Origin of the sequence: Paenibacillus agricola, from assembly GCF_011440305.1 — a bacterium.
Lineage (GTDB): Bacteria > Bacillota > Bacilli > Paenibacillales > NBRC-103111 > Paenibacillus_S > Paenibacillus_S agricola.
The window spans coordinates 57,672-115,342 of sequence record NZ_JAAOIW010000003.1 but is presented as its reverse complement, the minus strand read 5'-3'; the positions used below and the strand labels follow the sequence as shown (position 1 = coordinate 115,342).

The window sequence follows — 57,671 nt, the reverse complement described above, 5'->3', positions numbered from 1 at the left end:
TGCAGGAAAAACTTCAGAATAAAGAAGGCAAACTAAGCGGTATGGGCATTCGGAATGTGGATGAACGAATAAAGCTTTATTTCGGGGAAGCATACGGAATATCCATTCAAAGCGTTCCAAACATGCTGACTACGATAGAAATCACCATTCCTATCACAGGAGAGGAGGGGCATAATACCTATGCTCAAAGTACTTATAGTGGATGATAATGCTCTATCAAGGACAGATTTAAAGACGATGATCATTTGGGAAAGCAACGGTTTTTATATTTCTGGAGAAGCAAGCAACGGGATCAATGCATTAAAGCTCATGGAAGATGAACTGCCTGACATTGTTATTACTGACATCAACATGCCTCTGATGAACGGAATAGAACTAATTGATTATCTGGAGCAGCATAGCCCACAAGTCCGAATTATTGCTTTGAGTGCCTATGACGATTTCGACTATGTCAGGCAGAGCATGAAAAAGGGAGCCCTAGATTATGTGCTGAAGCACCAGCTGGATGCTGCCCTTCTATTAGAAATACTTCAAGCTGCTAGAAGCTCCATATTGAAATACAGAAATGAACGTGATAGACAGAATGAGATATCCGTTGAGCTCTCCTATGGTAAGGCTTTTTTGCGTCAGGAGTTTATTCACAGGCTTATAGAGGGAAGTATATCGAATATCGATGAGATTAAGAGCAAATTATGCTCCTTGGACATACAAATAGACACGGAGAGCCTGATTGTGACCGTTGCAGAGATCGATGATTATCGATTAATTGAAGAAAAATTCACCCCGATAGAAGTGGATGTTTTAATAAAAACTTTAATGGATATATCAATAGGCATACTGGGCGAATGGGAGAAGTCTGTAATAGTCCATACATCGAAAGGGAAATTCATCCTGATTTTTTCTATAGGCAAGACCGTCAGTACGATGTACATATACAACCGAATTTATACGATTTTAAATAGAATACGATCTGAGATCAAAAAATACCTGAATATAACAGCTTGTTTCGGCGTAAGTAAGGTTTGCAAAGAAGTCCTCGATCTGCGTCAAGCTTATCATGAGGCAGATTCCATATTAAAAGACAAATTTTACAAAGGGAAAAATGGGATATTTATAGAAAATACGAGCAGTAAACTGGAAGAAGGCTTTTTCTGTCTGGATATAAAGGATGAAAAAGCTATATATTCAGCCTTGAAAAATTTAGATGTTAAGAGTGTAGAGAGGTTAATCGAAGAAGTTTTTAAAAAAATTTCAAGTTTGAGGTTAAGTAGTAAATCAACCCAGATGATTTGTGCAGAATTAATTAACATTGTAAACAAGGTTGCCAAAGATACCGGAATCGAGATCTCAAAGCTTTATATCAGCGAAGATATTCCTTACAATATGATACAAAAATATGAGACCCTCATGGATATTAAAGACTGGATTTTGGGTCTTAATAAAAAACTGATATCGATACTGGAGCGGACGAAAATAGGCGGACAATTAAGCGAAATTACCAAGAAGGCTGTTGGGTTTATTCATCGCAATTACAAAACGGACTTTTCACTGGGAGATGTTGCCGATTTCGTAGGAGTAAGCAACTCTTATATCAGCAGGCTGTTTAGGGAGGAGTGCAAGATGGGGTTTGTTGAATACTTGAACCATGTCAGGGTGGAGAACGCTAAGCAGTATATCGAGAATGGTGAGCTTAAACTGAAGGAAATTGTATCCTGTGTTGGTTTTAATAACTACAACTACTTTTTCAAGGTGTTCAAGGAGACAACTGGAATGACCCCGCTTGAATATGAACAGATTTGCAGAAGCTAAACGAGTTGCCATTGTTTTCGGATATATCAAAAAGTTAGAGTAGAGTATAGAAAAGTGTAGTCCGGATATTCACAAGCTCTTTTATAATTAGAAATAAGTGAATAGCATTATTTATTTACCCAAAAGTATTTATTATGAGGGAGAGTGAAACACATGAAAAGAGCATCCATTATTGCTGTTACTATTCTGCTCTTATTGACTTCCATTTTGTCAGGTTGTACTAGTAGCGACGGGGGGAATCAGCCATCTGAAAATCAGGCTCAGAAACCGGTGGAATTGTCATTGTGGACATTCCAGGAGGTGCACAAGACGTACTATGAAAAAACAGTGGAAATATGGAACAAAGCCAACCCCAATCAGCCTATAAAATTAACGGTGGATACTTACCCCAACGCAGAAATGCATAATAAGCTTTTAATTTCCTTACAATCCGGAGTCGGTGCGCCTGATATTGCCGATATCAATATCAACTTCTTCCAAAACTTTTTAAAGGGCGATATCCAATTGGTAGAATTGAATAAGATCATCGAACCGGAAAAGGATAAATTTATTCAATCCCGATTTGATATCTACAGTAAAGGCGGAAAATATTACGGTGTCGATTTCCACGTAGGTGCTTCCGTTGTGTATTACAATAAGGAAATTATGGATAAAGCGGGTGTGAACCCAGATACCATAAAGACTTGGAGCGATTATGTCGAAGCAGGCAAGAAGGTTGTTACCGCAACGGGCAAGCCTATGACTGCTTTTGAAGTTACTAACCAGCGACCGTTCTGGCCGATGATCGTGCAGAGAGGCTCCGACTATCTGGATAAAAACGGTGGAGTGACTCTTGATAATGATATCAATATAAAAACTCTAAATTCTATGCACGACATGATGTACAAGGATAAAATCGCAGTTCCCATGCCTGGGGGAGATACAAGTAAGGAAGAATTTTTCACTTACATGAATAAAGGCGGAATGGCTTCTCTGATCATGCCCATGTGGTACATGAGCAGGTTCTTGTCTTATATGCCTGACTTAAAGGGTAAAGTAGTAGTCCGCCCTATGCCTATATGGGAAAAGGGCGATGTAAGGTCTGCAGGAATGGGAGGAACGGGTACGGCTGTTACCAAGCAAAGCAAAAACCAGGATATGGCCGTTAAATTTCTTGCCTTTGCCAAGCTGACCAAGGAAGCGAATATAAGGATATGGCAGGAACTCAGCTTCGATCCTATCCGATGGGATGTCTGGGATGCTCCGGAACTTCAATTGCCTGACCCGTACTTCAGCAACGAAAAGGTGTTCAAGGTGCTTTTGGATATGAAGGATGAAATCAAATCACCTAATATGGGAGAATTGAGCGCCGCAGCCCAGGACATAGTAAATTCTAGTGTAATGTTCAAATCATTGAAAGAACAGAGTCAGACTCCGGAACAGGCATTAAAAGCAGCTGCTGATGAACTGCGGAAGCAGAAAAAATAATTAGCATGATGCAATGGCCAGGGCTGCAGAATCCGAACCGGTTTTCTGCGGTCCTGATACAGATGAGGTGGTGAAGTCGTGACTACAGAAAGGATAAATCCTGCTTACAAACCAATAACCAAGAGGAACAGAGGATTCAGCTTTAAAGGATTTTTTTACTCTAAAAAGTTAGCTCCTTATATCTTTGTTTCACCCTTTATCCTGTCATTTTTCATATTTTTCTTATATCCCACAATCGCAACATTTACCATGAGCTTCCAAGAAGTTTTGGGTCTCAATAATGCAAGGTTTATAGGACTAGACAATTACTCACGACTATTTAACGAACATTTTTACAATGCACTAGAAACCAACACCATATACACAGCTATTACGATTATGGTGCTAATACCCATTCCTATCATTTTTGCAGTATTGTTGAATTCCACGCTAATGAAGGCCAGATCTTTTTTTAAGTCCATTATATTTATCCCGGCGTTAACCTCTGTCATTGTAGCGGGCGTTTCTTTCAGGCTGATGTTTGGAGAACTGGATACAGCCCTCATAAACTCTGTTTTTATACAGCTGGGACTGACTCCCCAGAAATGGAATATGAACTATGGTACGGGTTTGATGCTGATGGTTATCCTTACCGCATGGCGTTATGCAGGGATCAATATGGTCTATTATTTGGCAGGTCTTCAAAGCATACCTGAGGAATTGTACGAATCCGCAGAAATAGACGGGGCCAACGCCTTCACTAAGCTGTATTACATCACTTTGCCGCTTTTAAAACCAATCATCATCTATACGCTAACCATAGCTATTTTTGATGGATATCGGATGTTTGGAGAAAGCTTTGTATTTTGGAATGAAGGGATGCCGGGTGATATCGGCCTTACCATTGTCAGATATATTTACCAGCAGGCTTTTCAGAGGAACGATATGGGCTTTGGTTCAGCCATAGGCATTACACTGCTCATGATTGTGTTGGCCATTAACTTGGTGCAATTGAAGCTATTCGGACTCTTCAAAAAGGAGGCGGACTGATAGTGGATACTAAACTTAAAAGGCGGTGCTTGACGGTATTGATGATTATTTTCTTCATCATACTTAGCTTGATTATCCTATTTCCGCTTTATTACATGTTCATGGCTTCATTTAAAAGCTCTAAGGAGCTGTTCAGGAATGGAATGGACTTCAGGTTAATTCCCAGTCTGATGAGTCTTGATAATTACAAACTTCTTTTCACGGGCAAAAGCAGCGTTTATCTATATTGGTATAGGAACAGCCTTGTTATCACCACTCTTTATACCATTTGCTCGTTGTTCCTTTCGTCCTTAGTAGGCTATGGGCTTGGAGCTTATAACTTTAAAGGTAAAAACATCATTTTCACCATGGTCTTGTTTGTCATGATGGTACCCCTTGAAATTCTCATGCTTCCCTTATATAAACTAATTGTCGGGATGGGGATCATCAATACGTACTATGGAGTCATTCTTCCTTTTGTTGTTTCACCCATGGCCATCTTCTTCTTCCGACAGTATATAGCAGGCATTTCAAAGGAATACATGGATGCCGGAAGAATGGATGGGTGTACGGAGTTTGGCATATTTTTCAAAATAATGGCTCCCTTGATGCAGCCGGCCTTCGGTGCTATGGGAATACTTCTTGCCATGCACAGTTGGAACAGCTTCGTATGGCCGTTGATCGTGCTGCGCACAAACACTATGTTTACAATTCCTATAGGACTGGCTTCATTAATGACACCTTATGGGAATAATTACGACATATTGATAGCAGGTGCTGTACTAGCTATTATACCCATTATTATCTTGTTTTTGTTGAATCAGAAGGCTTTTATTTCAGGGTTGGCTAACGGTGGAGTCAAAGGTTAAGGTTATAATAAACAGTAAAATTCTGGAGGCGGACGAAGATGAAAAATACGATTAAGATCAATACCCAGGCTGGAATTCACAAAGTAGATAAAAATATTTACGGACATTTCGCGGAGCATTTGGGCCGCTGTATTTATGAAGGGATCTGGGTAGGAGAGGATTCGGAGATTCCTAATACTCGTGGAATGAGAAATGATGTTATTCAAGCATTAAAGGATATGAGTATTCCTATCCTGCGCTGGCCGGGAGGTTGCTTTGCCGATGAGTACCATTGGAAAGATGGCATCGGATCCAAAGAAAACAGGGCACATATGATTAATACACACTGGGGCGGTGTGGTTGAAAATAATCACTTTGGCACCCATGAGTTTTTCGATTTGTGTGCGTTGCTTGAAACCGAGCCTTATATTTGTGGGAATGTCGGAAGCGGAACGGTTTATGAGATGCAGCAATGGGTTGAATATATGACCTTTGACGGTGAATCACCTATGACGGAGCTAAGGAAATCAAACGGCAGAGAAAAACCGTGGGAGCTTAAATATTTCGGTATTGGGAATGAAAATTGGGGCTGCGGCGGTAGAATGAGAGCGGAGTATTATGCGGATCTTTACAGGCAGTTCAGCACTTACGTAAGAGATTATGGAGAAAATTCGCTTTACAGAATTGCGGCCGGCCCTAGAGGGGACAATTATCACTGGACGGAAGTCATGATGAGGGAAGCTGGTCACTTTATGGATGGTCTGGCACTCCATTATTATACAAGATTACAAGACCATAGCGTCGTAATAGAAAATCCGGACGGCAACAGGATTTATTTGAAAAAGAAGGATGCAGTAAGAGGTCAAGCTGTTGATTTTGAGGAGCAAGAATGGTTTGGCATCATGAAAGCTGCTTATTTTACGGAAGAGCTTGTTGAAAAGCATGCTGCGATTATGGATAAATATGATCCAGACAAGAAAGTGGCGCTGATTGTGGATGAATGGGGCACCTGGTTTGATGTAGAGCCCGGCACGAATCCAGGCTTCCTCTATCAGCAGAATACAATGAGAGATGCGGTATCTGCCGGAATCAGCTTTAATATATTCAACAACCACTGTGACCGCGTAAGAATGGCTAATATCGCCCAGACGATCAATGTGCTGCAAGCTGTTATTCTGACAGAAGGCGATAAGATGATACTGACGCCGACCTATCATATTTTCGAAATGTTTAAGGTGCATATGGATGCCATCTTACAGCCTATAGAACTCACTTCAAGCACCTATAATTTTGAAGGGGAGGAAGTCCCTCAGCTTAGTGTTTCTGCTTCCAAGGATGCAGCCGGTAAATTGAACATCAGCATATGTAATACAGATCCAAGAAATAGCGCACAAGTGGATTGTGATACAGGAGGGTATGCGGGTAAGCAGGTCACCGGAAGAATTTTAACATCCTCCTCCATGAACGCAATTAATACGTTTGATCAGCCTGCTAATGTCAAGCCAGAGGCATTCACCAACGTACAACTGAATGAACAAGGATTCTCTGCCGATATTCCTCCGATGTCTGTTGTTGTCCTGACGCTGGAATAAGCTGGGGCGCGCGATGGCAAACCATGGTCCTTGCAGAGATTGCTCAGAATCTATCGAAGTTACGCCAGATAAAATAGAGAAGATGCTGCAGCTCCTGATAAAGTCGGGAAATAGGGAGCTTGTAGATGAAGAAACAAGCAATAGAAGGCTTTCTCTGTGTATGGGCTGCACGGGTTATGTGCACGGAGGTACGTGTAAATATTGTGGTTGTCTTGTACAGATCAGGACTAAAATTCAGGGGCAGTATTGCCCCTATCCTTTACATCCGAAATGGTAGCGACCAGGTTGGGCTGGCGCGCCAAGTTCATCAACTTAGGCTGGCTCAACGGTACCGTATGGTTCTCTATCAGCTTCGATCTTTGGCATATTGATGTTAATAGTATGTAATACAAAAGGGACAGGTCGAATTCAATAATTCGTCTGTCTTCTTTTCTGTTTTAATCTTCCAGAGGGGTTAGCTTACCTTGCCCATTCTGCTGAGTTATCATGAAAAAATACACTTATTCCAAACATCTGTCGGTTCTAATCGCCTACACATCCATTTAGAATTATTATGCATGAAACGGAGTTTGCTACTGTTTACAGCTTAATTGACGTTAGGGGCGATTCAATTGATTAATGTGACCCGATACTGGGAAGATCTTAAAGTTTTACAAGTGAACAGGGAAGCTCCTAGAGCCTACTACATTCCCTATAGTGAAGCAGAAGCGGCTTCGAGCGGAAAACGCGGACGTTCCCCTTCTTATCAAACCTTGAACGGACGATGGAAATTTCAGTATCATCCCAGTATTAAGGATGTTGAGGACGGCTTTTATGACGTTTCGACAAATGTAAGCGCTTGGGACGATTTGACGGTTCCTTCCTGCTGGCAGGTAAAGGGGTACGATCAACTACAATATACGAATGTTAATTATCCATTTCCCTGTGATCCCCCGTATGTGCCCAATGATAATCCGGCTGGATTGTACGTCAGGGAGTTTAACATTTCCGAAAACTGGGACGAAAAAGAAAAATATATCGTGTTCGAGGGTGTTAACTCCTGTTTTTATCTTTGGATAAATGGTGAATTTGTAGGATACAGCCAGGGCAGTAGGGTACCAGCTGAATTTAACATTTCCCCATTTGTCAAAAGCGGCAAAAACAAAATGGCCGTGATGGTACTAAAATGGTGTGACGGCACTTATATAGAGGATCAGGATCTCTGGAGATTTTCCGGTATTTTCAGAGACGTCTACTTGCTTGCGCGGGATCAAAATCATATCGTGGATGTATTCAACAAGCAAGAGATATCGGATGATTTTCAGAAAGCTATTTTAAAGTGTGAATTAGAGACTACGGGTCTTGTAGAGGTCAAGGCACAGTTAAGAAATGCCAAAGGTGATATGATACAGGAAGTACAAGTGATGATTGACCGTAAGGGAAGCTTGGAATTTGAAGTTCTGGAACCCGTTCTTTGGAATGCGGAAAATCCTTCCTTATACAGTCTTTATATGTACAGCGGGGATGAAGTACTCTTGTTTCAAGTAGGCTTCAGAAAAGTCGAAATTAAAGACGGTGTGTTTATGATAAATGGAGCTGCAGTTAAGCTGAAGGGAGTCAACCGCCACGATTCGCACCCTGAGCTCGGGCAAACGATTCCGATCAACCATATGATCAAAGACCTTGTGCTAATGAAGCGCCACAACGTGAATACCATTCGAGCATCTCATTATCCTAACGATCCGCGTTTTCTGAATTTATGTGATGTATACGGCTTTTACCTCATTGATGAAGCAGATCTGGAATGCCATGGCGTGCTCCATGCGGGAGATTATCATATGCTAACCAAGAATCCGGAGTGGGAGGATGCTTTTCTGGATCGGGCTATCCGCATGGTGGAAAGGGACAAAAATCATCCTTCGATCGTGATGTGGTCTTTAGGTAATGAGTCGGGATACGATGTTAATCATATGACGATGGCAAGATGGATAAAAGGCAGAGATACGTCACGGCCCATTCACTATGAAGGCGTCGATCCGAGACATAAAGGAAGCTCCAATACAGATGTTATCGATGTAGAAAGTCGGATGTATTCTTCACCTGAATATATTGAGAATTATGCAAAAGATGAGAACAGCACCAAGCCGATGTTTTTATGCGAATACAGCCATGCCATGGGGAATGGACCTGGGGACCTGAAGGATTACTGGGATATCATTTACAAGTATCCTAAGCTGATGGGCGGATGCGTTTGGGAATGGTCTGATCATGGAATCAAGACCCAATCCGCCAATGGAACGGAGCATTTTGCTTACGGGGGCGATTTCGGAGATCAGCCTAACGATGGCAACTTTTGTATAGATGGCCTTGTTGGCCCGGACCGGAAACCACATACAGGGCTGTTGGAATTGAAGCAAGTCATTGCCCCCATCCGTATTGAAGCGGAGGACTTGAGAAATGGAGCGATAATCGTAACCAATTTGTTCGATTTTATCGATTTATCCCATATTGATTTGACGTGGAGGATAGAGAAGGACGGACAACTTGTTGATCAAGGAGAGCCGATCCCACTCAATGCTTCACCTCATGCCGTCCAAAGGGTGAGTATACCTTATGAAGTACCTGCAGAATCCAGCGGCCGTTATTTCATTACTGTCTCCTGTCGGTCCAAGCGAGATACCCGATGGGCTGAAGCCGGTCATGAAATCTGCTTTGAACAGTTTGAGCTTCCGGTCAATAAGGTTCAGGAGCGCACGACTCAAAAGATACCGGTTATTCTTGTGGATAAAAGTGGGCATCAATTGAGCATTGAGGGATTTGATTTTAAGCATGTATTTGACATGTATAACGGTGTGTTTATCAAGGTAACCAAGCATGGAATGGATATGATTGAATCGTCAATGAAATTTAACATATGGCGGGCTCCAACCGATAACGACCGTAAGATCAAGCATAGCTGGATGGAAGAGGGCTATGATAGGGCCAGTATGCATGTGTACGGGGCTGAGATCACTAATCAAACGGAATCATCGGTAGAGATCGCTGTAAGCTTTTCATTAGGCGGATATATTAAAATTCCGATTCTTCATGGCGTTGCCCTCTGGAAAGTAGACGGCACAGGTGAAATTTCGCTGCAGGTAAACATCACTGTTAGAGAGGATCTTGTATTTCTTCCACGCTTCGGGCTACAGCTTACTATGCCTCAAGGAACGGAAGAAGTGGAATATTTCGGGCTTGGACCGCATGAGAGTTATATCGACAAACGTCAAAGTGTGAAAAAAGGAAAATATCTTCTGACGGTCGACGAGATGTTCGAGAACTATATTAGGCCTCAGGAGAACGGCTCGCGATATGGAACCGAGTGGGCGATCGTGTCCAACGAACAGGGAATGGGGATGAAATTTTCGGGTTCAGACGATTTCTCCATGAATGTTGCGCATTATACACCAGAGGATTTAACTTTGGCAGCCCATGATTACGAGCTTGTCAGACGAAAGGAAACGATTGTTCACCTCGATTATAAGGTAAGCGGAGTAGGCTCCAATTCCTGCGGACCCGAGCTTTTGGCACCCTACCGATTGGATGAAAAGGAATTCAAATTTGAAATTAGATTAAAGCCCATTTTCAAAGAGGATGAATAAGTAATAGTGTGGTGGTGTCCCTAAGCGCTGAGTATGGGGGGCACCACCCCTATTTTTTTGAGAACTAGTTCATATGGAATTAATTATGTCTGGAACCAACAACAATAAATAGTTATACTACATGATATGAAAGTATCATCTTGAAGCAGGTGGAGTATGAAATACCGATTTTCCTCTGAAAAGCTGCCTTACCAGTTTCAAGTGGCCAAAAGTGTTCAAGCTAGGCTTATTATTTTTTTAATGATTGTGGCTATTTTGCCTTTGCTTACACTTGGTTATTTTTCTTATAATAAGTCATCCCAGGTTGTAAATTCACAATTCGGAAACTACGGCTTGTATGCTGTACAGCAGCTGAGGCTTCATCTGGATTCCAACTTAAAGCAAATGGAAAATATCACTGGGAATCTATTAGCTTATTTAACATCCACACCCATTGTGATCGAAGATGAGGATATTCAGACTTACAGCCAATATACAGATGAAAGAGATCTGAAAAGACTTCTCGCATCTTACACAAATGCGGATATAATAAGTGTAAGTATCGTTACAAAATCCGGGAAAATTTATGGGAACGATATGATTAATGCCGAGATGCTGATGCGATCTAGTTTTTGGAAGGATGTTTCAGAGCATGTTATCATACGCAATAAAATTATTATTCATCAACCGGACTACTACTCATCCACATCGGTAAATTACGTGATTAGTTTAGTGGTACCTATACAAAAACAGTTCAGGCTACCGGAAGGAAGTCGTATTTTAATTGAAATGAAAGCGGATTCAATATTGGGGTTATTTCGCAATTTTGAACATGATTTGAAAGCGCATCTGCAAATTCTTGATCAAAACAGAGAAGTTTTGTTACAAACCTCAGATGATTATTCATTTGCTGATAACGATATCATCTGGTCGGATCGGTTGGATATGAATGGGTGGATCATTGAAGCCAGATTGCCGTATAAGCAATTTTATGAATCCTCCAGTGTCATTTTGAAATATTCGTTGTTTGTTTCTTTACTAGCGCTTGTTTTGGTTGTAGTTATGGCGGGTATCTTTTCTTCGCGTTTTACCAAACCCATTAAAGAATTAGCTAAATCGATCAAGAGATTCGGTCAAGGGGATCTTTCCGTACAGATCCCGATTACCACATCGGATGAGTTGGGATATTTGGGTGATGCCTTTAATCGGATGACTGCACAAATCAAACAGTCGGTACATGAAATCAGTCTTAAAGAAAAACTCAAAAGCGAAGCCGAGTTGAGAGCGCTCCATTATCAAATTAATCCGCATCTGCTATTCAATACATTGAATAGCATTCAATGGAAGGCAAGATTAGCCCATCAGCCAGATATCCAAAAAATGCTCGTGCATTTAGTCGCCGTGCTGGAAGCGAGCTTTAATTTTAAGCAAGCGCTTGTGCCACTTAAAACGGAGCTGGAGGTGGCACAGCATTTTTTGGAAATTCAACGTTACAGGTACGGAGAAGTATTCACCGTTTTATTGAATGTGGAGCCTGGGCTAGAGCGCTGCCTTATACCACGTATGGTACTTCAACCCTTGTTAGAAAACATCTTTTTTCATGCTTTTACAGATGGTAGGGGGCAATTGAAAATTACGATTACTTCCATACGGCAAAATATTTGCATAGAGCTTACCGATGACGGTTTGGGTATTAAACCCGAGCATCTGAATTATATTAGAAGTGGTCAAAAAATTCCTGATAAACAGGGCGGCTTGGGTTTGCGAAACGTCGATGAACGATTTAAGCTGCATTTTGACTTACAGTATAAGATGAACATTGAATCAGAGAGAATGAAAGGAACGAGGATGATTATCATATGGCCGAAATTGTTTTAGATACTGTTTTAAAAGTGATGATTGTCGATGATGAGCAGTTGGTCAGACAAGGTTTGCGCATGACGGTTGATTGGGAAAAGCATCAGATGACGGTTGTTGCGGACTCTGCGAACGGTTTACTTGGTTGGGAGTCGTTTCAGAAGCATCGTCCAGACATCGTTATTACCGATATTGTGATGCCGGAGATGGACGGAATTGAGCTGGCCAAACGAATTTTGGCGGATTACCCAGAGACTAAGATATTGTTTCTAAGCTGTCACCGCGATTTTAGCTTTGCCAAGCAAGGTATTCAGCTCGGTATATCCGATTACATTGTAAAAACTAACTTTGATGATGCACAAATGGATGATAGCTTGGAAAAAATACGTCAGGAATTGACTCTTCACAAGCTACTGGAACCCTCTTCTGCCCTGATGCACAAAGATCAACACAGTAGAGATAATCTTCTGCAAACATGGTTAATGGAAAAGAAACAAGCTGCCGCTGCTCAATTGAAGCAGCATTTGGACAATGATTGGAAATGGATGGTTTCCGGGGGCCAAATATTCCATCTGTTTATGAATGGAGCCGATCATGCGGACGAAAAAGGTTGGGGTTTACTGGAGGAGGTCATTCAAACCTTTCCACTTGTGTATGATGAGGGCATCTTATTTCTTAATAATGGACGGGACTCCATGTTTTTAATTTGTGCTCCACACCTTTTGAATTCATGCAAAAATGATTTACTCGCCATGAAATTGAAAAAGCCTTGGCTGCATTGGAGAACTGAGGGAAATATACAAGATGCGTCGGGCTGGATGACGGCCACAGAAAAAATGCATCGGCTTCGGCAAATTGAGCTGCAAATCGAATTGCGCAACGGGATTCATAAGGATGATGTACTTCGAGTAATTGATTTTGTCGACCAGCATTTGCATCTGGATATACGTGCTGCCGATCTGGCTAACCGAATAGGGGTTAGCAGAAGCTATTTCAGTACTATTTTCAAAGAAGAGGTGGGCTGCAGCCTAATCACTTTTATTTCTGACCGTAAACTTATACGGGCCAAGGATCTGCTGCGTTTGACCGATCTTCGAACGGATGAAATAGCCGAACAAGTGGGGATTCAGGATGTTAAATATTTTTCCAAATGGTTTAAGAAATGTGTGGCTCAAACCCCCAGCCTCTACAGACATCAAACAAAATAACGAAATGATGAAACAAGAATACGAAAACCTCCTGTCCTTGAGGAGTGTTTTTTTGTTTTTCGAAAATAATACACTATTATCAAACGAACGTCGGTTTGAAAGCACTTTCAAACCTACTATGATAAAGAGGAACCAAATAAGGGGGGTAATTAAGAATGAAAAAGAAAAGTTGGTCGCTACTGCTGGTCTTCTGTATGTTCTTCTCTATAATGGCCAGTGCATGTTCCAATTCAAGCAGCAATTCCGCAGAACTGGCAAAGCCCGGAGAAGCCGCCAAGCCTGCAGATGCGGATAAAAAGACGAAGCTGGTTGTTTGGATTTGGGAATCGGCAAAAACCGGTGTGGATCTAAACATGGAAGAATTTAAGAAGCAATACCCGAATATCGAAGTGGAATTTCAATTGATGAAATCGACGGACTTGTATCAAAAGTATCTGATCGCTTCCAATACCGGAGATGCAGTGCCGGATATTGTTTCATTGGAATCCACCAACCTTTCCCAAATGGTGCAGATTGATTCTTTACTGGATATTACTTCTCGCGTCCAGCCTTATAAAGACAAAATGAATGCATACAAATGGGAAGATGCGACAAAGGATAATAAAATCTATGCGATGCCTTGGGACAGCGGTCCTGTTGTGATGTTTTATAGAAATGATGTTTTTGCAAAAGCAGGGCTTCCTACCGATCCATTGGAAGTTTCTCAAAAAATCCAGACTTGGAATGACTACTATGAAGCGGCGAAGCTAATAAAAGAAAAAACCGGTGTTTTGATGTATGGAGACTCGAAAACAAATTCGAGTAACCGTGTATTCGAATCCATGATGTGGCAGCGCGGCCTGTGGTATTTCGATAAGCAGGGTAATGTATCCGTAGATTCGCCTGAAGTGAAAGAAGTAGCTGATTTTCTGGTAAAGATGCAAAAAGAAGGACTTGTATTTGATGCCCGTGCCAACACAGATCCTTGGGGAAATGCTATCAAGGAGGGTAAATTTGCTACAGTAGTAGGAGGTTCCTGGCATGACGCGACCATCGAGCAGCAATATGCCCCTGGAGATAAGGGGAAATGGTCGGTTGCCATGATGCCAAAATGGGCCAAGGATGATAAATATGTCAGTGCCAACCAAGGGGGCTCTAACATGGCTATCAACAAAAATTCCAAAAACCCTGAGGAAGCCTGGAAATTTATCGAATTTATGCTGGGCAAAGACAGTTCTCAAACGAAAATGATGTCCAAAGCAGGCTTGTTCCCAGCACTGAACACGGTATATAGTAGCCCGGACATGGACGCGCCATCTGCCTATTTCAACAATCAGCCGATCCTGAAAATGTATGCAGAGTCGTTAAAGCAGACTTTCCCACTTGCTTACACTTCCGATTTTCCACTGGCCAATAAAATGATGACGGACGTTTGGGCACAAATCTTTTTAAACAATGCACCCTCAGACAAAGCTTTGAAAAGCATGGCTGACGAGCTTAGGCAAAAAACGAAAAGAAAGTAAACAGAGAATAGAAAATATCCATTAGATCTCAAAAGAACAAACTGAGGGAGTATCATGTTCATTTGAACGAATGTGAATCAGCATGAGTTCGAAGGGGATGATGCCCCCTTTTGCTTTTTTAGCGCTAAGCAGTACATGCTTACGAAGTCAGTTTTGCTTCGCAAAACTCTTAGGAGGAAATCTATGAGAACCACAAGCTGGAAATGGCAGTTTCGACTGGCGCCTTATTTCTACATATCGCCATACTTTTTGTTGTTTATCTTGTTCTCTTTATATCCAATTGTTTATTCATTCTATATAAGTCTCACGGATTGGAACGGTTCTAAAGTGAAGTCGTTTATTGGGTTGCAAAATTATACGACTTTAATGCAGGACAACAGCTTTTGGTTGTCTTTATGGAACAGTGCTGTGATTTATATGATGTATGTTCCTTTAATGCTTTTTCTGGCGCTTATTTTTGCCAGTGTGCTCAATGCGAATTGGATGGTCGGTAAAGGATTTTTTCGTATGGCTTTGTTCGTCCCGAACTTTGTATCAGTTGTTGCTGTTTCTTTCGTGTTTGTTCTGATCTTCAATACGCAGGATGGACTTATGAATACGCTGCTGACGAATCTGGGATGGATAGATAAAGGTATTCCCTGGTTGGAATCACCGGGATGGGCTCGGTTTACTGTGGCCATGATGGTCTTGTATAGATGGCTCGGCTACAATATGTTGTTGCTTATCACAGGCCTGCAAAGCATCCCTAAAGATTTGTATGAGGCCGCATATGTCGATGGAGCGTCAAAAATACAAAGCTTCTTTCTGATCACCATTCCTCTGGTTAAACGAATTTTACTATTCTGTACAATTTTGTCCACAATTGGCACATTTTCATTATTTACCGAGCCTTTCATATTAACCCATGGAGGTCCTTTGAATTCCACATTAACTCCTGTTTTGATGCTATATAATGAAAGCTTTCAAAACTTTAATTTTGGTTATGCATCTTCGATCGCCGTCTGCTTTTTTATTCTCATGATGTTGGTCTCGTTAGTTCAATTACGCCTATTTGATGATAAAAATGGATAAAGGGGGAGAAATCGTGCAAACCTCATCTAAAACGAATTACAGCTGGAATCGCAAAAATCAATTAAATACCATAATCATGTTTATGGTAATGGCTATTATTTCCGTCATTATGTTATTTCCGTTTTTTTGGCTGCTAAGCTCTTCACTAAAAGCGGTAAGTGAAATATTTATCAACCCTCCCATATGGATTCCAGCTACGTTGCATTGGGAAAATTTTGGAGAGCTTTTTTCCAAAAGAGGTTTTGGCATCATTACGTGGAATAGCCTTTTGCTATCAACAACCTTTACTGTTGTAACGCTGTTCCTTTGCAGCTTAGGTGGCTATGCCTTTGCCAAATACCAATTCCGCGGCAAACAAATTTTGTTCGTATTTGTATTAGCTTCACTAATGATCCCTCACGAAGCGACGATGGTACCCCTATTTGTGATCTATAAGCAGCTTCATTTAATTGATAACATTTGGGGCGTAATTCTTCCGGATCTTGCCAATGCCTTTGGTATTTTCTTTATGCGACAATACTGTCGTTCGCTGCCAGATGAGATGCTAGAAGCAGCGCGAATTGATGGATGCTCCGAATTTACATTGTTCCGAAAGGTTGTACTTCCTAATTTAAAATCGGCTTTTGCAGCTTTGGGCATTATCTTGTTCGTTAAGCAGTGGAACAATTTTTTGTGGCCAGTTGTCATTCTAAGATCCAAAGAAAACTTAACACTTGCCGTAGCCATAAAAGCACTGGAAGACAGCAATTATACACCTTATCACTTGATCATGGCAGCTTCGGTTATTAGCGTTTTACCGCTACTTATCATCGTGCTTGTTTTTCAAAAGCAATTGATTTCGGGATTGACTGAAGGAGCTGTAAAAGGATAATCAATAATGCTATAGCTGTAACCCGAGCAGAACCAACTACTCTCGGGGTTATTTGCATTGAGCGCTGACAAATTGATCTGGACACTATGCCAAGGGCACTTCTAAAAAAATGTTATGAATACAAGATTGAAGACCTTGGGGGTAAGAAGTGGGGGGCAACTCAAAAAGAATGAAAGAGGACATGGGTATGGGGGTGGAGGAGCGAAGCGTTCGCCTTTGAAGCTCGTGTTCCAACCGCTGGAAGCCAAAAATTTAAGGAACACGAAATTCAACTGCGACCGGAACCCCATATCCATGTCCTCACCAACGCACGAATGTATGAGTTTAGACAAGGACCTGGCTTTCGGCCAGGTTTTTCTTATTTCCTATGGACATTGATAAATAAAGAAACAGAAATCTGTAAGTGGCAGACATCGATTTCCCAATTATGGTAATATAGATTTAGCGCAAAGGATTAATTGAAAGCGCAGACAACATCGAATTACTTTTTAGGAGGGAAATGTTCATGTCCATCCGTTTAAATGGTATATTTCTAAAGTTTCTGGGTTACTTTATCATGTTCATATTGATTCCTGTCGTTACGTTAGGTACGTTATCATATATCGTTTTTTCGAACTTCGTTCAGCAGGAAATTCGCTCTTTCAACCAGGTTATTTTGCATAAAACATCTGAAATCGTTGAGCAAAAAGCAGCGGAAATCCAAAATATGATGTATCAAACCGTACTTCAAGTACAAGTTAAGGATAATGACGCTCAAAAGAAACAGCAAGTAAAAGAACTGCTTGCAAGGATTAGAAACTCTAACAAGTTTATATATGATGTGTATGTGTACTATGGCAATACTCAACAGATCATACGGGCAGAAGGACAGTATGAGGCTGATTATTTTTTTCGCAACGTGTACCAGTATAAGGAGATGAATGGAAATCAATGGAGAAAAGTGCTGTCAGAAAGAAATAATTTTTCTGTGATTCCTACCCAAAAGGTTTCGGTTCTTGAAGGATCAGAGGTAAACCTCGTTACGTTTCTAACAGCGTTTCCACTGTATGATGATGCAATTGAAGGGAATTTGGTAGTTGTATTAGAAGAGGAGAAGCTATCATCCATCATGAATTCGCTAAACCAACAATCAGGGCAAAGCGGCTTCGTTATTACAGATTCAAATATGAAACCGATTTCATCCTCCGACAAATCTTTATTGGTACCGATGGACAGCCTCAGTCATACAACGATCTACCAGAAACTATTACATAATTGGAACGATCGGGAACAGAATTTCAAAACTACCCTAGAGGGGAAAAACTTTTCGGTTTCTTATATTGACTCGCAACTGATGGATTGGCACTATATTGTGTTTACTTCACTTGATAAAATGGATAGGCAAGCCAGCTATATTCGAACGCTGACCTTGGTCTTTTGTTTGATTTTGATTGGCATTGGTATTTATGTGGCGATACGTCTTTCCAGAAATCTGTCCCGTCCCATTTATGATATTATGAATTTATTCCAAGAAGCTGTCCTTGTGCAGGAAAGATCGAATAAAGATAAGAATGAATTTCAGTATATTTTCCAACACATTAATTTCGTCATCGATAATAATAAAAAATTACAAGTTAGCGCACAAAAGCAGCACATGCTGCTAAGAGATTATTATATTAAATCGCTGCTGCTAGGGGATTCAGCCAATGCGAACGAGCCAAACGATGAATTAGAGCCGATATTGCAGTATCCTCTGCATACAGCCATTGTTATTCATTCGGACTGCTTCAATGAGGAATCCAATTATGCGCATGACAATTGGAAAAACCGTTTAATGCACGTGATCGAACGGATGATGAACCAAGAGAATCAAATCTCCGGGCTGTTGACCAGTATGGGGGAATCTAATATCTCTATACTGCTCAACTTTTTAGATGAAGATATGTTTATGGACGAAATCCGCCAAATCACTGAATGTATTGCCCATGAAGTTGATAAATCGGGACAAAGAATTTCGATAGGAATTGGCAATGTCTACAATAGCCTTCAATATGTCAATAAGGCTTATGAGGAAGCATTGATGGCGCTCAACTTCCGGGATTTGAACAGTACCATTCAATTTATCCGCTATGGGGAAGCCCAATCCATAATGAATACCCAGTCTAATGTGTATACAACTGAATTAGAAAAGAAATTAACAAGCCATATCATGATGGGAGAAGCGGAGAAAGTGCAAGTGTTACTTGAAGACCTCTTTACTCGCAGTTTCGCCGATAAGGCTATTTATCGCATTCTGTTGGATTGCCGCCAAGCTCTATTGGATACGCTCAATAAATTAGTAACCAAACATCAGATCAGAAAAGGGAATATAAGCTTTCAGGAATTACTTCATCCTCCAGAAATAGAGCAGGTGGGCGTGATCGAAACCAAGGATTTTATTATCCATGCTTTTACTGAGTTGGCGCATCATTTTAAAAGTAACGCGGAAACCTCCAATGCAAAGCTGATGGAAGACATAATTGCTTTTATCCAACAGCGTTATGACCAAGCACTGTCGTTGGACATTATTTCTGACGCTTTCCAATTGAATCCTAAAAATTTAAGCAGGTATTTCAAAACACATCTCGGTATTAATTTTGTTGATTATTTAAATCATCTGCGCATTGAAAAGGCAAAGGAACTGCTTGCCAACGACCCGGATTTAAAAATCAATCAGGTGGCTGAAAAGACGGGAATCCCTAATATGAACAGCTTCATCTGGACATTTAAAAAGGTCGAGGGCATAACGCCGGGACAGTTTAAATCACTGATTCGAAGTGATAACGAAGACACTAATCAGCTGTAATGGCGTATTGAGAATTATTATGATCATTGGATATATTGTGATCATGTAAAGAAAATCTCCTTTTTCCCTGTTATCTAGGGTAAAGGAGATTTTTTATGATCCCCTGATTATTGGGGATTTACGGATGTGAAAGCGCCTTATAGAATAGGGCTAAGGATTTTGAAAGCGCTTAAATAATGAGCTATTCAACGCGATGAGACAGCAATTATGAAATGGAGGCGCAAGCGAAAAGATGAATCAAACCGTAGTGAAGGATATTCGTGAGATTGAGCACAAACAATGGCGAAGGGAATCTAAACTTATTACACGCATTATGCGAGACAGATATTTATTGCTGATGCTTATTCCCGGGCTGGTTTACTTTTTGATTTTTAAGTACATACCCATGTACGGGATTTTGATTGCCTTTAAGAACTACAGTATCTTTAAAGGAATTGCCGATAGCCCTTGGGTTGGATTCCGATACTTTATCGATTTTTTTCAAGGGCCGGATGCGTTTAAGTTAATTACGAATACGCTATTAATTAGCTTTTACCGTCTTTTTTTCGGTTTTCCGGCTCCTATTCTTTTGGCACTGGCATTTAATGAATTGCGCGGGAAGTATTTTAAGCGTTTCAGCCAAACGATAAGCTTTTTACCTCATTTTATTTCATCGGTTGTCATCGTTGGACTTGTTGTGAGCTTTTTGTCACCCGAAACCGGAATTATTAATACGCTGCTGAGCAAGGTTTTTGGTATAGAACCTATTTCATTTATGACGGAGCCCAGATACTTCCGAACTATATTTACGACGATGCAAATCTGGAAGGAAATCGGCTGGTCATCAATCATCTACTTGGCAGCTTTATCGGGGGTGAATACGGAGCTGTACGAGGCTGCAGCCATGGATGGAGCGAACCGTTTGAGGCAGACCTGGCATGTTTCACTCCCGGGGCTTCTTCCGACCATTGTTATCCTATTGATTTTAACGATCGGCAATCTAATGGATGTAGGCGCATCGACAATTATTCTCATGTACAATCCGGCGATTTATGATACGGCCGACGTCTTGAGCACCTATGTATACCGAAGGGGCTTGGTAGGAGCGGATTACAGCTTTGGGGCAGCGGTGGATTTGTTTAATAGCGCGATCGGTATTATATTAATTGTCGGAGCAAACAGACTCGGCAAAAAACTAACGGACACCAGCTTGTGGTAGTTTTGGAGAGGAGTGCTTAATTATGAGGATCAGAGCCACTTTAGACGACAGGATTTTTAGGACGGTTTCGATCATTCTGGTTTGGTTTGTCGTTATCATTACTTTGTATCCATTTTTGTTTGTATTGTCTTCGTCCATCAGTGACCCTAAAGCCGTTATGCAAAATAAAATCGTTCTCTTCCCTGTAGGCTTCAGTTTCGCGGCATATATGAAAGTATTCGCCTACCCGATGCTGAAAACGGGTTATATGAATACGATTTTTTACACGGTTATAGGTACAGTCTTGAATATGCTGTTTACTGCACTAATGGCGTATCCGTTATCAAGAAAGTCACTAATCGCCCACAAATATTTTATGTTTATCGTTACATTTACTTTGCTGTTCAGCGGAGGTATCATACCCACTTATCTTGTTGTAAAGGAAATGGGGTTAATTGATACCCGTTGGGCACTGATTATCCCCACACTCATATCGACGTGGAACTTGATTTTGTTAAAAAGCTTTTTTGAAAATATCCCGAAGGAATTGGAGGAAGCGGCTACCATCGACGGCTGCTCGCAGCTTCAAATATTGTTTAAGATCATTATCCCACTATCCGTCCCAGCGATGGCTACGCTATCCTTATTTTATGCAGTTACCCATTGGAACGCATTTTTTGACGCCATACTGTATTTGAGCAATCAAAATTTGCACCCCATCCAAATTTTTCTGCGTAATATCGTTATTGACAGCCAGACGGCTGAAATTCTGGAAGGAAGCGCCAAATCGGTTGATGATTTGATTCTGACTGAATCGGTCAAATACGCAACCATTATGGCAGTAGCTATGCCGATCATTGTCGTTTATCCTTTTATACAGAAACATTTTGTCAAAGGAATTATGATCGGGTCGTTGAAAGGCTAATTCCATAGAATCGCTTCCATTGGGGGCTATTCATAAAAAAATAAGAGCTAAGGGAGTTGTTTCATTTGAAATCATCCAAGAAGAAAATAACATCTATGATATGGGCTACAGCCATGGCCGCAACGGCGGTTGCAGGATGCAGCAATGCCAATGTGGAAACTGCTGTAGTCAGCAATGCGCCGCAGTCTACAGGCCAAACCGGTAAGCTTCCGTTAACGGAGCAAAAAGTGACATTAGACTATTTGCTCTCTGATCATGCAACACAACCGATTAACGCGACAGATCCTGTTATGGCGGAGCTCCAAAAAAGAACCAATGTATCCTTCAATTTCATCAAGACAGCAGAAGGCTATAACGACAAATTTAAAATTACGCTAGCATCGGGTAAGCTGCCAGATTTGCTCTACGCTGAGCTGGTTGACGCTAAGAAATACGGTCCGGAGGGGGCGTTTTTGCCGCTTGACGATTTGCTTCAAAAACACGGGCCTAATATCTTGAAAACGATTAAGGACCGCGGTATTGAGAAAGATTTGAAGGCGGCTGACGGTAAAATTTACGCGCTGCCGAAGCTACGAGAAAGCCCAACAGGCGGAGCCTTTATGGTGAGAAAGGACTTGCTGGATCAGTACGGAATCAAAGTGCCGGATACGCTCGACGATTACTATAAGATGCTGAAAACGTTTAAAGAAAAGGATCCGTCGATAGTTCCGCTTGGGACCACAATCGGTGATATGAACGCAATCTTCTATGTATTCGGAACTTATAATAATTACTTCGTTAAAAACGACAAGATGGAGTTCGGCCCGGCGCTGCCCGAAATGAAGGAAGCTCTCACATATCTGAATAAGCTGTACAGTGAAAAGCTGCTCGAGCCTGAATTTGGTATTATTGCATCGAAGCAAGTCGAAGCCAAAGTATCGAGCGGAAAAATTGGCGCTTACACCGGACATTTGAATCTAACAGATTTCTATACCAGCATTATGAAGAAGGACTTTCCCAATGCACAAATGATGCCGATCCCTCCACTGACGGGACCTGACGGTAAAAAACGCGTCATTCAGGAGCAGCTTATCGGTAATGCAGCAGTATTGTCGCACGATACTAAACACGCGGAGCTGATCATTAAATTATTTGATTATGTGTTCAGCGACGAAGGAAAGCTGCTCATGTCCTATGGTTTGGAAGGTGATTCTTATGAGATGAAGAATGGAAAACCAGAATATACAGAAAAAATGTATGGACCTACCAATAGCTCTTATCAAACGATGTTTACCAAATATGCTATGTTCGGACGCCGAATTCCGGTTGACCCTGCTGCTGATATTGGGCAGCAAGTGAACAAGGGTACGCTTTATGCCGATGGTGTAAAACTGCAAAAGCCACATTACATGACACCCAATCCACTACCGCATCTGACCTTTACAGAAAGTGAAACCGATGTGTTAAAAAGTAAGGAAACTGCCGTCAAGGATGTATCAGATCAATATATGTTGAAATTTATTATGGGTCAAGAATCTATGGATAACTGGGGCAAGTATACCGAAGCCTTGAAAAAAGCAGGACTTGACGATGCTCTAAAAATATATAATGAATCATATAGTAGATATAAAAAATAACGAATGAAAGAAGGAAACCAATATGACTAATCAAGAAGTAGGATATGCAGTAGTGGGCTTGGGTGTTGGTAAGTCGCATGTAAAGAGTGCCGTGAAAGCTAAGGGCTGCGGATTCGTTGCTATTTGTGACCTTGACGAAAGCGTTCTCAATAGTGTTGGTGATGAATGTAACATTCCGGCGGAGAACCGTTATACGAGCTATGAACTGCTGTTAAGGCGACCGGATATCGATGTGGTGAGTGTATGTACACCCAGCGGTATGCATCGTGACGATGCTATTAAAGCGTTGGAAGCAGGCAAGCATGTCTTAGTGGAAAAGCCTCTCGAAATCGAATTGGATAAGATCAACGACATTTTAGCTGCAGCGGAAAAAGCAGGGAAATATGTAGGTTGTGTTTTCCAGAACCGCTTGAGTCCCGGCAACAAAAAAATCAAAGAAACGATTGACAGTGGCAGGCTGGGCAAGCTTATCACGGCAAATTTTCATGTGAAATGGTACCGTACCGACGAATACTATGCTAGAAACGGCGGTTGGAGAGGAACGTGGGCAATGGATGGCGGCGGTGCCATCATGAACCAATCCGTACATACCATTGACTTGATGCAGTGGATGATGGGCCCGGTCAAGAGTGTTTTTGCCAAAGCAGGAGCCTACAATCACAGCATCGAGACCGAAGACACCGCTGTAGCTCTCATTCAATTCGAAAACGGGGCGATCGGTACTTTTATCGGAACAACCTGCGCCTATCCGGGCCTTGAGATTCTTTTACAAGTTCATGGTACTACCGGAACCGTCTATGCTAATAACTCAAATATTGAAGCCTTTAAGCTCGCGGATGATACGGAAAGAACAGAAGAGGCCCAGGTACTAAGCGAATTTGGAAAGCAGGAGAAGAAAAGCGGTGGAGCAGATCCATCGGCGATTTCCACAACCGGACATGCCGGACAAATCCAGGACATGATTTTTGCAATCCAAGAAAATCGTCCGCCTATGATCCTAGGAAAAGAAGGTTATGCAGCTGTTGAAATTATTCTTGCCATTTATGAGTCCGCACGGATGGGCAAGGAAGTGTTTCTTCCGTTAGTCAAATCCGAGGCACTAATAAAGAACTAAAGAGATGGAATTTATGTACATTAATAATATAAAAGAAGGTGAAAGAACAGGATGTCAGTACCTTTTCAAATTAAAGTAAATGCAGGCAATCATGACCGCAATTATTGTCCAGTCGTGTTCCAAATGGAGATAAGCAATGCATTGATAAAAGGTGCTGCCTTGGATTCATTAGTTATGAAGGACGAACAGGGCGGCGTTACTAGGGTACAGGCAATAGAGACCAACGGCTATTGTCACATTCATTTCATAGTCGAGCAGCTTGCCAAAGGCGAAAGCCGTACGTATAAGATCGAACTAGAAGCAGAAGCAGAAGCAGAAGGGCAAAAGACGGCGGCTTCCGGTGTAGAATTTATCCATGAAGAATCGCAGAAAATTGATGTGTTGGTCGGGGGCAGCTATTTTACCTCCTACGTGTACGATTCCTCCATCGCAAAGCCATATCTTGGTCCCATGATCGGACCTTATGGAGACAGCTATACCCGGCTTGATTTTGAAACCAAGGAGCACCCGCATCACCGCTCTCTGTGGCTGGCTATAGGCGATGTGAACGGGATTGACATGTGGAACGAACCAGCGGAACGGCATGGCAGGCAGCTTCATCAAAAATTTGCCCAAGTGATAGACGGACCTGTATGCGGTGTCATTACATCACACAATGTATGGACCAGCTTTAATAAAAAGCCGCAAATCGATGAAGCCCGTACGATCACTGTATACAACACACCAGCGGGCGGGCGAATCATAGATTTGGATGTTAGGTTCACCGCCAGCTACGGCCAGGTAGAGTTTGGCGCAACCAAAGAAGCCGGACCGCTCGGTATCCGTGTAGCCGAATCTATGAAGGTAGACAACGGCGGAACGATGGTGAACTCATACGGATCTGTCAGTGAAGCTGAATGTTGGGGAAAACGTGCAGAATGGTGTGATTACTACGGTGAAGTGGGGGGACATACACTTGGCATTGCCGCTTTTGACCATCCAGACAATGAACAATTTCCAATCTACTGGCATATCCGGAACTACGGCCTACTTGCAGCCAACAACTTCTACTTTAACGGTGGCAAATTAATCAAGCCCAAGGAAACGGTGCGATATCAATATCGGGTATATTTCCATGATGGGGACACCCAAGCAGGTAATGTCGCTAACAAATATCAGGATTACCTTCATCCTCCTCAGGTGGAAATAATAAGCTAATTCAATTATTATAATATCATGCAGCTAACATCTGACTACGAAATGCAGGAAGTAACAGATAAAGCAAGCATATAGTAGAATGAGAGGGAGAGTGGTGTTCGTCCATGTTTGAGCATATCGTCGTTTTTAAGTTTAATGAGAATTACACGCCAGAGAAGGGGAACCTGCTGGTGGAAACCTTACTCGCATTTAAAGGCAGGATTCCCGGTATTGTTGATTTAACAGCCGGTCTGAATGTAACAGAGGAAAGTGGCAGTATTCATAAGGAGGGTTATCAGTTGGGGCTTCGCGTTACCTTTGAAGATAAGGAAGCCCTTCGTCAATATGGCCCGCACCCTGTTCACCAGCACTATGTTAGCTTATTGGATGGCATTATCGACAATGTTATCGTTATTGATTATCCAATCGCGAAGTAAAAGGAAGGGAGGCAGTGAACATGGAATATCGTTATATGGGAAAAACAGGTTTGCAAGTAAGCGAGCTTTGCTTAGGAGCCATGACCTTTGGGCGCGAGACTAGCGAACAGGACAGCTTCAGCATTATGGATCGTTTTGTGCAAGAAGGCGGCAATTTCATCGACACAGCGGATGTATATACCAATGGAGCATCCGAGGAAATTGTGGGCAGGTGGTTAAAACAGAAAAAACGTGACGATTTTGTGGTCGCTACCAAGGTGCGTTTTGGTATGGGAAGCGGTCCCAACGATGTGGGATTAAGCCGCAAGCATATTTTGGCCGGGGTGGAAGCAAGTCTTCGCAGACTCGGTACCGATTATATCGACCTTTACCAGGTCCATGCCTGGGATCCAAAAACACCGCTGGAAGAAACGTTGGGCACATTAAATGAATTGGTGAAGAGCGGTTTGGTCCGCTATATAGGAGCAAGTAACTTTCGCGGCTGGCAGCTGCAAAAAGCGGTGGACTTAAGCAAACATAAAGGTTGGGAGCCATTTGCCTGTCTTCAGCCCCAATACAATTTGTTATCACGTGCGACTGAATACGAAATTATCCCGGTCTGCTTAAGCGAAGGCATAGGTGTTATTCCCTGGAGTCCATTGCGGGGAGGATGGTTAAGCGGCAAGTATCACAAACATATGGAATTGCCTCCCGAAGATTCCCGAGTATCGCAAGCGGAATCAAAGGGCTGGAGTGAATCTTGGAAAAACTACAACAATGATTATACTTGGAAGGTGCTCGACGCCCTCTATGCTGTCGCGGCAGATGCTGGTAAAACACCCGCACAGACGGCAATTAACTGGCTGCTGCAGCAAGAAGGCGTTACTTCGCCTATTATCGGAGCACGTACAATAGGCCAATTGGAAAGCAATCTGGGTGCTTCGGGTTGGGCGTTAAGTAGAGATCAAGTGGATCGGTTAAATGAAGCCAGCATGCTGCATGTGACCTATCCTTATGATAGTGGTGCGGAAAGACAGCAGAGGGCAGGGAGAGTTTAAATAAGAGATAAGGATACCGGGGTTCCGAGAGGATTCCCGGTTTTTTATGTACATTGTAAAATAACTGCTTACTTTTGTGCAAATATTAGGCTTCAATAGTTACCATATCCAGCCCATACGATCCATTGCGCAATCCTACCGGATGGGAGGAAAAGTGGCAGACGGATTACATTCTGCTCATGCACGAGCTGAGGAACGGTTTTACCCGTGAAGATGTTATTAGCATGCTGCATGATTTAATGTATGATATGGATAGGGAAGTCATGAAGCTGTCGGAAACCATTAGAAACAAGTGGAACATAGCATTTAGCTCAGAGGGAAGCATCATTTGGACGGAGTAGTGAGAAGGGGTTGGAAACATGGAGTTGCGACATATCGATGAGATTCGTACTATAATAGCTACGGGTAGAGTATTTACGGATGAAAGTGATCGGTTCAGCTATGCATTCGATGCCTCGTTCGGTACTTATTTGCCTGATATTGTGATCCAAACTAAAGATGTGAAGGAAATTGCCAATCTTGTCAAGTTTGCTGACCGGGAGCTGATCCCGATCACACCGCGGGGACAGTCTACTTCGTTGAGCGGAGGCCCTTTGCCAGTAAAAGGGGGTATCGTGCTTGATTTATCTGTGATGAGAGATATATTGGAAATAGACGAGGAAGACTTGGTAGCGATCGTCTCGCCTGGAGTGTTAACCGCGGAAATTCATAAGGCGGCTGAAAAAAAAGGGCTATTTTATCCCCCTGATCCGAGCAGCTCACATGTTTCGACGATCGGCGGCAATTTGGCGGAAAATTCAGGGGGCCCCCGCGGCTTGAAATATGGAGTGACTAAAGACTATGTGATCGGGCTAGAGGTCATTACACCACAGGGAGAAATTATCCATACAGGCGGCCGAACAGTAAAGAATGTGACAGGCTACGATTTGACCAAGCTGATCGTGGGCTCTGAGGGGACACTTGGGATTATTACAAAAGCGACCCTACGCCTGATTCCGAAACCACCTGCTTCGACTACGGTTATGGCTATATTTGACAATTTGGTCGATGCGGGGCGTGCCATATCGAAGGTATTATCTTCCGGCATTCTCCCTTCCAAAATGGAATTAATGGACCAGGCCTCTATATTGGCGGTTGAAAACTACGAGCCTACGGGCCTTCCTTTGAACGCAGAGGCTTTGATCCTTATTGAGCTTGACGGCCACCCCGCGGCGGTTAGCGACGAGGCTATGCAGGTGTCGGCCGTATGCAAGGAAATCGGAGCGAGAGATGTACGCGTCCCTCAAACACAGACCGAGATGGATGAGGTATGGAGAGCGAGAAAGCTTGTATCTCCAGCAATAGCTCGAATTAAACCGACCAAAATTTCGGAGGATATTACGGTGCCGCGCAGCCAAATTCCAGAGATGTGCAGACGGCTGCAAGAAATCAGGCAGAAATATCAGGTGCATCTTGTCGTGTTTGGCCACGCCGGGGATGGGAATCTTCATCCCAACATCGTGTGTGACAAATCGGATCATGAGGAAATGCGCCGGGTGGAGCAAGCAGTGACCGAAATTTTCGAAACGGCTGTACAGCTGGGCGGAACCTTGTCGGGAGAGCACGGGATTGGAACGATGAAGTCGCCATTTATGGAGATGGAGCTGGGAGCAGTGGGGCTAGATATGATGAAGCGGATCAAGCAGGCTTGGGATCCGAATAATATTATGAATCCCGGGAAAATATTTCCTGAGCCGGGTCAAAAGTTGGTGTTGACTGATGAATGAGCATTTGGAGGCGCTTCGTGTAGAACTAAAATACGACAAAACAAAGGCGTGTGTGCAGTGTGGTTACTGCCTTCCGGTCTGTCCCACCTATGTTACGATGGGCAAAGAAACACACTCTCCGCGCGGCAGGATCAATCTGATCAAGATGGTCGGGGAGGGTAAGATTAAGGATCTTTCCGTTCTGGAAGAACCGTTGGATCTTTGCCTCGGCTGTCGCGCCTGCGAAACCGTTTGTCCAACGGGCGTAGAATACGGTTCGCTTCTGGAAGCGGCGAGAGCAGCGATCATTCGACGCAAGAAATACTCGCTTCCGAGCCGAATTGCACGTAATTTTGCATTTAAAAGGATGTTTCCAAGCCGCAGAGCCATGAATTTGGTTGGAAATGCGATGTGGCTGTACGAAAAAAGCGGAGCTCAGAAGGCAGCCAGAAAATCCGGGTTGACCCACAAGCTGCCTGGCCATTTGGGCGAGTTTGAGGCTATTGCACCTCCTGCCGTATCACCGTTCGAACGTGCCAGTCTCCCTAAATTCAGCAAGGCTAAGGGTAAGCTAAAATATAACGTAGCCTTTTTTGTGGGCTGTGTGATGGATGCGATGTTCCGGAGAATTAACGAGCTTTCCGTGAAGCTGCTCGCTGAGGCTGGCTGTGATGTGACGATTATCGAGAATCAGACCTGCTGCGGGGCACTCCATGCCCATTCCGGTGAGCTCGATGAGTCCAAGACGTTGGCCAAAGCCAATATTGCCGCATTCAGTCGGGGCAACTTCGATTTCATCATCAATAACGCGGGCGGGTGCGGTGCGATTATGGTGGAATACGGCGATTTATTGGAAGACGAGCCGGATTGGGCAGAACGAGCCCGGCAATTCTCGGCGAAATCGAAGGATATCTCGCAAGTAATCGCCTTATGTGGCGGCATTCAAGGAGAGGCACGGCAATCAGAAAGAGTAACTTACCAAAGATCCTGCCATATGACAAATGTCCAGAAAGTAACTCGTGAGCCGCTCCAGTTGATTCAAGGCGTGCGGAACGTGGAGCTTATTGAAATGAAGGATGCCGACATGTGCTGCGGCTCAGCGGGCATATATAACATTGTCCATTTCGATGCTTCAATGGATATATTGGATTTGAAGATGAATAGTGTAAAGCAAACACAAACAACTACTATTATAACAACGAATCCGGGCTGTTTGCTGCAGATGAAGCTTGGGATTGAACGGGAGCAATTACAGGAAAGCATGCGTGCCGTCCACCTGGTGGAATATTTGGCAGAGGCTGCGGGAATATCGTGAACTAACCTGGATAGAAGTATCACTTTTCAGAATATACGGGTCAAATAACTACAATTTTTAAAATAATACAAATAAATTGTAGAAATTTGTCGTATTTTGTGACAAAAATAAATGATATAAGCTATAATAACTAAAGACACATTTATTTAATATTAGAATAGGGAACTATTGTATAAATGTATAATTAATAAAGGCACACTCATTGAAAAATGGGGCCGCAAGACTATAGGGGCTAACTCGTGATTACGTTATGCCAGCCAGTTGCCAGCGTAAAGGAGTCTCCTTATCTTGGGGCTCTTTTTATTTTATGCATATATTGGAGTTCTTTTACCTAGTTTGTAAGGAAATAACATAACATTTTGTTTGGGGCGTGGGGTGACAGCTATGTTTGTAAAATTACAAGAATCTCTACTATCTCTATTTGAGTACAATCCGGATCCCTGCTATCTGACAGATACCAATGGCATCTTCGTTGCTTTTAATGACGCAGTTCTAGAGTTAACGGGTTATTCCCAGGAGGAACTCCTTGGGAAATCCTTTGAGCCTCTCATTATTCCAGAACAAATCGGTAAAGTGAATTATATTTTCGAACAGGTTGTTTCTACTTGTCTTAAGGTTGATTTTGAAATTGCTATTTACAGAAAAGATGGGGAGCGTCTGGAACTTGGGATAACGGCCATGCCGATAAACATAGAAGGACAAATTACAGGTATTATCGGTATAGTAAAAGACCTGACCAAAAGTAAACAACTCGAACAATCCCTTCTCAAGACCCAGACGCAGCTTAAAACCATCTTTGATTCTATTGAAGTGTGTTTGTGGTCGCATGATCTGACAACTGGTCTGATCCAGATATCTCCTGCTTGTGAAGCCATTTACGCATACTCGCAGGAAGCATTTTTGAAGGACCCGGACTTATGGAGTAAAGTTATTCATCCTGACGACCAGTTGGAAGTAGAAAAGCGACAAAAAGAGCTTGGATGCGGCAAAAAAGTAAAACATGAATACCGGATTTTGCGCGCGGATGGGAGTATTCGATGGGTCTATGATTATACCGTACCGTTTCTGGATAGGAGTGGAATTATCGTTCGACTTGACGGAGTCATCACGGACATTACAGAACGTAAAAAAACAGAAGAGCGACTCCATAGGCTTGCGTTTCACGATGCGCTGACAGGTCTTCCGAACCGAAGGCTTATTCGGGAACGGATTAAATTGGCGATTGCGAATGCAGGGCGCAAAAAGAAAAAAGTAATCGTCATGTTTCTCGATCTTGATGGGTTCAAGTTTATTAATGATTCGCTTGGTCATTCGGTGGGTGACCGCTTGCTACAAAGGGTCGCTAAACGGATCTCGCGTTGTCTCCAGACAGAGGATAACATTGCTCGCATGGGTGGGGATGAATTTGTGATTGTTTTAGAAGATCTGAGTAAGTTTGATGTTGAAATTATTGCTCGCCAAATATTGGAGACTCTCGCCAAACCATTTAAAATTATCAATCAAGAAATTATTATAACGACAAGTATAGGGATTAGTTTGTATCCGGACCACGCGAACGATCATGAACTATTAGTTAAGCTTGCTGATCAAGCCATGTATGCTGCTAAAGAGAAAGGGAAAAATAGATTTCTTTTTTATAACCAACAATCGGACAAGTTCCAGCGACGGTTGAAGCTCGAGCAAGGATTAAGAAAGGCGCTTCAAAATCAAGAATTTATGCTCCACTATCAACCCATTGTGAATGTAGCAACGGGGGAAATTATTGGTACTGAAGCACTTATTCGATGGGAACACTCATCAGGTATAATTTCTCCATTAGAGTTCATTCCGATTGCCGAAGAAACGGGGCTCATATCCCCGATTGGAGATTGGGTACTTCGAAGTGCCTGTGCTCAAAATAAGCATTGGCACGATCTTGGTTATACTACATTATTTGTTTCCGTCAATTTGTCGGTGCGGCAGCTTGAGGAAGAAGATTTGCTCAAGTCGATACAAAGGATATTAATGGAAACAGGGCTTGATCCCCGATTTTTGCATATTGAGATAACAGAAAGCACAGCGATGACCAATGTAAATCAAGCAATACCTTTGCTAAAAGCATTGGGGGAAATGGGGGTTTCTATTTCTATCGATGATTTCGGAACGGGTTATTCCTCACTTAGTTATTTGGAGAAATTCCCTATTCATACGATTAAAATTGATCAAACATTTATCCATTCCAACCAGATGGCCATTATTAAAGCAATTGTTGCGATGGCTAGCAGTCTAAATCTAAACGTAATTGCTGAAGGCGTAGAAATCGAAAATCAGAGCAGACAAATTCAAGAAACAGGCTGCTCCGTTATGCAGGGGCATTGGTTCAGCAAGCCTGTATGCTCTCAAAGGTTAGAAAGCTTTCTGAGGAATCCAGAAGCTTTGGCCATACATTGATGCAGTAGATCGAGTGCACTTACTGCACTTTGTAAAAAATGCCATGAACTTTAAGCTGATGCCGGTACTTAACCCGGTGTTGGCTTATTTAACTTCCGCTGAATTCGCTAAAAATACCCGTAAAACTGGCTTTTTAAGCCCTTTTTGATGGTTGGTTCAAGAACTGTCACTTACATGCAGTCCAAGATGCCACTATAATAAAAATCGAAACGTTGCCGATCCAATAGAATTGTTGAAGTTGAGTAGTATTGGGTTTGGCAGCAGGTTTAAATAAACAAGATTCAGGGAGGTTCATATGAAGGTTTTATCTTGTAAGGTTTTCAGCTTTACGATGTTAGTGGCACTTTCATTAGGTGTGATCGCAGGGTGCGGCGGTGAAAAACAAAATCCGCAAGCAGGAGAGGCCGCGGGGGTTCCCTCCAATCTTAAAGTGAAATTCATGGTTCCGTCATATGCCGATGTTCCGGATATGAATGATGAGTATTGGACGAAATTCCAAAAGGACAGCAAATCGCAGTTGGATGTGGAATGGATTCCTTCTGGTGACTATGACACTAAATTTGACCTGGTATTGGCGTCTGGCAGTATTCCAGAGGTTATTGTAGCCGGTAACATTACGCGTCCAACACTGCAAACGGCTGTGAAGCAGGGAGCATTTTGGGATTTGGCTCCTTTCCTAGGAGACTTCAGCAATTATCCGAATCTAAAAAATAACAGCTTTAAAGATGTATGGAAATACATGAAGACCGACGGCGGAATTTATGGAGTTCCAAGAAATCGTCCACATATTGATATTAGTTTAAAAATGCGGAAAGATTGGTTGGACAAATTCAATTTGCCGGTACCGACCACATTGGATGAATACACGGCCGCACTGAAAACTATGGTAAACGGTGATCCGGATGCCAATGGCAAAAAGGACACGGTCGGCCTTATCGGCCAAGGTTTCTTGCTTGCTGACGGCGATGGCAGCTTCCTATCCGCTTTTGGTGGCTTGGATCCCGTCTATGATAAGGACGGCGGACTGATCAATAAATTATTGACGCCTAATTACACAGATATGGTCGGTTATTTCCGCCAATTGTACACAGATGGCATTTTGGCTAAAGATTTTTCGGCGATCAAGCAAACGCAGGCGGAAGAAATGTACACCACCGGTCGCGCGGCTTCTTATGCCCGGAATATTTGGCGGGATTTTACCTTTGAACAAGGTATTAAGAAAGTGCAGCCAGAAGGGGATGTTATCTCTTTGCCGCCTATGAAGGGTCCAGGCGGGGTAAGCGTTCAATTGTCGGTACCGTTCTCGGGTGCCTTCTATATTTCCAAACAAGTACCGCAGGAGAAAGTGAAGCAAATTTTGGATTTCTTCGAGAGAACGACAACAATGGAACAAACGGACTATAACTACTATGGTATTGAGGGTGTCCATTATACAATGGTCGAAGGCCAGCAACAGCTAACCGACCTTGGGAAAAAGCAAGTAACAGCCAACGGCACAGGCGCCATTTTCCCGCTTGCGTATAACAATAAGATGAAAGTAATCAATCCAGCGGCGCCCAAAGCCTACAACGATGCAAAATCAAAATCCGTGGAAACCTACAGCACAGCTGGCAAAATCGATTTCTTTTCCATTATCAATTCGAATACGTGGATATCCATCTGGCCGAAATATACTAGCGAATGGCAATCAATGGTTATTAAGGCCATCGTTGGACAAATTTCCATGGACGAGTACAAAGCCTATGTTGAGAAATTAAACAGCAGCCCGGATTTCAAGAAAGCCTATCAGGAATTTACCAAGGAGTATAAAGAAAAGTTCCTCCAATAAAACGACAGGTATGGCTCTTTTTAAACTTGATTTTTGCTGCCTCACTCCCTATTATTAACACCAGCACATAGCTCAAAAGTAAAAGTTGAGCTTGAAACAATGGGAGGACTTATGGCTAACTGGAAAAAATTCTTTTCAAAAAAATTAGGTATCGAGCGGCTGACGAATCCGAAAAAGTATTTATACAAGCTGATCTGGCTCGGTTGCATTTCCGTATGTATTCCGATTATTTTAGCCAGCCTGTTATACTATCAGCTTTCTATAAATCGGATGGAGAAATATATCCAGTCAGAAAGCGATTCGTCCTTGACCATCATGAAGGACCGTGCTGAAAGAGTTTTACAAGAAATTGAACAGGACTCTCTCCAGTTAGCCAAAGACCCTATGTTGCAGGAAGCATACGCAAGCTCGTCCAATGAAAATGTGATTCGGAATATTGAAATTTTGAAAAAAATCGCTCTCGTAAAAAATTCCAATAGCTTTATTAACGAAATTTTTTTGTATAACAGCTCTGGGAATGTGATTCTTTCTAACGAATACGGTCCCGTCTCGAAGCTGGAGTATAAATATAAGGATGATATTGATCGGCTGCTGCAGAGCAAAAGGCTTACTCAGTGGTCTCAGCTCAGCAACAGAGAAGGTTATATTACCTTTGCCAGAATGCTTCCGTTGATTGGAAACGGAGGGCCTGAGGGTATACTGGGCTTCGAGATCGAGACTTCCGTACTCAGTAAATTTTTGGAAACCAATTCAGTTATTGTTACGGGTGCCCAAGATCTGATTATTGTAAAATTGCATGATCCTTTTGGGATTAATGGTAAGCTGGAAAGAGAGCTTATACGGGAAACTGCCGGATTAAAGGGGATAGGGATAATAAAAGCGTCGGATAAAAGCTCCGGCAATTTTGTTGAAGAAGGCTTTGATGGCAAGCCGGCACAATACAAATATGTGAAAAATGTTTTCGCAAGAACCTATGTATCTGTCATTCCGGAGCAAGCCGTTACTGAGCAGTTGGATTGGATACGCAGCATGATGGTACTCATACTTATCGTTTTTATAGGAGTTGGCATCGTTCTGACCTATTTCACATCCAAACGAGCCTATACTCCGATTGAACAATTGATCAATCACAGCCGTTCGTTGAGTATGGACGGTATTGAGCATAAAGAGAATGAGCTTGATATCATCAAAGAATCTCTTGATTATTTAAGCAAAGAAACCGAGAAGCTGGGGTCCTATATGGAAAATATCGAGCCATCTTTACGGGAAAAATTTCTCTTTCAGCTTTTGAGCGGCGATTATACGAGAAATGAGACACTCATTCAGGATAGCGGGACTTATGGAATTGAAGTGGAATTTACGAATGTTGTGTTGATCGTGGAAGCAGAGAATATATACAAAGAAAAACGCTTTTTACCGGAGGAAAAAGGGATTGTTGCCTTTTCACTGGCTAATGTCATGCAAGAAATACTGCGCAACCATACGCTTCAAGGATATGCAATTCCTTATCAGGGTAGAGGTGCGGCGATTCTTCAATTCAACTCGGATATGGCGCAAGAGACCATGCTGAGCCTTACAATGGTATATGTTAATGCGATAACCGAGGCCTTCAAAAAATACTTGTCATTTGAGGTAGCCGTTGGGATTGGTCGTTTTTATGCACATGTGGCAGACGTACCGGTCTCCTATAAGGAAGCAGAAAACGCCCTTAAATATCGCATATTTCGCGACTCAGAGTCTGTCTTGTTTATTGAAGATGTGGAGCACATCAAGAAGAATATTGTAATTAGATATCCACGGGAATCGGAAGCTGCCATTCTGGACGCACTTAAACAGGAGGATATTCCCTTTGCGATTACTAATTTTAAACAATTCACGGAAATTATACAGAGCTCCCAGTCTTATGTGTTTATATACCAGAGCTATCATGTGTTGCTTTCATCGCTCATCGTGTCTCTGGAAAAGCATGGCGTGAATGCAGCCGACGTCATAGAGCATAATTTATTCGGACAATTGCGAAGCAAGATGACCTCCCAAGAAATTTGCGACTGGTTTGAGGAGACGTTTTTCCCGTTATACACTTGGTTGGCCCAGAATGATCGGGAAGCGACAGGAGATTCCGCTATTCTACTCATATGTAAATACATTAGTGAAAATTGTGGAAAAGACTTGTCCTTGGTACAGTGCGCTGAAATGGTGGGGGTGAGTCCTTCCTATTTAAGCCGGATGTTTAAAAAGAAGATGGGCAAGAACTTTTTGGAATATGTCGTGGAAAGCAAAATTGGTGAAGCTATGCGGCTTCTGAGGGATACAGATCAAGGTATTAGTGAGGTCGCAACGGCAATCGGATATTCCGAACGAAACTTTATCCGAATTTTTCAGCGCCGTGTCCAATTGACCCCAGGCAGCTACAGGGGACAATACAGATAATACCATTAATCGAGATGGAGGTTGAACAATGAAAATAACAAGTATTGAAACCTTTACGTTCAAGCAGCTATCCTTTGTCCGTGTCACATCCGAGGATGGTCTACAAGGATATGGACAAATCGCGCCTTATCAAGCGAATATCTCAGCGCTTGTGCTGCATCAACAAATTGCACCTCATGCGCTAGGTGCCGATTGCAATGAGATCCATGCCTTGTCAGAGGTCGTAATTAGAGAAGAGCATAAATTCCCCGGGTCTTATATATGTAGGGCTTTGGGCGGATTGGATACGGCCTTATGGGACCTCAAGGGAAAGCGGTTAGGCAAAGGCGTGTGCGAATTATTGGGCGGACAGCCGCGTATGGTGGAGGTTTACGGCTCTAGTATGCAGCGCGGCATCTCGCCTGAGCAGGAGGCGGAGCGCCTTAAGCGCCTCAAGGAGACGCAGGGCTACCGTGCTTTTAAAATCCGCATTGCCAACAATTTCGGAAACGATGTGGATGTATATCCGGGGCGTTCGGAGCAAGTAGTGAAGGCGGTTCGGGCTGCGATTGGCGATGATACGTTGCTTTATGTCGATGCGAACAGCGGATTAACGCCAGGCAAAGCTATCGAGACTGGACGTATGCTGGCGCAATATGGCGTATGCCATTTTGAAGAGCCCTGCCCTTATATGGAATTGGAATGGACCAAACAAGTAGCAGATGCCCTTGACATTCCGGTAACCGGTGGTGAACAGGATACGGATCTGGCACAATTCAGGAGAATGATCGGCATGCGTGCGGTGGATATCGTTCAACCCGACATTTGTTATGTGGGAGGCTTAAGCCGAGCGCTTGAAGTGGCCAAAATGGCAGATTCCGTCGGAATGGTGTGCACGCCGCATGCTGCCAATTTATCGATGCTTACGATTTTTACACTGCATATGGTCGCAGCCATCCCGAATGCTGGGAAGTACATGGAGTATACAATAGAACAAGATGCATGGACCGATAATCTTTTTACACAGCCTTTGGTAGTATCCGACGGAAAAGTACAGGTTCCAGAAGGACCCGGCTGGGGAGTAACAATTCGACCGGAGTGGTTGGATCGAGCGGAATATCAGATCAGTAAATATACGAAATAACAAGATACAGCCAGATTATATAAATGAGGTGCTTTCAATGGAAGTTGCTATTAAGCAGCAAGGCAGACAGCGGGCTCGCTCTCGTCTGTGGTCGACTATCTTGCAGAACAAATGGATGTACGTGCTGGCTACGCCGGGCATCCTTTACTTTCTCCTATTCAAATTCGCCCCATTATGGGGGCTTTTGATTGCATTCAAAGAATACAACCCCTATAAAGGGCTTTGGGGGAGCACTTGGATCGGCTTCACGAATTTTACCGAAATGTTCACAAGTGAAGTCTTCTATATCATGTTGAGAAACACGTTTGCCATAAATATTTTTGGGATTGTATTTATGTTTCCCGTACCTATTCTATTGGCGCTGATGTTGAATGAAGTCAGACATGAAGTATTCAAGAGAATTAATCAATCCATCGTCTATTTACCTCATTTTCTATCTTGGGTCGTCGTGGCCAGTATGACCTTTTTCATGCTATCTACGGACGTGGGTATTGTTAATAAAATTATTACTAGCTTTGGTTATGAGTCGATATCTTTTTTGTCTACGCCCAACTATTATTGGGGCATGCTCACGCTTCAAAGCATGTGGAAAGAAGTGGGCTGGGGAACCATTATATTCTTGGCTGCCATGGCAGGCGTCGATCCTCAGCAGTATGAGGCTGCTGTTATGGACGGAGCCTCACGAATGAAGCAAATCTGGCATATTACGCTGCCAGCTATTCGTCCGACCATCATCATTCTGCTGATCCTGCGTCTCGGTCATATGGCGGATGTTGGATTCGAACAACTTCTACTCATGAACAACCCGTTAGTTACATCTGTCTCACAAGTATTCGATACTTATGCTTATACCATCGGAATCCTCGGCGGCAAGATTAGCGTTGGTGTGACGGTAGGCATGTTTAAGGGTGTTGTGGGCTTGGTCCTGGTCATGCTGTCGAACTATGTGGTGAAAAAAATGGGCCAAGAGGGCATTTATTAAGGGGGAAGTAAAGTTGAGCTTCGTTGCAACTAAAAGGTTGACTCTTTTTGATTATGTGAATTATACACTGCTGGGATTGATTTCGTTACTATGTGTGTTTCCATTTATTTATGTGTTCAGCGTTTCCTTTACGGATCCTGAGGTATATGTACCCCTGCAATTTTATTTGTTTCCGGAAAAATGGTCTTTATCTGCATACAAGTATATTTTGTCAACCAACAGCTTTATTAACGCTTTAAAAAGCACGGTTTTTGTTACCGTGATTGGAACGGTGCTCAGTGTTGTTGTTTCGTTTACATTTGCTTACGTACTGGCAAGAAAAAACGTACCCGGTCGGAAAATGATGCTAAGTGGAGTCGTTTTTACACTAGTTTTTAGTGCGGGGATTTTGCCCAATTATTTACTGATCAAGGAGCTTGGGCTTTTAAATTCACATTGGTCCTTAATCTTGTCGGGCTTGACCAATGCATGGAGCTTGATCATTATTAAAAGCTTTCTGGAATCATTGCCTTCTGAGCTTGAAGATGCTGCTCATATAGATGGCTGCTCGGACATCGGTGTCTTTTGGCGTATTGTTATTCCGTTGTCGATGCCGGCAATTGCCGCTTTCACATTGTTTTTTGCGGTTTCCTACTGGAATACGTATTTCAATGCCTTAATCTATTTAACTGATGCTAAGAAATGGACACTGCAAGTGCTGGTCAAATCGCTGGTGATCGATTCTGACTCCAATGGCGTTGGAGCAGGAGGGGGCAGCGATGATAGGGTCATTCCGCAAGAAACCATTCGGATGGCATCTATTGTGCTGGCTATGGTGCCGATTCTTCTGGTATACCCGTTTTTACAGAAGCATTTTGCTAAGGGTGTTATGCTTGGATCCGTTAAGGGTTAAAATAATTATACGTAAAAAGCCTGTTAATCAGGCTTTTTTTGATGCTGGAATTGTGAACTCCCTTATTATTGGCTAAAGGGCAATTTTTGTCTATTGATGTTCCTAATATTCAAGTGTAATCTAAGAAATATTCTAGCATCAATATTCATCTCGGTTGTTTAAATACTACTATTCTTTGAATGTGTAGAGGTGATTTGAATATGTTGAAAGTGATGATCGTCGAAGACGAAGATATAGTAAGAGAAGATATCAAGCATTTGATTGACTGGGAGAAGCATGGTTTTACGATAACAGCCGAAGCCAGGAATGGAGGAGAAGGACTGCGGATATGTATGGAGCAGAATCCTGATATTATCATAACGGATATCAAGATGCCTGTAATGGGCGGATTAGAAATGATTAACCGTATTTTGAGAATACAAAAAAACAAAAAAATTATATTACTGACAGCTTACGGAGACTTTGATTTTGCACGTGAGGCGATTAATTTGGGCATTCACTCTTACGTGCTGAAGCATGAGCTGGACAGCGGCTTGCTAATCCAGGAATTGAACAAATTGAAGCACCAAATGACAGAGGAAGAAAGTATGGACTATTTGGCTCGGAAGGAGCATCTCAGGATGTTCCTGAAGCGGATTGAAGGACACCATGGTGATGTGGAGATGAATCCGGGTAATCTGTTTCGGTGGCAGGGTCGAACAGGGATCATTATTTTTGGTATTGATCAGCTAACAGCAGATAAGCTTGCTTCTTCTAACAGCCCTCAGCATGTAGATCGAAATGAATGGATGGAGTTCCTGTACACCCAGGTATTTCATGAAATTGAAGCTGAGGTTGTGGATTTGTATGAGCAGGATTACCTTATATTTTTTAAAATTCCCGAATACTATAGCGAAAGAAAAATTCTTGAATACAGCTCTGTGTTTGCCCATCAGCTTCAATTACATATTTCAACTCATTTTCGCCGTACGGTTTCAATAGCAATCGGGCCTGTTTTTGAAAACTACTCTGATATTAGAGGCGGGCTTCAGAAAACCAAGGAAATTTTTGCCCTGAAAATTTTCAGAAAAGTGAACAGTATCTTGACTAAAGCCCCAATGCCGTTAGATATCGAGCTTCAGCAAGCTTCCATCAAGCAAAAATTAAAAGAAATACAGGAAGAGCTTATTCAAGAACGCTTCATCGATGTTCATAAAAGCCTTGATGAGCTGTTCATCCATCGCTTAACGTCCCTTCAGGATGTGAAATTGCTTCGAAACTGTATATTTGAGTTAATCCGTTTGATTAATCTTAAAGGGACAGCTAGGCATACTCAAATCATTGAGCCTTTTGAAAAATTAATGGAAATACAACAACTTGAGAATGTGTTCCAAATTTCGGAATGGTTTAAAAACATAGTAGATCAATTAGAGGAGGAAGCCAGCTCCAGGTACAGTAAAAAAATCAGGGAGCTGCTGCAATATATTCATGCCAATTATCAGAAGGATATCACCTTGGATGAGATTTCGAACCGGGTGGGGTTCAGCCTGATTTATACAAGCCAGTTGTTTAAGAAGGAGGTTGGGGTTTCGTTTGTCATCTACCTCACGAAATATCGGATTGAAAAGGCTAAGGAGCTTTTGGAATCAGGCAATTATAAGGTATATGAGGTCAGTTCCATGGTAGGCTATCAGACCGTGCAATATTTTACCAAAACCTTCAAAAAGATAACTGGGAAAAATCCGGGTGACCATGAGTAGGATTTAGTCACATTCAAAGTCGGGGAGTATGGATCCAATGCCATATTTTTTTAGATATAGAAAGATCAGAACAAAGATTATCGCAGTTGCGTTTATTTCTATCTTTTTGTCGGTTGGCTTAAGCGGCTTTTCAATTTATTTGTATGTGAACCCAATCCTGAGCAAACAAATTGTCAAGGATAATCAAACCATCGTAGTCAAGATTTCACAGCAGGTATCCTATCTCATGGAGGATACGGTTAATTACGCGAAAGGTATCGTGGTGAGCGACCAGGTACAAACCCTGCTCAAAAAAATGTCGGTTACGCAAGGCTACGATTATTATGTAATCAATCTTCAGCTGGAAACGATATTGAAGGAACATAGCTTGCTAAGGGACAAGACCATTGTAGATATGGTTGTCGTGGATAATCACAATAAAGTGCTTGAAATGAATGATTTGTATTCGAGCTATTTAAAAGAGGATTGGTACAATGATTTCAGGTACAACGAGGTATACAACGGAGTTTCTAAACGGCATGTTGTTTCCAATCACGCGAATACATCCCGTCTGGACGTTGTGACCTATGTGATGAATATTTACGACAAGCAAAACGCTAATGTTTATTTGGGGAAGCTGCTGATCCATCTTGATTACCATGTATTGGTGAAGCCGATGTTAATTGATCCGTCACTGGGGATGAAAATTCTTACCTTTGACAAAGATCAGAATGTCGTTTATGCCCCTGAGGATGAGACTGTCGACGCAATACCTGCGGAAATCATAAGCAAACCCCAGATATCGGAGAAGGCCATGTATAAAGACGGACAGTATTATATTATGGAGTCCTTTCCGATCTATCAATGGAAGCTATATGGTATTATTTCGGAAAATAAAATCAATGCCAATATGAAGTATATCAATTATGTATTATTATCCATCATCATGATCTGTTTGTTTATCATGTCCATCATTATTTATCCGGTAGTTACGAATGTTACCAAGCCTCTGATGAAGCTGATTCGCGGTATGAGGCAGGTTTCCAAAGGAGAGCTGCATACCCATATTGCAGTGACCAGCGGGGATGAGATTGAAGAGGTAGCTCAAGTATTCAATAAAATGGTCGAAGACATCAAAATTCTCGTAGATGAGTCGGTTTTTATGGAAAAGAAGAAGCGGGAGCTGGAGCTCAAAATGTTCATGTATCAAATTAACCCGCATTTTATTTACAATACATTAAATTCTGTTATTTATTTAGCTAGAAAGGCAGATGCTCCAGACATTGCCGCACTTACGAAAGCCTTTATATCCTTCTTGCAGAGAACAATTAAAACGCAGCCGGAAACGCTCTCTTCTATACAGGATGAGATTAAGTATATTGAAGATTATACGAAAATTCTTACATTCAGATACAATGACAGAGTTGAAGTGATTTGGGATGTTGATGAGTCCTGTAGAGCGTACAAAATTCCAAGAATGATCCTTTATCCGCTTGTAGAGAATAGTATATTTCATGGTTTATTACCTGTTTCGGAAAAAGGATGGATAAAAATTCGGATTACTCTTGAATATGGGGCTCTTTCGGTAAGTGTTGAAGATAACGGTGTAGGAATTCATAATCAACAGTTGGAGAAGCTGCGTGACCAGATGTCCTCGTTGTCCCTTCATGAAGATCTTGATCATATTGGGTTATTGAATGTTAACAATCGCCTCAAGCTGCTATATGGGGATACTAGTATTTTGAATATTGCCAGCGTTCTAAATGAAGGAACTCGGATATATTTTATGATCCCTTCAAGTTTAGCAGATCCATCAAAATAATAAAAATGTATAACTTATAATAATTTTGATACATACCCTCCGAAAAGTTGCGATGCTATATTTAAGGAAGAACGTGATTGATAAATGAGGAGGACGATGTATGAGAAGGACCGTTTTTAGATGGTTGTCCATTGTTATTCTAGCTGCGATTATGGGGTCGATGCTAGCTGCTTGCAGTAGTGAAAGTAAGCCATCCGCTGGTGCCGATGAAAAACCAGGTGCGGGAATGACGGCTAAAAAGACGGATATTAATATTTGGCTGTGGGACAAATCAGAATCCCGTACTAAGCTCAACGAGGAATTTACCAAGCTCTACCCGCAGTACAATATTGTTCTCACGGCGGTTGAGAGCAAGGATATGGCCCAAAAACTGCAGACTGCACTGGCATCTGGGGCAGATCTTCCGGATATTGCCTGGCTCGAACAAACCTATCGTGGAAAGCTGCTGTCTCTGAATATATGGGAGGACATTTCCAAAGCGCCTTATAATTTCGATAAATCTCAGGTTTTGGATTACTTGCTTCCATTGGAAACAACCGAAAGTGGTGTATATGTTGGTCCTGAAGCTCCTTCGGTAGCGGGTATGGCCTATAAACGTGCAATGGCCAAGGAATACTTTGGTACAGATGATCCGGCAGAAATGCAGAAAATATTTACGGATTGGGATACGTTTATTAAAAAAGGAATCGAAGTTAAAGAGAAATCGAATGGAAGCGCATTCATGTTTGCAAGCCTAGGTGATGCGTATGCATTTCTAAAAGGACAAACGAGTACGCCTTTCGTTCAAGGTAACAACCTTAACTTGAAGCAAGGTGCTGGACCCTTACTAGAGAAGCTTGTACAAATGAAAAAAGCGGGAATTATTGATGTACTGGATGCTAACTCCCCAGCAGCCAATGCTTCCTATACGGATAATATCCATATCTTCTATCCATGCGCCAACTGGTCGGTTGAATTTACGATCAAGACTAATGATAAGAACGGGATTGGTCGTTGGGGCTTCATGATTCCTCCTGGCGGTCCATTCCCATTGGGTGGAACGGTACAGGGAGTACCGCAAAAAGCGAAAAATAAACAAGGTGCTGTAGAGTTTATTAAATTCTTATTCCTTACCGAAAAAGGCTCTGAAGTGGCACGTGATTACAAAGGGAATTTTTCACCATTCAAGCCGATTTATGATAAGCCCGATTTCTATTCGAAAAAGGACGAACACTTTGCCGGTCAGGATGTTATGAAGGCCTTTACAACCGATGTATTTCCAAAAATCAAATCGGTACGTTTACCGAGCAAATACGATCAAGATATTGATGATTCCATCAATGTCGCCATGAAAACCATAAATGCATCCGCGAACGGCGACGTTAACGTGGAACAACTGATTAAGAAAATGGAAGGCGACCTTACCGGCAAGCAGCCGGACCTGAAGGTTCAATAAAAGCACGATACATGCATAGCAGGATGAAATGAAGGGGTTTGGGTTTAACCGCAAGCCCCTTTAGTATTCATATTATTGAACTGGAAGGTGATATTTTTGCTGCGGGTTGGAAAAAAAGCGACTCCCTATTTGATGATTACCCCTTACTTTTTCTTATATATAGCTTTTGGTTTGTTTCCCATACTCTTTTCGCTAGTGATTAGCTTAACCAAATGGGATGGTATTGGTGAAATGACCTTTATTGGTTTGAAAAACTATACTCGAATATTTACGAATGACCCGTTGTTTTATACTTCGTTGTACAACACGGTATTGATCATTGTGATTACTATCCCGTTAGAAATCATATTAGGTCTCTTACTAGCCGTTTTTTTGAAGGATTTCTTCCGTAAGTCGGGCAGTGTCCTTCAATTGATTAACTTTTTACCGTATATTACAACACCAGTAGCTATAGGGATCATATTTCAAATTCTGTTTGATTGGAAAAATGGTTCCGTTAATGTCCTATTGACGAAAATGGGCTTTGAATCCGTTTACTGGCTAGGCCTTCCGTGGGCATCGCGGGTTGTGGTAATAATTATGCAAACCTGGACGACATTTGGCTACAAGATGGTGCTGTTTTTGTCCGGTTTATCTACCATACCGGAAGAGCTTTATGAATCTGCAAAAATCGACGGCGCCAAGTGGCTGGATTGTTTTATTTATATTACCATTCCGATGCTGAAGCCCATTATGATTTTTGTTGTAACGACCAGTATCATTAACGGCTTCCGATTATTTGATGAGCCTCAGCTTCTATTTCAATCCGCATCACAGCCGATCGGTGGACCGGATCATGCAGTTCTGACCGTAGTTATGAGATATTATGATGTAGCCTTCCACAGCTTTGACTTTGGGTATGGATCTGCGATTGCTTATAGCCTTTTTATGGTCATCGCCATTATTTCTTTTATTTCAATGAAATTTATGAATCGCGGGGAGGAGGAGTCGTCACATTGATTAAATTTCTGGTAAGGCTGCCGGTATATATGTTCGTGACGATTTTATCCTTATTTTCTTTGATCCCCTTTTATACGATGATTATTATGGGAACCTATGTTAGTGAAGATTTGTATACGGGCTTCAAGATATTGCCGGGCAATTATTTAATTGAAAATTTCAAAACGGTAATGGCTCAAAACTTTCTCAACTTTTATATGAACAGCTTGTTCGTTTCCTTAACACATACGGTACTGGCGGTTTTTATCAGTGCTTTAACGGGATTCACCTTTGCCAAGTATAACTTTAAGGGGAAGAAGTTTCTGTATTATTTTATTATCGGTACTTTGATGATTCCCCCTCAATTGGGTCTGATCGGATTTGTGGTTGAAATGAGATGGCTGGGGCTCGTCAACACGCTGTATCCGTTGATCATTGGCGGTATAGCGAATGCTTTTGGCGTATTCTGGATGACTCAATACATTTCTAGTGCGGTTCCAAGTGAAATTATTGAAAGTGGCAGGCTGGATGGATGCAGTGATTTCGGTATTTTTACCCGGATTATTTTGCCAGTTATCAAGCCGGCGCTCATTACGCTTTTCATGCTATTCTTCCTGTGGTCATGGAACAATTATTTGACACCGCTTGTTCTTATCAACAAGGAGAAGCTGTATACGATACCGCTTGCCATTTCCCTGTTAAGCAGCGAATACCGAACCGATTATTCTGCTAGAATTTTGGCGCTGGCCATGTCGACGATTCCCATTCTCATTATGTTTGGTTTCGGATCCAAGCATCTGATTCGGGGACTGGTTGGAGGAAGCATTAAGGGATGAAGGTTATGGATGAATGTTTAACGGATGTATTTGAGATCCATCTATGTAAAGGGGTGAATTCATATAAAGACCATCATTAATCTAAACCAATCGTGGGAGATCAAAGCATTTGACCCATTCGAGCATTTGAATTTGGCCGGAGGTATGGATTTGGTGAACGGGTGGATAAAAACCAACGTTCCCGCTCAGGTTCACGAAATTTTGTTAAGAGAAGGCATCATCGAGGATCCGACTATATGGGGTAAAACCGAGGCATGCTTGTGGGTAGCAGAGAAGGACTGGATTTACAAGCATAGCTTTACATGTCCAGCTCCTGGCAAGAAGGCTTATTTACATTTTAAAGGGCTTGATACTTTGGTCGATATTTATTTGAATGGGAAGCATCTGGCTTATCATAACGATATGTATGTACCGATCAGGCTGGATGTCACAGGGCAGCTGGAGGAAGAAAACAGCTTGATCCTCCACTTCCATTCACCTTTTGAATTCATCAAGAATTTGCAATTGCCGGAAGCATGGATAGGGAAAATTCGGCCCAGTCGTCTTATAAGGAAAAACGAACAGGATTTCACCGATTATTTGGGGGCAAAGCCTTATTTTACGCGGATAGGCATTCATGAACCCATTTTCCTGGAAATCATCGATGAGCTTGAGCTATTGGAAACGGATATTTCAATCCGCCTTTTGGATGGATACAGGCAAGGTGTGATCAAGTTCACAGTAAGCGGGAGCGGATTTGTAGAAGGAAGCTTATTGGGATTTTCGGTTACAGCACCTAACCGTAGGATCATTACAGAACACAGCCAGTTCATCCGTTGTGCTTCTGATGGAGTATGGAGTCAAGAATGTGAGCTGACCGTCGATAATCCGCAATTGTGGTGGCCGAGGGGTTATGGGGAACAGCCGCTTTATGAGGTTACGGTAAGTGCCATAGTGAATGGTGAAGTCAAAGATACCGATGTGAGATCAATCGGCTTTAGAGAGGCTGTAATGGTATCGCCCTTTGAGTTTATTATTAATCAAAAGCCGGTTAAATTGTGGGGTGCCCAATCGGCACCGCTGCAAGGGATAACCCATTGCTGGGATAATGAGCAATCCAACAAGCTGCTGGATATGCTGGAAAATTGCAATATGAACGCCCAGAGAATTTGGGGAGGAGCGAACAAGTACGGGGACGGATTTTATGAGGAAGCCGATAGAAGGGGCATATTGATTTGGCAGGAGTTTTTTCATGATTACGGAATGTATCCGGATACGTCGGAATATCGGGATTTATGTAAAAAAGAAGCCGAGCATCAGGTTAAGCGGCTGAAGCATCACCCTTCTATTCTTTTTTGGTGTGGAGGCAATGAATGCTTTATGGGTGCGGAGTTTGTACTTCCGGGAGAGGCCTATATAGGTGGGGAAATATTTCTTGAGGATTATAAAGAGGTATGCGAAACATTGGACCCCGACAGGTATTATCATATCAACTCGCCCTACGGGGGCGCATATAGTAACGACCCGCTGCAAGGCGATACGCATAGCTATACGAATACCTGGTATGTGCCAGGAGCAGATTATCCGATTATGATTGCGGAGGAAATCAGGACATCACCACCCTCCGTTAAAAGCTTTGTGAGATTTATGGGAGAAGAAAGAGCATGGCCAGCGGAGTACAAAGGGATGATTACGAGCAAGGATAAGTATCCATGGCCAGATACGTGGACGGAACGGACATCCGCCTTTGGATGGACAAAGATTCCTCCGATTGAGCTGTTTTACGATTCGGATAGCCTGGAATCGGCTGTTTACAAATTCGGAGCTGCTCACGGCTACTATTTAAGAAAGGTACTTGAAAATAACCGCAGAGGCAAGCCAGCGGACAATCCCGATGGAGCACGGGTATGCCAAGGCCATTTTGTATGCAGATGGAATGATTCATGGCCTGTTATATATGGGAGTATGATTGATTATTACGGTGAACCATATATTCCTTATTATGCGGTTAAGAGAGCTTATGAACCTCTCCTGCTAACTTTTGACGTGCAAAACTTTATCTATCTTTGGATCGTTAACGATAGCTCTGAGGATGTAGAAGGAACTTTATACATGAAACTCTTTAATCCGAATACCAATGAGTATGTACAAGAGATCAAGAAAAGCGTCCGTGTAGCTTCGGGACAATCGAATCTGATCACCAATCTCAATGAATTTAAACAATTTTCAAGAACATATATTTTACATGCTTATTTGGTTGATGAAAACGGCGAGATCATTTCCAGAACAAATGATTTTGTAGATATTGAGAAGCATATGCGTTTTCCTGAAGCCAAGCTAAGCATGGAAATCAACGGTGATACTGTAAAGCTAACCACGGATCAATTTGCACGGAGCATCGAACTGCAAGGCGATAATGAAGGGGATGAGTTTGGCTGGTTGTTTGAGGACAACTATTTTGATCTGCTTCCCGGTGAAACCAAGCAGGTAAAGATACTAGGTAAGCACAATAAGGGGACAATTACCGCCAAGGCCTATTATTCACCATTTGCAAGTAAAGGAGAGTTTGCACGATGACGATTATCCAATATTCCGAGCGGTTGAATGAAATTGTTGAAGCCGGTGAAGGCTTGCAAAAGCTGGCTTCCGGCTTCGTCTTTTCGGAAGGGCCCGTTTGGTGCTCCCGTAAGAACCAATTGTATTTTACGGATTTCCCCAAGCACCGAATTTATACATGGAGCTATGCGTTTGGACTGCAGCTATATACGGAGCAAAGTAATAGAGCCGTGGGTCTTACCCTTGACGCGGAGGGCCGACTGCTCGCTTGTGAATCTGTAACTCGACGCATTTCACGAACAGAAGAGGACGGTACTATAGTGGGACTGGCTACTCATTTCCAAGGAAACCGCCTAAACAACACCAATGATGTCATTGTGAAGCGAGATGGAACGGTTTATTTTTCCGATCCTTACAGCACGATGCTGGGCGATACCCAAGAGCTACCGTTCAACGGTGTATTCCGCTGTGATCCGGTAACTGGCACTGTGGATTTACTTGTTGATGATTTTAAGCGGCCTAATGGTTTAGCTTTCTCACCGGATGAATCGCTATTGTACATTGATGATACAAGCAAGCAGCATATTAGGGCGTTTGATGTGGTCTCGGACGGAACCTTGAAAAATGGACGGTTGTTCGCGGAGATGGATACAGCGGCAGGTCCAGGTGCAGCGGATGGAATGAAGGTTGATCAATTGGGCAATGTGTATGTTACCGGTCCCGGAGGCGTCTGGATTTTCGCACCGTCTGGAGAAAGGTTAGGCAGAATCGAATTTCCCGAGGTCGCTGCCAATTTATGCTTCGGCTCGCCACCGGATTCACCAATAGGGACTACATTGTTTATTACGGCATCATCAGCTTTATATAGCATCAAGCTTAAGGTTTGTGGGGCTGTATAATAGCTAGTGAAGCAGCACTCAATGACGGTTCAGGACCGATCATGACGCATAGACATAATAGATAGATTTAGAGCATGGGCATACATGGGAGAGATACTTATGAAAATTACCGATGTCCAAGTGTTTAGGTTAACCGGAGCTATCGATCAGAAATGGGAGCATCAAGAACGCTCTGCCTCCCCTTTGGATATGTATTCGGAGTATAACCTGCGCAACCAGTCATCGTTGTTAGATAGCTCGAACAAGCGTTTGCCGCTTATTCGCTATTATGTGAATATTCATACGAATGAGGGTCTTGAAGGATTATATGGCCCACTTGTTTATGAGGAACAAGCGGATATCATTGTCAAGAAGCTAAGGCCTTTTCTAATTGGTCAGGATCCATTGGATATTGAACGCTTGTGGGACCAAATGAGATATGACCGGCATGGACGCAATGGTTATTACATGATGGCGCTTAGTTCGGTAGATTGTGCGCTCTGGGATTTACGCGGCAAATTTTATAATACACCTGTTTACCGATTGCTTGGCGGGCCGACGCGGACACAAATTCCGGTATATGCAAGCACACTCGGATATTCAATTGAGGCCGGGAAGGTTGGCGAGCAGGCGAAGGCTTTGGTTAAAGAGGGATATCAGGCACAAAAATGGTTTTTCAGGCACGGACCCTCCAGTGGAGGAACAGGGAAGGCGATCAATCTCAGAATGGCGCATGAAGTAAGGGAAGCGATCGGCAGCGATAACGATTTTATGCTTGACTGTTGGATGGGCTGGAATGTTCCTTATGCAGTGGATATGATGGACCAACTGCGGGATTTGCGGCCGCTTTGGCTGGAGGAGCCATTGCCACCCCATCAATTAGACGGCTATCGGGTGCTCAAAGAACGAGGAGCCATACAGCTAGCTGCAGGGGAGCATCTGTACACACGCAAAGACTTCCGGCCTTTTCTTGATCAAGGACTCTTGAGCTATGCCCAGCCAGATCCCGATTGGACCGGAGGGATTACGGAATTGCGCAAAATCGGCATACTTGCGGAAACGTTTGATGTCCAATTCGTTCCTCATGGATGCACGGTACTGCCCAACCTGCATGTCATTGCATCACTTCCGCCTTCCGTTTGCCCTTATTTGGAATATTTGGTCTTATACCAGAAGCAGCAAAGCCATTTTCACAAGGATAAGCTCATACCCGTTAATGGATTTCTTTCTTTACCTGAACAACCAGGACTTGGAATTGAACTAGATGAAAGCAGTATCGAAAGCAAAGATCAAATTACAGCATAGCTAATGTAGTTGCTTACGAAGTAAGTTTTTTGTGAAACTAGAGGGGAGAGATAAGGATGAAATATGGTTATTTGGGGCGTTCAGGCTTGAAGGTAAGTAAGCTGTGCTTGGGTACGGCAGCATTTGGTGTAGAAGGCTTGGTAACCAAAGAAAGGGAATACGCCAGCATCGGTGAGAAGGAAGCGTTCAGAATTATGGACGCCGCGCTGGATGCGGGTATTAATTTCTTCGATACCGCCAATGTTTATGGCGGCGTAAGACTTCGCGGTGAAACGATTGGACATCGGGGAGCAACTGAGGAAATTATCGGCCGCTGGTTTGCCCAAGGCGGCAACCGCCGTGAGAAAGTAGTGCTGGCTACGAAAGTAGGGCGGGTATTTGAAGAGGATGAGATCGACGGCCCGAATAAAGCGCAAGGCTTGTCCTTGTATAAAATTCGCCGACATTTCGAAGCCTCACTTAAAAGATTGCAAACCGATCATATTGAGCTTTACCAAATGCATCACGTGGATCGACATGTGCTGTGGGAGGAACTATGGGAGGCTTTCGAGGGCTTGGTGCGCCAAGGGAAGGTAGACTATATCGGGTCTTCCAATTTTGCCGGCAGAGATTTGATGAAAGCGCAAGCGGCAGCTAAAGAACGACATTTTATGGGACTTATTTCGGAGCAGCACGGATATAACCTGCTCAATCGCCTCCCTGAGCTGGATGTGCTTCCGACCGCGAAGGAACTGGGCATCGGCGTTACGATCTTTAGTCCGCTGGCCAGAGGCTTGCTTGCCCTGGATGTTATGCGCCCGATTACCCGTAAGCTTACCGATGACGCTGAAATGCTGTTGGCAACACATCGGTCGCAAATGGAGCAGTTCAGCTGCCTTTGCCGTGAGCTCGGTGAGAAGGAGGCTCATGTATCGCTGGCCTGGCTGCTTGCCCAGCCTGCTATATCCAGCCCTATAATAGGTCCTAGCAGCGTGGAAGAGCTGCAGGATACACTGCGTGCTGTTGAAATTGAGCTGGATGCATCGACGCTGAAGCAGATCGATGAGATATTCCCTGTGCCGAGCGAAGTATCCATGTTTAAAAGAACCTGATGAAGGCATGTCACGAAGTAAGTTTGGCTATGCGAAACTCTAAGGAGGGACATCAATGAAATACGGGTATTTGGGGCGTTCAGGCTTGAAGGTGAGCCGGCTATGCCTAGGTACGGCAGCTTTCGGGGGCATGGGGTCCAAAGAAGGGGAATACGGAAGCATCAGCGAGCAAGAAGCGTTTCGAATCATGGACGCGGCGCTGGATGCCGGAATTAATTTTTTCGACACGGCTAATGTTTACGGCGGTGTCGGGCACCGCGGAGAAGCTGAGGAAATCATAGGGCGATGGATTGCCCAAGGTGGTAACCGCCGTGAGCGTGTAGTTTTGGGCACCAAAGTCGGACGTGTATTTGAACAGGATGAACTTGACGGTCCCAACAAAGCTCAGGGCTTATCCTTGTACAAAATCCGCCGCCACGTTGAGGCATCGCTAAAAAGGCTGCAAACCGATCATATCGAGCTTTATCAAATGCACCATGTGGATCGGCATGTGTTGTGGGAGGAATTATGGGAAGCTTTCGAGGGCTTGGTACGCCAGGGGAAGGTGGACTATATCGGCTCCTCGAATTTTGCCGGCAGAGACTTGATGAGAGCGCAGTCGGCAGCCAAGGAAAGACGATTCTCAGGGCTTGTTTCGGAGCAGCATGGATATAACCTGCTTAATCGTTTCCCAGAATTGGACGTGCTTCCGACAGCGAAGGAATTAGGAATCGGGGTTACCATCTTTAGTCCGCTGGCGAGAGGCTTGCTGGCAACCGATGTAACTGCTCCGATTACCCGATCCCTCACGGCCGACGCCCAGATGCTATTGGAGACGCATCGGTCGCAAATGGAGCAGTTCAGCAGCCTATGCCGCGAGCTCGGCGAGAAGGAGGCCCACGTATCGCTGGCCTGGCTGCTTACCAATCCGGCTATCGTCAGCCCGATTATAGGTCCGAGCAGCGTACAAGAGCTGGAGGATAATCTGCGAGCCGTTGAAATCAAGCTGGAGGAATCCGTGCTGCAACGAATTGATCAGATTTTTCCGATTCCGCAAGAAGTGTCCATGTTTAAAAAAACCTGATTCATTTCCTATGTATCAGCCTAAAAAGGATGGTATTGAACATGTCGAATAATTGCCCTTGTACGATAAAGGAAACCATGGTTTCCTCTATAAAAGTCGTGTATTTGGAAAATGAGCTACTGCGGGCCAGTATTTTGGTGGGAAAAGGAGCTGATGTATTTGAATTGATTTATAAGCCGCTGCAGATAGATGTTCTTCTGAAGACGAATAAGGGGCTGGCGGTTTTTGACAATAGGAACCTTTCCGAACAAAGATTAAAGATGTACTCGGAGCTATATGCAGGGGGGTGGCAGGATTGCCTTCCGCATCGGGCGCGGTATGAGCATATCGATATCACACAAGAAACAGGCGGTATCGCAGCCACGCTGCCATGGGAATACGAGATTACTCAAAATAACGCTGAAGCGGCAAGTATTCTCTGCTTCGTTCAATTGCCGGACATCCCCCTGTATATTGAAAAGTCGTTCACGTTGAAGCGCGGAGATTCCCATTTATATATAGGAATACGAATCCGTAATCAAGGAAGCTCAGCCGTCAAATTTACATGGACGCAGCATCCCGCATTCGGAGGACAATTTCTTGACGAGAATGTTACTATAGAAGTTCCAGACTGCGTAGCGTTTCATCCGAGAAGCTATGACCGCGCGTTCAAGGACGATTTAGCCCGGTTTGAGGAGCCGATAGACCGAATAACATTGCCCTCAGGAAATACCAGAAACATCCAAGAGGTAATGCCAAAAAATTCAAACGAACAATTTTTTATTGTGTTAAAAAATATTCGTGAGCCTTGGGCCAAGCTGATTAACCATAAAAAAGGAGTCGGTGTGCTGCTCAAGTGGCAATTGGATGCATTTCCGTATATAAGATACTGGAGTAACAATGTCAGCACCATGTATACGATAGGAATTGAACCCTCAAATGACGCATTTTCGTCCTTCGACGATTCATTGGAGCACGGCACGTTTCGTGAGCTTCAGCCAAATGAGGAATATGCTACTATGCTACAATGTGAAATTTTTGATACAGAACGATTGAAAGGGGCAAAGGTGCTATGACAATTACCGCAGCGTTTCGGGAAGATTCTCCGATGTTAAGCTTTGCTTTTAACAAGTTAAAGGAAGCGATGAATACGATTGGAGAGAGACTAGAATTTGTAAAATTGAACGATTCGAAGCACACAGACGTTATCATAACAAGCTGCGAGGAAGAAGCTGCTTGGTTTGGGTTAGCAATCGATCCCCTGGTCGAACAGGAAGGTTTTGAAATTCGGAGGTTTCTTCATAAAGGAATCACGACGCTTTTTGTATTGGCACAAGATGAGTCTGGAGCGATGTACGGAACGCTTGAACTCGCAGAGCGGCTCCAGCAATACGGCAGCCTAACCGCTATTCCAGAGGTTATCATCAATGCTAAATTTACATTTCGAGCTCTAAAATTTAATCTTCCTTGGTCAAGCTACCGGATGCATGAATGCTTTGACGTGCAGACGGAAACCGTTCGTGATCTCGCGTTTTGGCAAAGGTTTCTCGACATGATGGCGGGAAATCGGTTCAATGTGCTGACTCTTTGGAATCTTCATCCATTTCCATACATGATCAGATCGACCCATTTTCCCCAAGCGACTCCATTTTCCGATGAAGAACTATTGGAATGGAAGCATTATTGGACCACGTTGTTTCGGATGGCCAAGGATCGTGGTATCGAAGTCTATATGATCAACTGGAATATATTTGTGTCGGAGGCTTTTAAGGAGCATTATGATGAGAATGCCATTGATGATCAACAATTTTACTTTGGTGATGCTTATTCCACTGAGCAGATTAAACAGTACACCCGTGAAAGTGTTACCCAGCTCATAAACGAGTATCCTGATTTAACCGGGTTAGGCATCTCTCTAGGGGAAAGAATGCATGATATGTCTCCGCAAGACAGGCAGGACTGGATCGAAGACGTTTACTATGAAGGGATGAAGCAAGCCGAACGACCGGTTAAATTCATTCACCGTGCACCATTTTCCGTAGATCCTTTAGTTACCAGAACCTCGATAGAAAACAATGGGTTTTTGCCTGAACCAGTTTGGGTCGAAGTGAAATTCAACTGGTCGCATGCTTATTCCTCCCCGAGGCTTCTTTTGACACATGGAGGCTCCAATGGAATGGAAGGATACTGGAACCCGCCTCCCCAGAATTATAAAATCACCTGGATGGTTCGCAATGAAGATTTCTTTACGCTTCGCTGGGCGCAGTCTGATTTTATCCGTGAACATATAGCAGAGAATGCCCAGGATTATGTTGGTGGTTACTTTGTCGGGTCTGAGTGTTTTATACCGGCAATCGATTACTCCCATATTGAAGGAAGCTCGCATATGGATTGGACCTATGCCTTTGAGAAGCATTGGCTTTACTACATGATGTGGGGCAGATTGTTGTACGACCCTTCGACACCCGACCTTGTTTTTTCGGATGCTCTAGGTAAACGTCACGGAAAGTCCGTAGGCGGCCCGATGCTTGAAGCCTATTCCTTGGTTTGCAAAATGCCGATGGCACTCGCTTCATTTTTCTCGTTTACCTGGGATTTCACCTTATATGCAGAAGGCTTTATAGCAACGGATCGAGCCGAGTACAACTCGGGCAAGTCGTTTATTTCTTTACAGGATTTGCTGGATAGCACGCCATTCGACCCCGCCTTCTTATCACTCGGAGCCTATGTGGACCGGTTGATAAATAATCAACCTATGGATGGCTTCATCACACCTCTTCAGTTGGCCGAAACCTTGGAAGCGGATGCTAAGCATGGATTGGCATTGCTGCAATCGATTGTTAACGCAGCTCCTACCCTTTGCTGTGAAAAAGCAGATATTGAGGCGTGGGCTCGATTGAGTCTTTATTTTGCGGATAAGCTTCGGGCAGGAGTATGTTATGAGTTGTATAAGAGGACAGGTGATGAATCGGAACGTCAGAAAGCAGAACAATGGCTCAAGGCTCCCCATGCTGCGAAGCATTGGGAAGACCTGATTAAAGTAACAAACTCGCATTACCATGAGCAGCCATTGATGCATCTTGGAGAAACGCCGTTTACGTGGGAGCTATTCCGTCCGCAAATCATGGAAGATATCGCCTTTGTGAGCGCAGAGATCGATATGGGCCGTTGAAAGTCATCGCTCGTGTATAAGGTCAACCAAGCTGTTGGGGTTGACCTTTTTTTCTGTAAAGCTTTATGATTTCTGCTGGCTTTTTGAGGATACCAACAACGCTCTAAAAATACTTCGGGCTATCAAATCAGCCATAAGCATAACCACGTGAAGTCGAGTGCTTTGAAGTACGAGATGCTCCATTAGACCCCCAACGTTCACAATGCCTGCTATATGGATGTCTCCAACTGGGGACAATACTTTGTTGACACCTCTTCCTGGATAAATAGGACCTTCGGCAAGATGAATGATCCCAACGTTGGAAGATTGACCGAGACAGGAGTCAATACCGATAATGAAGGGATCGCAGATATTTCGGTGAAGCTGTTCAAGTGTTCTGTCCAAATTCAACGCTTGAACAGGCTCCGCCAATGTACCGAACAAATCGAATAAGGATGAGCGATATTTGTGGAGTGCAAAGCCTACGAGCGGACCTAATGAATCACCGGTGGAACGGTCAGTTCCAATGCAAACGATTACAACTCTACGGCTGGGATGAAGCTCCTCGAAAATAGCAATCAGTCTTCTAGTTAGTTGGTGGGAGGCTGTAGGATGGGTATAAGGTACTCTAAACACATCGCATAGGGGTGCAGTTTTCATAGAACCTCCTCCTTCGGATCATATAACGTGGATATATTCAGTTCTCAAGTTGTCGGTTATCACTATGAATTATATCTATCATTATACGATCGCTTTAAAAAATAGGATGTCACTTCCTACCCTCAACTTACCACTTCTTTTGTCGAATCTAAGAGCGGCAGATTACTCAACAAACTTATTATCCACTGAACTTTTAGTAGGGTTTGTTTTCAAATCCAAGGAAGTAGTATAAGATAAGACGGGAGAACCTCTTAGTAGAAGCACATGGGGGTTATTTTACTACTAGAGCAGTAAGGTGGATAGAAAGCATGCAGCGTCTATTATTCTGGCTCAAATA

At 43.0% G+C, this 57,671-nt stretch carries 44 protein-coding genes and 1 riboswitch (2 of these 45 cut by a window edge); of the genes, 43 read left to right on the top strand and 1 reads right to left on the bottom strand.

Going from position 1 to position 57,671, the window contains the following annotated elements; translation table 11 throughout:
• From G9U52_RS08540 to G9U52_RS08340, 42 genes are all read left to right on the top strand, one after another.
• On the top strand, positions 1-206 hold the final stretch of the coding sequence (locus tag G9U52_RS08540) for a sensor histidine kinase (protein ID WP_207952862.1). It extends 1,495 nt beyond the left edge of the window; the window shows 206 of its 1,701 coding nt (coding positions 1,496-1,701); its start codon lies off the left edge, out of view; the stop codon is at positions 204-206.
• Entirely contained in the window at positions 181-1,809 is a 1,629-nt protein-coding gene (locus G9U52_RS08535; RefSeq protein ID WP_166148411.1) for a response regulator transcription factor, read from the top strand. Before G9U52_RS08540 ends, G9U52_RS08535 begins: the two co-directional genes overlap by 26 nt.
• Before the next feature lie 153 nt (positions 1,810-1,962).
• Positions 1,963-3,276, top strand: coding sequence for an ABC transporter substrate-binding protein (locus G9U52_RS08530; protein WP_166148408.1), 1,314 nt, complete (start codon positions 1,963-1,965; stop codon positions 3,274-3,276).
• A gap of 93 nt (positions 3,277-3,369) precedes the next feature.
• Entirely contained in the window at positions 3,370-4,305 is a 936-nt protein-coding gene (locus G9U52_RS08525; RefSeq protein WP_375790244.1) for a carbohydrate ABC transporter permease, read from the top strand.
• A 41-nt stretch (positions 4,306-4,346) separates the two neighbouring features.
• Positions 4,347-5,153: a carbohydrate ABC transporter permease gene (locus tag G9U52_RS08520; protein WP_166149416.1), complete on the top strand. Its 807-nt coding sequence runs from the start codon at positions 4,347-4,349 to the stop codon at positions 5,151-5,153.
• Between the two features lie 38 nt (positions 5,154-5,191).
• Positions 5,192-6,724, top strand: a complete 1,533-nt coding sequence (locus G9U52_RS08515) for an alpha-N-arabinofuranosidase (RefSeq protein ID WP_166148406.1) — start codon at positions 5,192-5,194, stop codon at positions 6,722-6,724.
• A 13-nt stretch (positions 6,725-6,737) separates the two neighbouring features.
• Positions 6,738-7,001, top strand: a complete 264-nt coding sequence (locus G9U52_RS41625) for a DUF6171 family protein (RefSeq protein ID WP_375790239.1) — start codon at positions 6,738-6,740, stop codon at positions 6,999-7,001.
• Positions 7,002-7,344: 343 nt separating this feature from the next.
• Positions 7,345-10,344, top strand: coding sequence for a glycoside hydrolase family 2 TIM barrel-domain containing protein (locus G9U52_RS08505; protein ID WP_311764846.1), 3,000 nt, complete (start codon positions 7,345-7,347; stop codon positions 10,342-10,344).
• A 156-nt stretch (positions 10,345-10,500) separates the two neighbouring features.
• Positions 10,501-12,201, top strand: coding sequence for a sensor histidine kinase (locus G9U52_RS08500; protein ID WP_166148399.1), 1,701 nt, complete (start codon positions 10,501-10,503; stop codon positions 12,199-12,201).
• Complete coding sequence (locus G9U52_RS08495; protein WP_166148397.1) at positions 12,183-13,388, top strand: response regulator transcription factor; 1,206 nt, start codon at positions 12,183-12,185, stop codon at positions 13,386-13,388. Before G9U52_RS08500 ends, G9U52_RS08495 begins: the two co-directional genes overlap by 19 nt.
• A 155-nt stretch (positions 13,389-13,543) precedes the next feature.
• Positions 13,544-14,890, top strand: coding sequence for an ABC transporter substrate-binding protein (locus G9U52_RS08490; protein ID WP_166148395.1), 1,347 nt, complete (start codon positions 13,544-13,546; stop codon positions 14,888-14,890).
• 183 nt (positions 14,891-15,073) lie between these two features.
• Positions 15,074-15,961 (top strand): carbohydrate ABC transporter permease, encoded by an 888-nt coding sequence (locus tag G9U52_RS08485; RefSeq protein ID WP_166148393.1) that lies wholly within the window; start codon positions 15,074-15,076, stop codon positions 15,959-15,961.
• A 13-nt stretch (positions 15,962-15,974) separates the two neighbouring features.
• Positions 15,975-16,832: a carbohydrate ABC transporter permease gene (locus G9U52_RS08480; protein WP_311764827.1), complete on the top strand. Its 858-nt coding sequence runs from the start codon at positions 15,975-15,977 to the stop codon at positions 16,830-16,832.
• A 505-nt stretch (positions 16,833-17,337) separates the two neighbouring features.
• On the top strand, positions 17,338-19,656 hold the full coding sequence (locus tag G9U52_RS08475; protein WP_166148390.1) for a helix-turn-helix domain-containing protein: 2,319 nt from the start codon (positions 17,338-17,340) through the stop codon (positions 19,654-19,656).
• Positions 19,657-19,888: 232 nt separating this feature from the next.
• Positions 19,889-20,854, top strand: coding sequence for an ABC transporter permease (locus G9U52_RS08470; RefSeq protein WP_166148388.1), 966 nt, complete (start codon positions 19,889-19,891; stop codon positions 20,852-20,854).
• 22 nt (positions 20,855-20,876) lie between these two features.
• Entirely contained in the window at positions 20,877-21,758 is an 882-nt protein-coding gene (locus G9U52_RS08465) for a carbohydrate ABC transporter permease (protein ID WP_166148386.1), read from the top strand.
• A gap of 65 nt (positions 21,759-21,823) precedes the next feature.
• Positions 21,824-23,374, top strand: a complete 1,551-nt coding sequence (locus G9U52_RS08460) for an extracellular solute-binding protein (RefSeq protein WP_166148384.1) — start codon at positions 21,824-21,826, stop codon at positions 23,372-23,374.
• Positions 23,375-23,396: 22 nt separating this feature from the next.
• Complete coding sequence (locus G9U52_RS08455; protein ID WP_166148382.1) at positions 23,397-24,488, top strand: Gfo/Idh/MocA family protein; 1,092 nt, start codon at positions 23,397-23,399, stop codon at positions 24,486-24,488.
• A gap of 51 nt (positions 24,489-24,539) precedes the next feature.
• Positions 24,540-25,685 (top strand): DUF6807 domain-containing protein, encoded by a 1,146-nt coding sequence (locus G9U52_RS08450; protein ID WP_166148379.1) that lies wholly within the window; start codon positions 24,540-24,542, stop codon positions 25,683-25,685.
• Between the two features lie 104 nt (positions 25,686-25,789).
• On the top strand, positions 25,790-26,101 hold the full coding sequence (locus tag G9U52_RS08445) for a Dabb family protein (RefSeq protein WP_166148377.1): 312 nt from the start codon (positions 25,790-25,792) through the stop codon (positions 26,099-26,101).
• Positions 26,102-26,121: 20 nt separating this feature from the next.
• The gene (locus tag G9U52_RS08440) at positions 26,122-27,138 is read left to right on the top strand and encodes an aldo/keto reductase (RefSeq protein ID WP_166148375.1); all 1,017 of its coding nucleotides are present in this window, start codon (positions 26,122-26,124) and stop codon (positions 27,136-27,138) included.
• Positions 27,139-27,317: 179 nt separating this feature from the next.
• A complete protein-coding gene (locus G9U52_RS39170) occupies positions 27,318-27,479 on the top strand; it encodes a hypothetical protein (protein WP_207952861.1) in 162 nt (53 codons plus the stop codon).
• Positions 27,480-27,497: 18 nt separating this feature from the next.
• The gene (locus G9U52_RS08435) at positions 27,498-28,904 is read left to right on the top strand and encodes an FAD-binding oxidoreductase (RefSeq protein ID WP_166148373.1); all 1,407 of its coding nucleotides are present in this window, start codon (positions 27,498-27,500) and stop codon (positions 28,902-28,904) included.
• Positions 28,897-30,198 (top strand): (Fe-S)-binding protein, encoded by a 1,302-nt coding sequence (locus tag G9U52_RS08430; RefSeq protein WP_166148371.1) that lies wholly within the window; start codon positions 28,897-28,899, stop codon positions 30,196-30,198. Before G9U52_RS08435 ends, G9U52_RS08430 begins: the two co-directional genes overlap by 8 nt.
• Before the next feature lie 182 nt (positions 30,199-30,380).
• A riboswitch (cyclic di-GMP riboswitch) is annotated at positions 30,381-30,467 on the top strand.
• 115 nt (positions 30,468-30,582) lie between these two features.
• Complete coding sequence (locus G9U52_RS08425; RefSeq protein WP_166148369.1) at positions 30,583-32,628, top strand: bifunctional diguanylate cyclase/phosphodiesterase; 2,046 nt, start codon at positions 30,583-30,585, stop codon at positions 32,626-32,628.
• A 295-nt stretch (positions 32,629-32,923) separates the two neighbouring features.
• Positions 32,924-34,456, top strand: a complete 1,533-nt coding sequence (locus G9U52_RS08420) for a type 2 periplasmic-binding domain-containing protein (RefSeq protein WP_166148367.1) — start codon at positions 32,924-32,926, stop codon at positions 34,454-34,456.
• 111 nt (positions 34,457-34,567) lie between these two features.
• Positions 34,568-36,886: a helix-turn-helix domain-containing protein gene (locus G9U52_RS08415; RefSeq protein ID WP_166148365.1), complete on the top strand. Its 2,319-nt coding sequence runs from the start codon at positions 34,568-34,570 to the stop codon at positions 36,884-36,886.
• Positions 36,887-36,914: 28 nt separating this feature from the next.
• On the top strand, positions 36,915-38,009 hold the full coding sequence (locus G9U52_RS08410) for a mandelate racemase/muconate lactonizing enzyme family protein (protein ID WP_166148363.1): 1,095 nt from the start codon (positions 36,915-36,917) through the stop codon (positions 38,007-38,009).
• Positions 38,010-38,046: 37 nt separating this feature from the next.
• Positions 38,047-38,991: an ABC transporter permease gene (locus G9U52_RS08405; protein WP_166148361.1), complete on the top strand. Its 945-nt coding sequence runs from the start codon at positions 38,047-38,049 to the stop codon at positions 38,989-38,991.
• A gap of 13 nt (positions 38,992-39,004) precedes the next feature.
• On the top strand, positions 39,005-39,883 hold the full coding sequence (locus G9U52_RS08400) for a carbohydrate ABC transporter permease (RefSeq protein WP_166148359.1): 879 nt from the start codon (positions 39,005-39,007) through the stop codon (positions 39,881-39,883).
• Positions 39,884-40,083: 200 nt separating this feature from the next.
• Positions 40,084-41,622: a response regulator gene (locus tag G9U52_RS08395; RefSeq protein ID WP_166148357.1), complete on the top strand. Its 1,539-nt coding sequence runs from the start codon at positions 40,084-40,086 to the stop codon at positions 41,620-41,622.
• Between the two features lie 145 nt (positions 41,623-41,767).
• Complete coding sequence (locus G9U52_RS41340) at positions 41,768-43,423, top strand: sensor histidine kinase (RefSeq protein WP_207952860.1); 1,656 nt, start codon at positions 41,768-41,770, stop codon at positions 43,421-43,423.
• Between the two features lie 100 nt (positions 43,424-43,523).
• Entirely contained in the window at positions 43,524-44,858 is a 1,335-nt protein-coding gene (locus tag G9U52_RS08385; protein ID WP_166148353.1) for an ABC transporter substrate-binding protein, read from the top strand.
• A 75-nt stretch (positions 44,859-44,933) separates the two neighbouring features.
• The gene (locus G9U52_RS08380) at positions 44,934-45,857 is read left to right on the top strand and encodes a carbohydrate ABC transporter permease (protein ID WP_207952859.1); all 924 of its coding nucleotides are present in this window, start codon (positions 44,934-44,936) and stop codon (positions 45,855-45,857) included.
• A complete protein-coding gene (locus tag G9U52_RS08375) occupies positions 45,854-46,672 on the top strand; it encodes a carbohydrate ABC transporter permease (RefSeq protein ID WP_243767229.1) in 819 nt (272 codons plus the stop codon). Before G9U52_RS08380 ends, G9U52_RS08375 begins: the two co-directional genes overlap by 4 nt.
• Positions 46,673-46,825: 153 nt before the next feature.
• Positions 46,826-49,228: a beta-mannosidase gene (locus tag G9U52_RS08370; protein ID WP_166148351.1), complete on the top strand. Its 2,403-nt coding sequence runs from the start codon at positions 46,826-46,828 to the stop codon at positions 49,226-49,228.
• Complete coding sequence (locus G9U52_RS08365; RefSeq protein WP_166148349.1) at positions 49,225-50,106, top strand: SMP-30/gluconolactonase/LRE family protein; 882 nt, start codon at positions 49,225-49,227, stop codon at positions 50,104-50,106. The genes G9U52_RS08370 and G9U52_RS08365 overlap by 4 nt, the downstream gene beginning before the upstream one ends.
• A 99-nt stretch (positions 50,107-50,205) precedes the next feature.
• Complete coding sequence (locus G9U52_RS08360) at positions 50,206-51,390, top strand: enolase C-terminal domain-like protein (protein ID WP_166148347.1); 1,185 nt, start codon at positions 50,206-50,208, stop codon at positions 51,388-51,390.
• A gap of 56 nt (positions 51,391-51,446) precedes the next feature.
• The gene (locus G9U52_RS08355) at positions 51,447-52,481 is read left to right on the top strand and encodes an aldo/keto reductase (RefSeq protein ID WP_166148345.1); all 1,035 of its coding nucleotides are present in this window, start codon (positions 51,447-51,449) and stop codon (positions 52,479-52,481) included.
• 55 nt (positions 52,482-52,536) lie between these two features.
• On the top strand, positions 52,537-53,544 hold the full coding sequence (locus G9U52_RS08350; RefSeq protein WP_166148343.1) for an aldo/keto reductase: 1,008 nt from the start codon (positions 52,537-52,539) through the stop codon (positions 53,542-53,544).
• Between the two features lie 41 nt (positions 53,545-53,585).
• Entirely contained in the window at positions 53,586-54,599 is a 1,014-nt protein-coding gene (locus G9U52_RS08345; protein WP_166148341.1) for a DUF4432 family protein, read from the top strand.
• Positions 54,596-56,695 (top strand): hypothetical protein, encoded by a 2,100-nt coding sequence (locus G9U52_RS08340; protein ID WP_166148339.1) that lies wholly within the window; start codon positions 54,596-54,598, stop codon positions 56,693-56,695. Before G9U52_RS08345 ends, G9U52_RS08340 begins: the two co-directional genes overlap by 4 nt.
• 63 nt (positions 56,696-56,758) lie before the next feature.
• On the opposite strand, the gene yyaC is transcribed toward G9U52_RS08340, so the two are convergent.
• Positions 56,759-57,334: a spore protease YyaC gene (yyaC, locus tag G9U52_RS08335; RefSeq protein ID WP_166148337.1), complete on the bottom strand. Its 576-nt coding sequence runs from the start codon at positions 57,332-57,334 to the stop codon at positions 56,759-56,761.
• A 308-nt stretch (positions 57,335-57,642) separates the two neighbouring features.
• On the opposite strand from yyaC, the gene G9U52_RS08330 reads away from it, so the two are divergent.
• Positions 57,643-57,671, top strand: the beginning of a protein-coding gene (locus G9U52_RS08330) for a helix-turn-helix domain-containing protein (RefSeq protein WP_166148334.1). It continues 2,224 nt past the right edge of the window; 29 of the gene's 2,253 nt are visible here — the first part of the coding sequence; the start codon lies at positions 57,643-57,645; its stop codon lies beyond the right edge, outside the window.

What these genes read in the sequence shown, in the direction of transcription:
- G9U52_RS08410 (WP_166148363.1), top strand. Translation starts at nt 36,915, where the DNA reads ATGAAAATAACAAGTATTGAAACCTTTACGTTCAAGCAGCTATCCTTT.
- G9U52_RS08430 (WP_166148371.1), top strand. Translation starts at nt 28,897, where the DNA reads ATGAATGAGCATTTGGAGGCGCTTCGTGTAGAACTAAAATACGACAAA.
- yyaC (WP_166148337.1), bottom strand. Translation starts at nt 57,334, where the DNA reads ATGAAAACTGCACCCCTATGCGATGTGTTTAGAGTACCTTATACCCAT.
- G9U52_RS08415 (WP_166148365.1), top strand. Translation starts at nt 34,568, where the DNA reads ATGGCTAACTGGAAAAAATTCTTTTCAAAAAAATTAGGTATCGAGCGG.
- G9U52_RS08420 (WP_166148367.1), top strand. Translation starts at nt 32,924, where the DNA reads ATGAAGGTTTTATCTTGTAAGGTTTTCAGCTTTACGATGTTAGTGGCA.
- G9U52_RS08520 (WP_166149416.1), top strand. Translation starts at nt 4,347, where the DNA reads ATGATTATTTTCTTCATCATACTTAGCTTGATTATCCTATTTCCGCTT.
- G9U52_RS08355 (WP_166148345.1), top strand. Translation starts at nt 51,447, where the DNA reads ATGAAATATGGTTATTTGGGGCGTTCAGGCTTGAAGGTAAGTAAGCTG.
- G9U52_RS41625 (WP_375790239.1), top strand. Translation starts at nt 6,738, where the DNA reads ATGGCAAACCATGGTCCTTGCAGAGATTGCTCAGAATCTATCGAAGTT.
- G9U52_RS08530 (WP_166148408.1), top strand. Translation starts at nt 1,963, where the DNA reads ATGAAAAGAGCATCCATTATTGCTGTTACTATTCTGCTCTTATTGACT.
- G9U52_RS08470 (WP_166148388.1), top strand. Translation starts at nt 19,889, where the DNA reads ATGAATCAAACCGTAGTGAAGGATATTCGTGAGATTGAGCACAAACAA.
- G9U52_RS08495 (WP_166148397.1), top strand. Translation starts at nt 12,183, where the DNA reads ATGGCCGAAATTGTTTTAGATACTGTTTTAAAAGTGATGATTGTCGAT.
- G9U52_RS08365 (WP_166148349.1), top strand. Translation starts at nt 49,225, where the DNA reads ATGACGATTATCCAATATTCCGAGCGGTTGAATGAAATTGTTGAAGCC.
- G9U52_RS08445 (WP_166148377.1), top strand. Translation starts at nt 25,790, where the DNA reads ATGTTTGAGCATATCGTCGTTTTTAAGTTTAATGAGAATTACACGCCA.
- G9U52_RS08425 (WP_166148369.1), top strand. Translation starts at nt 30,583, where the DNA reads ATGTTTGTAAAATTACAAGAATCTCTACTATCTCTATTTGAGTACAAT.
- G9U52_RS08535 (WP_166148411.1), top strand. Translation starts at nt 181, where the DNA reads ATGCTCAAAGTACTTATAGTGGATGATAATGCTCTATCAAGGACAGAT.
- G9U52_RS08465 (WP_166148386.1), top strand. Translation starts at nt 20,877, where the DNA reads ATGAGGATCAGAGCCACTTTAGACGACAGGATTTTTAGGACGGTTTCG.
- G9U52_RS08435 (WP_166148373.1), top strand. Translation starts at nt 27,498, where the DNA reads ATGGAGTTGCGACATATCGATGAGATTCGTACTATAATAGCTACGGGT.
- G9U52_RS08385 (WP_166148353.1), top strand. Translation starts at nt 43,524, where the DNA reads ATGAGAAGGACCGTTTTTAGATGGTTGTCCATTGTTATTCTAGCTGCG.
- G9U52_RS08475 (WP_166148390.1), top strand. Translation starts at nt 17,338, where the DNA reads ATGTCCATCCGTTTAAATGGTATATTTCTAAAGTTTCTGGGTTACTTT.
- G9U52_RS08405 (WP_166148361.1), top strand. Translation starts at nt 38,047, where the DNA reads ATGGAAGTTGCTATTAAGCAGCAAGGCAGACAGCGGGCTCGCTCTCGT.
- G9U52_RS08440 (WP_166148375.1), top strand. Translation starts at nt 26,122, where the DNA reads ATGGAATATCGTTATATGGGAAAAACAGGTTTGCAAGTAAGCGAGCTT.
- G9U52_RS08515 (WP_166148406.1), top strand. Translation starts at nt 5,192, where the DNA reads ATGAAAAATACGATTAAGATCAATACCCAGGCTGGAATTCACAAAGTA.
- G9U52_RS08360 (WP_166148347.1), top strand. Translation starts at nt 50,206, where the DNA reads ATGAAAATTACCGATGTCCAAGTGTTTAGGTTAACCGGAGCTATCGAT.
- G9U52_RS08500 (WP_166148399.1), top strand. Translation starts at nt 10,501, where the DNA reads ATGAAATACCGATTTTCCTCTGAAAAGCTGCCTTACCAGTTTCAAGTG.
- G9U52_RS08395 (WP_166148357.1), top strand. Translation starts at nt 40,084, where the DNA reads ATGTTGAAAGTGATGATCGTCGAAGACGAAGATATAGTAAGAGAAGAT.
- G9U52_RS39170 (WP_207952861.1), top strand. Translation starts at nt 27,318, where the DNA reads ATGCACGAGCTGAGGAACGGTTTTACCCGTGAAGATGTTATTAGCATG.
- G9U52_RS08490 (WP_166148395.1), top strand. Translation starts at nt 13,544, where the DNA reads ATGAAAAAGAAAAGTTGGTCGCTACTGCTGGTCTTCTGTATGTTCTTC.
- G9U52_RS08455 (WP_166148382.1), top strand. Translation starts at nt 23,397, where the DNA reads ATGACTAATCAAGAAGTAGGATATGCAGTAGTGGGCTTGGGTGTTGGT.
- G9U52_RS08340 (WP_166148339.1), top strand. Translation starts at nt 54,596, where the DNA reads ATGACAATTACCGCAGCGTTTCGGGAAGATTCTCCGATGTTAAGCTTT.
- G9U52_RS08450 (WP_166148379.1), top strand. Translation starts at nt 24,540, where the DNA reads ATGTCAGTACCTTTTCAAATTAAAGTAAATGCAGGCAATCATGACCGC.
- G9U52_RS08485 (WP_166148393.1), top strand. Translation starts at nt 15,074, where the DNA reads ATGAGAACCACAAGCTGGAAATGGCAGTTTCGACTGGCGCCTTATTTC.
- G9U52_RS08345 (WP_166148341.1), top strand. Translation starts at nt 53,586, where the DNA reads ATGTCGAATAATTGCCCTTGTACGATAAAGGAAACCATGGTTTCCTCT.
- G9U52_RS08350 (WP_166148343.1), top strand. Translation starts at nt 52,537, where the DNA reads ATGAAATACGGGTATTTGGGGCGTTCAGGCTTGAAGGTGAGCCGGCTA.